The following is a 55,319-nucleotide window of genomic DNA, read 5'->3' on the forward strand; positions in this document are numbered from 1 at the left end:
ATATTATGTAGCGACAGTAGGCAATATTACAGAAGAAGCTGTAAAAGAATATATACAGCAGCAAAAAGAAGAATCTAAAAGAGAAGATACACGACGGTAAGCCTCTTTCAGAGGCAAGCCGGTATGATTGCTTGAGGCATCCGCCTTTTAGGCGTGCAGGCATAGGACCCTTATAGGGTCAAAAACAAACCACCACTTGAAGTGGTGGTTATGACTTAAAAAGAAAAACGCCTTTGAGCTGACGGATATGGTGCGTATCGGATATGGCGGTGTTATCTGTGTGGAGGCCGGAGGACCAACGCCGGGGCTTGGCTGCGCAGGCAGAGGTATCATTACGGCTCTGGAAAAGCTGAAGGAGAAGGGCGCTTATGAAGTGTACCGGCCGGATGTGGTAATGTATGATGTTCTGGGCGATGTGGTCTGCGGCGGATTTTCCATGCCCATGCGCAAAGGCTATGCGGATCAGGTGTTTATTATTACATCCGGTGAAAATATGGCGATTCATGCGGCAGCCAATATCGCCATGGCCGTGGAGAATTTTAAGAACCGGGGATATGCGGCTCTGGGAGGTCTGATTCTCAACCGGCGGAATGTGAAGCGGGAAGATGAGAAGGTGGAGGAGCTGGCCCGGGATTTTCAAACGGAGATCATTGGCAGTTTGTCCCACAGCGAGCAGGTGACACTGGCGGAGGAAAGGCAGCAGATACTTCTGGAAGCATTTCCGGATAGTGAAATGGCAGAGGAGTACAGAGAACTGGCCCGCCGGATGATGGCGGTATGCCGGGGAGGAGAAAAATGTTAAAACGTGCAGGAGAGAGCATCGATCCGGCGGGAGCTGTGATCGCCATAAAGGATGCAGCGTGGCCGGCGCCTTTTGCGTCGGAGCTGGAATTTAATTCTCCGGCTCACGGCACCTGGAATATTGTTCATACAGGTATGAGGGTACCGGGAGCCAGGCAGATCTATGTCTGTGCCGGCAACTGCATGCGGGGAGTGGTATTGACGGCCGCGGAGATGAATGAAGCCGATCGTTTTTCATTTGTTATTGTGGAAGAAGAGAATCTGCTGAACGGCAACCTGGAGGACGTGACCATTGACGGTGTAACAGATGTGATAGAGAAACTGGATGAGAGACCGAAGGCGGTGCTGCTTTTTACAGTATGTCTGCATCATTTTCTTGGCTGTGACCTGGAAAGAGTGTACGGAGAGCTGGAGTCGAGATTTCCGGATATTTTCTTTGTCCGCTGTTATATGGATCCTATTATGCAGAAAAATGGCCTGACACCGGATCAGAAGCTGCGTAAGGCCATGTATGATCCGCTGCCGCGTCTGACAGAAGAAGAGATTAATAACAGAGCTGTGAGCCTTCTGGGAAGTGATTTTGCGCTGGATGAAACTTCCGATATAGCGAGGATTCTGGAGGCAAACGATTTTGCGCTCCGGGAGCTTCCGAAATGCAGCACATGGGAGGAATACCTGAATCTGGCGGAGAGCGGGATGTTTATCTCCTGTTATCCTTCCGGCAGATATGGTGCGGAGGAACAGGCAGGACGTCTTGGACGGAAACACTTGTATCTTCCGGCATGTTTCAGTTATGAAGAAATCATCAGGCATCTGGAAGAGCTGGCGGCATCCCTGAGGCAGCTGCGGGATAAGGGTGGATCAGAGAATATGAAAGAGATATCTCTGTTGAACTATGATGCGGAAATTGCGTCCTGTGAGGCGGCTTTGGCCGGTGCCTTGTCGGAAATAGGAGATATGCCGGTTGCCATTGACTGTACCTTTCATCCGAGGCCTCTGGGGCTGGCAAGATTGCTGATAGCCCATGGATTCTCTGTGAATACGGTTTATCTGGACGGTATCAGCCCGGAGGAAAAAGATGATTTTGAATGGCTGAGAGTCCATGCACCGGAGCTTGTACTGTCAGCGACGATCCAGGTGAAGATGCGCGTCCTGCCAAGGCATGGTGAACGTGAGGTGCTGGCCATCGGCCAGAAAGCGGCATGGTTTACGGGCAGCAGACATTTTGTGAATGTGGTACAGGGCGGCGGTCTATATGGATTTGACGGCATCCGCCGACTGGCCGGTCTGATGACGGAAGCAATTCATGAGGAAAAAGATACGGAAGACCTGGTTATCCGGAAGGGATGGGGGTGCGAAAGCTGCATATGAGACAAGCCTATCGTATTATACCAATCTATACGGCGGATGTATCCGGTGTATGCTCTGCTTTGTATGAGCTGGGAGGCATGACGGTCATGCATGATCCTTCCGGCTGTAATTCTACTTATAATACTCATGATGAGATTCGGTGGTATGATCAGGACAGTCTGATCTTCATTTCCGGATTGTCGGAAATTGATGCCATCATGGGGAATGATGATAAATTTGTTCATGATACGGCAAAAGCGGCACATGAACTGAAACCGAGATTTATTGCCCTGGCCAGTTCGCCGATACCATTTTTAAATGGAACGGATTTTCCTGCTCTGGCGGAGATCCTGGAGGACGAAACGGGGATACCGGCTTTTGCCGTGCCGACCAATGGTATGCATGATTATGTGTATGGTGCGGGGATGGCCCTGGCGGCCATAGCGGAGCGGTTCACAGACCCGGCGGCCAATTCGGGTGCGGGCGGTTCCGGGGGAACAGAAGGTCCTGACGGGCCAGGCAGTTGTGGAAGCACGGCTGGTTCCTGCGGGAATCCAAGGAGTGTTAATATTCTGGGTGTGACACCTCTGGATTTTGGACCGCTCTCCCATGGGGAGACAATGAAGAAGTCTCTGGAAACTATGGGATGGTATGTAATTTCCACCTGGGCCATGGGAGATGGACTGGAGACGATTTCGAGGGCTGGCGAGGCAGCGGTAAATCTGGTGGTTTCATCCGTGGGCCTTCGTGCTGCAAAGGTACTTCGGGAAAAATTTGGCACACCTTATGTGGTGGGTGCTCCGGTGGGAGAATTCACCGAAAAACTATCGATGACCATGGAACGGGCTGTGGAAAGCCGGGAATGCGAAGTGGCTTATCTGACGGCACACACTTCGGTCAGCGGATCTGGGGGTGAAGGCACAGGTACATGGATATCTGCGAGCAGTTCGATGGAAGAACCTGATGTGGCTGATATAACGCTGATCGGGGAACCGGTGACCATGGGTTCGTTGGCCGCGGCTATTGAAAATCAGTACGGCCGGTCTGTGCGCGTACTCTGTCCCCTGGAAGAGTGGGAAGGATTGCTGTCACCAGAGGATGAGGCGGTCAGCGGAGAAGAGGAGATGGAGGAGAAGCTGAAGAATGCGAAAATAATTGTGGCAGATCCGCTGTATAAGCCAATATGTCCAAAGGATTCCCGCTTTTATGAATTGCCTCACATTGCATTCTCCGGAAGAATTTTCCTGAAAAAAATAAAAAAGATGCCGGGCTTTGCTGAACTTTTATAATAGCATGAAACAAGGAGGAGTAAGATGGGACTGAATGATACACCGTCGGGTGAGCGGGTGCATATCGGTTTTTTTGGTCGGAGAAATGCGGGTAAATCCAGCCTGGTCAATGCTGTGACGGGACAGGAGCTGGCGGTGGTTTCTCAGACGAGGGGAACGACGACGGATCCGGTAAGCAAGGCCATGGAGCTGCTGCCTGTTGGGCCGGTCGTGATTATTGATACGCCCGGTTTTGATGATGAGGGTGCCCTTGGTGAACTGAGAGTAAGGAAGACAAGGCAGGTGCTGAACCGTACGGATGTGGCGGTACTGGTGGCAGACAGTACAGAAGGTCTGAAGGAATGCGACAGGGAATTGATCGCACTGTTTCGGCAAAAGGAGATTCCTTATCTGATTGCATGGAATAAATGCGATCTGCTGACGGAGATTCCGGAGGAATCTGCCAGTGAGATTTATGTCAGTGCCACGGAAAGGATACATATAGAAGAACTGAAGGAAAAGATTGCCCGCCTCGGAAAGACAGAGGAGAACAAGCTGATGCTGGTGGGCGATCTGATCCATCCGGGCGATCTGGTCGTGCTGGTTATTCCGATCGACAAGGCTGCGCCGAAGGGACGTCTGATCCTGCCGCAGCAGCAAGTGATCCGGGATATACTGGAAGCGGAGGCTGCCGCTGTCTGTGTCAAAGAATATGAACTGCGGGAGACACTGGACAAATTCAGGGAACCGCCTGCGCTGGTCATTACGGACAGCCAGGTCTTTGCCAAGGTATCTGCTGATGTGCCGCCGGAAATACCGCTGACTTCCTTCTCCATTTTGATGGCCCGTTACAAGGGGCTTCTGGATATGGCTGTCAGGGGTGTGGCTGCTGTGGAAAAGCTGCAGGATGGGGATACGGTACTTATTGCCGAAGGCTGTACCCATCACAGGCAGTGCGATGATATCGGCAGCGTAAAGATTCCGCGATGGCTGAAAAATTATACGGGAAAGAAACTGAATATCGAACTGTGTTCAGGCAGAGAATTTCCCGATGATCTGTCAAAATATGCGCTGATTATCCATTGCGGCGGCTGCATGCTCAATGAGCGGGAAGTAAGATACAGAATGAAATGCGCGGCAGATCAGCAGGTGCCGATTACCAATTATGGCATTGCCATTGCCTATATGCAGGGAATTCTGAAGCGGAGTATTGGCATATTCCCGCATCTTCTGCTGGAATTTGAAGAGTAGCAGAAAGAGGTGTTGTTATGAGACTGGAAAAGGATATGCTGGGAGAAAAGGCGCTGCCGGAGGAAGCTCTTTACGGTATTAATACTGCCCGGGCTATGGAGAATTTTAATCTGGGACAGAAGTCGGTGAACCGGGGACTGATCAGAGCCATGGTTCTGGTGAAAAAGGCAGCGGCAGTAACCTATCTGAATCTGGGAATGGGCAAGCCGGAAGTGGAAAGTGCCATCATTGCTGCCTGTGATGAAGTATTGAACAGTGAAGATAAATATGAATCGTATTTTCCGGTACAGGCACTGCAGGGCGATGCGGGAACGTCTACCAATATGAATGTCAATGAGGTTCTGGCCAATCTGGCACTGAAGTCGCTGGGACAGAATCCCGGAGATTATGAGGTGATACATCCGCTGGATGATGTAAACCGGGGGCAGTCCACCAATGATGTCTATCCAACGGCTCTTCGTATAGCCGCCATCCGGCAGCTGCGCCTTCTGTCTGACGAATGTGCAAAACTGCAGACTGCTTTACAGGAGAAGGAAAGTCAGTGGCAGGATGTGGATAAGCTGGGGCGGACAGAACTGATGGATGCGGTTCCCATCACAGCCGGTGAGGAGTTTGGGGCCTATGCCCAGGCCATTGCCAGAGACCGGTGGCGGCTTTACAAGGTGGAGGAACGGCTGCGGCAGGTCAATATTGGCGGCACGGCGGTGGGATTGTCTAATAATGCTGATAGAAAATATCGATTCGGTGTGATAGAGGAGCTGCGTCGTCTGACCGGATATGGTCTGGCTGCGGCGGAGTATCCAATGGACATAACTCAGAATAATGATGTGTTTGTGGAGGTCTCCGGTCTGATCAAAGCGCTGGCGGTTAATCTTATGAAGATTGCCAATGATTTGCGCCTGATGAATTCGGGCCCTCATGGCGGTCTGGGTGAAATGGTGCTGCCCGAGGTTCAGCAGGGGAGTACAATTATGCCGGGAAAGGTGAATCCGGTTATGGCGGAAATGGTCATGCAGTGTGCCATGAGGGTGGCGGCCAATGATACGGCCATTACCATGGCAGCCGCCCACGGGGAATTTGAACTGAATGCCTTTTTGCCGCTCATTGCCGACAGTCTGCTGGAAAGTCTGGCGCTTATGACAGAGGCGGTCCGTCTGTTCAGAGAGAAATGTATTGTGCCATTGCGCATCAATGAAGAAGCATGCCGGAAACATCTGAATGCTTCCAGTGCATTTGCCGCATCCTATGCGCCGGTGCTGGGCTATGATAAAGTAAGCCGTATCATTCGTGATTATACGCCGGAAGAAGCTGTGAAGCTGCTGAAAAAATGTGTGGAGGAAAGATAATGTCGCTTCCGATGCGACCATAAAAAATGAAATATCCTGTAAAATGTGGTTGTAAATGAAAATATAGCCACATTTTTTTGAGGAGGTTTGAGATATGAAGAACGATTTAACTGAGCTTGTATTTATTCTTGACAGAAGCGGTTCCATGAGGGGGCTGGAGGGGGATACCATCGGCGGATTTAATGCCATGATTGACAGACAGAAGCAGCAGGAAGGGGAAGCTTATGTTTCCACCATTTTATTTGATAATTTCAGTGAGGTGCTCCATGACAGAGTGAAGCTGTCAGAGATTGGGGTCATGACAGAAAAGGATTATACAGTCAGGGGCTGTACGGCATTGATGGATGCCATCGGCGGTGTCATTCACCATATAGGGAATATCCATAAATACGCCCGTCCGGAGGATGTGCCGGCACATACAATCTTTGTTATTACGACAGATGGCATGGAGAATGCCAGCCGTCGTTACAGCAGTGAGATGGTGAAGAGAATGATTGAACGGGAGAAGCAGAAGTACGGCTGGGAGTTTATTTTCATGGCAGCCAATATTGATGCTGCAGAGACTGCAGCATGCTTTGGCATCGATGAGCAGCATGCAGTGAATTATCATGCGGACAGTATAGGAACGAAGAATGTTTATGAAGCTGTTTCCGAGGCAGTCAGTCAGGTAAGGAACGCCAGACCGCTGAGTGGGTCCTGGCGTGCAAAAGCGGATCAGGATTATAATGAGAGAAAGCATGTGGGATAATATAGCGTGGACAAATCTATGATCCCGATGTACACTATCTGTAAGAGGCAGATAGGAAGGGTGATAGGATGCCATTACAGATAATCAGGAATGATATTACGAAGGTGACATGTGATGCGATCGTCAATGCGGCGAATTCGTCTTTGCTTGGCGGCGGTGGTGTGGATGGTGCCATCCACCGGGCGGCAGGGCCGGAGCTTCTGGATGAATGCAGGGGGCTTGGCGGCTGTCGGACAGGCCAGGCGAAGATTACGGGCGCTTACCGACTGCCGTGCCGTTATGTTATTCATACGGTGGGTCCAATCTGGAGAGGCGGACGTCATGGAGAGAGGGAACTGCTCACATCCTGTTACCGGGAATCGCTGAAGCTGGCAGAGCAGTATGAATGTGAATCAGTGGCCTTCCCGTTGATTTCTTCGGGCATATATGGATATCCGAAGGAGGAGGCACTGCAGGTGGCTGTGGAAGTGATCAGTGACTTTATTTTGTATCATGATATGAATGTATTCATCGTGGTCTTTGACAGAGCCGGTTTCCAGATCAGTAAAAAGCTGATGAAGGATATCGAAGAATATATTGATGAATATTATGTGGAGACGCACAGTGACGATATTGGCAGGCGAATACAGAGGGCCATGATCCGGGAAGAGGCGGCAGAATATCAGGCACAGTCCTTTGCAGTAGAAAGAAGTGTGCAGAAGACGCCAAGGAAGCTTGATACTGCGAAGCCTGTCAGGAGCAGGGATCTGGATGATATCATCCGGCAGTTGGATGAAAGCTTTTCACAGATGCTGCTGAGAAAAATCGAAGAGAAGGGCATGACAGATGCCCAGTGCTATAAAAAGGCCAATATAGATAGGAAACTATTTTCCAAAATTCGAGGCGATATTCATTATAAGCCGAAGAAGACCACGGTGCTGGCCTTTGCCATTGCACTGGAACTGGATCTGGAAGAAACGAAGGATATGCTGATGAAAGCGGGGTTTGCTCTTTCACACAGCAGCAAATTCGATGTTATCATCGAATACTTTATTAGAAAAGGCAATTATAATATTTATGAGATCAACGAAGCACTGTTTGCATTTGATCAGAGTTTACTGGGTATGTAGAAAAGTCAAAATGGAATCTTAGTATGTAGGGAGACCTGCCATTGGCAGGTCCCTCTGCATTTTAAAGAAAAATTCAAAAAGGGACTCGACTATATAGTTAGTATATGGTTTAAGATGGGGGATGCAGTGTGGAAAAAAGATTTTAATTCGTAATGCGAAAGCGATAGTAACATGTGATTCCGAAGATCGTGAAGATCGGACAGAATCTGACAGATACATATGATGAAGTCATCGATGCGACGGATAAATTTGTGTATCCTGGACTTATCAATACGCATCATCACTTTTTTCAAACATTTGTAAGAAATCTGAGAACTATTGATTATCCGAATATGACTGTACCGGAATGGCTGGATAAGGCCTATCGTGTATTCCAGAAGGTGGACGGAGATGTCAGCCAGAACTATATAACACAAATACAAATGCAGATTCTGTCATAGAGCAAGTTGCGATGAGCATGTTTCCGGAGTTTTTTATGTTAGTCTGCAAACAGGAAAAAACTGTGCATAAAGAGTTCTGTATTTAGTGAAATAGACGGAAAGAACATCCGTAGAACGATTTGCGATGAGCATGTTCTACGGATGTTCTATTCTGTCTATGAACTATCAGTAACAGGAAATGCACAGTTTTTTCCGTCAATATTATGCATTGAGGATTTCCATGAATTCTTCTCCTGTGATTGTTTCTTTTTCATAAAGGAACTGTGCCAGCTCGTCCAGTTTGGATCTGTTTTCCAGAAGAATCCGGATGGCTTTTTCGTGCTGTTTTTTGACCAGTGCCACTACCTGGCGGTCAATCTCTGTCTGGGTCTCTGAGGAGCAGGCCAGAGAAGCGTCACCGCCCAGATACTGATTGGTGACTGTTTCCAGCGCCACCATATCAAAGCCCTCACTCATACCGTAGCGGGTAATCATGGCACGGGCCAGACGGGTAGCCTGCTCGATGTCGTTGGAGGCGCCGGTGGTGACGGAACCGAAGATGACTTCCTCAGCAGCACGACCGCCGGTGAAGGTGGCAATTTTATTTTCAATTTCTTCTTTGGTCATGAGGTAATGGTTGCCTTCGTCCACCTGCATGGTATAACCCAGAGCACCGGAGGTTCGCGGAATAATGGTAATCTTCTGAACCGGTGCGGAGTTGCTCTGTTTAGCAGCTACAAGGGCGTGACCGATTTCATGGTAAGAAACGATAAGTTTTTCTTTGCTGGTCAAAATGGCATTCTTCTTCTGGTATCCGGCGATAACAACTTCAATACTTTCTTCCAGGTCGGACTGGGTGGCGAATTTACGTCCGTCACGGACGGCACGAAGAGCCGCTTCGTTGACGATATTGGCCAGTTCAGCGCCGGAAGCACCGGAAGCCATGCGGGCAATTTTGTTGAAGTCCACATTGTCTCCGATACGGATCTTTTTGGCGTGAACTTTAAGGATTTCTTCGCGACCTTTCAGATCCGGCAGCTCAACAGGAACTCGTCTGTCAAATCGTCCCGGGCGGGTCAGAGCAGGGTCCAGAGATTCCGGACGGTTAGTGGCAGCCAGAATGATGACGCCTGTGTTGCCTTCAAAACCATCCATTTCTGTCAGCAGCTGATTCAATGTCTGCTCCCGTTCGTCGTTGCCGCCGATCTGACCATCACGCTTTTTGCCGATGGCATCAATTTCGTCGATGAAGACGATACAAGGAGCTTTCTCTTTAGCCTGTTTAAACAGGTCACGGACCTTGGATGCACCCATGCCGACGAACATTTCCACGAATTCAGAACCGGACATGGAGAAGAATGGAACATTGGCTTCCCCAGCGACGGCCTTGGCCAGCATGGTTTTACCGGTTCCGGGAGGTCCTACGAGCAGAATGCCCTTTGGCATGGAGGCACCGATGTCTTTATATTTGCCCGGATTGTGGAGATAATCCACGATTTCTGTCAGATTTTCCTTGGCTTCATCTTCTCCGGCCACATCAGAGAACTTGATGCCTTCGGAAGATTTTACATAGACTTTGGCATTGCTCTTGCCCATGCCGAACATCATGGAATCCTTGCCGCCGCTCATTTTGGAAAGCATTTTTTTAGATATATATTGTCCAATAACAATGAATATCAGCAGCGGGAGTACCCATGAAAGGAATATGCTCAGCAAAGGAGACATTTCTTCGATGATCTCGCTGGAGAATTCTGCACCGGAGGCATAGAGCCGCTCTGTACGTGCAGGGTCATCCATGATGCCGGTTTTGTAAATCTGTGAGTTATCTTTGTTTGTAAAGAGAATCTGATTGTCCTGGATCTGTACCTGACCGATTTCTTTATTGTTGGTCATTGTGATAAATGTACCGTAATCAACCTCCTGGACGCTCCGGCGATTCAGCAGGGGCATGGCCAGAACATTGAAGAGAAAGATGACCAGCAGAACAATTGTGTAATAATAAAGCCAGTTTTTCTTTGGAGTTTTGACTTCATTCATGTGTATTTCCTCCTATTAGATAATATTGTTTGATGGGTCATAGCTGTTTTGAAGATCGATGGCTTTCAGGGAAACCATCAGCGCATGGCGGATTGCCTGGGACGCAAAATCGATGGCATATTCGGCATAGAGGGAGACGGCCTCTGCCAGATCCTGCTCTCTGTTGCCGCTGTCCATACATTCAGGCAATTTGTCTTTCAGAATATCTCTCATATGCCTGTAGTAGGTCAGCTGTGCTTCCGACAGAGCAACGATGGCAGGAGAACGGCCTTCACGTATACTGTTTTCCAGAAAATCTGTATTCTGCTGATACTCATCGTTCAGATGCCGGAGATATTGGTCGATGGAATCCGTGTCTGCTGATTGGAAACGATCCAGACAGCCCATGAATTCATCCTGCTGCTTTTTCAGTTCGCCAAGCTTGGCTGCAAAAATTTCCTGTTCCATTGGATGCTCCTTCCTGTTGATTTTGAAAAGTGTTTCGCTCTATGATTTATTTATACCAGTTTCAGGAAGCAAAAACCATTCTCATTATTTGGAAAATGTATTGACAAATATCTGAAAATGTCAAAAGGGGTATTACACATCGTGTAACACCCCTGGTTCAAAGGCCTTATTATGAAATTTTTTCTTCCATGTGTTCATGAGACTATCGGGAAGACAACATCTGGCCGGACAGGATCAGATAAATCTGGCGGGAGAGCAGGTCGACGTTTGTCCTTACGTCCAGGCAGGCCATTTTGATCATACCGATCATACCGAAGGTACAGAAGTCCAGGAGGGCTTCCAGATCAGAGTAGGACAGGTCTATATCGGGCCGTGCATGGCGGGCAAATGCCATCATATACTGGCGCATAACAGGAAAAAGTACTTTTTCTATTTCTTCACGCTTCTGTGAACGCATGAGTTTCCTGATCAGAGAGTCATCTTTGATGGTGGATTCTACAATGATCCTGCAGGCGTTCTGCGGGCTGTCGGCTTCATAGATATTTGTGAGAAGCTGTGCGGCTGAAGCTCTGATACACCATTCAATAACATCAACAATATCTTTGAAATGATAGTAGAAGGTCTGTCGGGAGATGTGGCAGGTTTCTACCAGTACCTTTACCGTAATTTTATCGACATCTTTATACTGAAGCAGTGAGAGGAAGGCTTCTGCAATCGTAGCTTTCATATCAGCTGGCATGGGTCTGTTCATCCTTTCTGTGGGGTGTCCGGGTCAGTAGTATGATCATGGCGATCAGGGCTACAAGACCTTCTGATGCCGGACAGGACAGCCATACACCGGTCATTCCAAAGAGGGAGGACAGCAGAATCGTCATTGGAATAATAATGATCAGTCCCCTCAAAAGTGAGATGATCTGTGCGGGAACGGGTCTTTCCGTAGAGGCCAGGAAAACTGCCATAATAATATTATAATCCATAAACGGGGTAGAGACAAAATATAATTTCAGGCCGATAGTGGCAATTTGCTGAAGCTGGCGGCTGTGTTCGCTGTTAAATGCTGCTGTAATCGGATCTGCAAATATGAAAACAAACAGATAGACAATGGCAGACAGAAGAAGCATGAGCGTGAGAGCATAATGCCGTACTTTTTGTACAACGGTATAATCGCCGCTTCCATGGGTACGGCTGGTCAGAGGCTGCATACCCTGGGCTATACCTGTGAAAATGGAACTGACCACCAGAGACAGATTGGCGATGACGCCATAGGCTGCGACGCCTGTGTTGCCCTGCAGATTCAGGATAACGAAATTAAATACAATAATAACAATACCGGAGGATAGCTCTGTAATCAGAGATGGAAATCCAAGCATAGATGTTGAAGCTGTCAGTTTCAGATCCGGTTTTAAAGATATCAGATGAAATTGATTTTTTCCCTTTCTGAAATGAGCGGACAGGATGGCCATATTGATGACAGGGGCGAAGCCCGTTGCCAGAACTGCTCCAAGAATACCCATTTGCAGGGGAAATATAAAAATAAAGTCGAAAAATACATTGGACAGACAGCCGGTGGTGGTTGCCAGCATGGCCAGCTTCGGGTCTCCGTCATTACGCACAAAGGCATTCAGAATATTGCTCAGAATAAATGCCGGTGAAAACAGCAGAATCACTCTCAGATAAGTGCGTGTCATGGCCCAGGTTGCTTCATCTGCGCCAAGAAGGCGGGCAATGGCACCGGGAAGGAATATCCCGCACAGAACAAAGATCAGAACGGGGATAATGGCCATATAGATCGAATTGGTGAAGACGGCATTCTGCCGGAATGTATCATTTCTGCTTTTATAAATAGCATATTTAATGGCACCGCCCATTCCAAGCATCAGACCGCAGCCATTGATCAGACTGTAGACGGGGATGGCCAGATTCAGGGCCGTCAGCCCGTTAATACCAATGCCCCGGGCAATAAAAAATGTATCTGCCAGTATATAGAAGGACAATGCCAGCATACCAAGTATATTCAGAAAGGTATATCGGATAAATTCTTTAAAATAGTTTGAATGTGTCAATCGTGTTCTCCTGATGTATATTGTAAATATGAAGAGATTATAGTATAACCAGAACAGTTTTGTCAACGAGAAGAACCGTCCCCTGTCCCTTGAAGAAGAGCATTGTGGATTGAAACCGGTTATGATAAACTATATATAAAACACTGCCAATTACTGCCAGCAAATATAGTATAAGAGGGATAGAAATGGAAAAAAAAACAGATTCAGCTATTTACTTGAACGGCTGATGCTTGCAGCTGATCTTAAAAATTATACACTTGCAATGGAGCTTCAGTATGATGTGTCTTATATCAGCAAATGGGTTAGTGGGAAGGTACTTCCGGCAGAGAAAAGTTCGGAGAAAGTTCTTCGCGGGATCAGCCGATGTATTGTTGATGCATTATCGGATACTGCCAGAGAAAAATTGTGTCAGGATTATCAGGTTTTTGACATGGAGGATCTGGAACGGGCAATCTATGACCATCTGGAAGCGGAATATAATTATGTAAAAGGATTGACCAAATCTATCGGCACCGATATCGCACCAAAAACCCTGCACTTTGCATCTCTTACTCTCCCACAATTCGCAGCCAAAATGCATCATCCTGCACTGAGGAATATCAATTCTCTGAATGTTGTGGCTGCGATGGATATTCTGTCTATGGAACGGGAATACCGGTTCCTTGTGACACAGATGAGCAATCAGCATATGCCGCTGAATCGTGAATTGTCAGAAGTTCATTATTCTCTGATGCTGAATCTGGAGATTGGCAGGAGAGATTATATTTATGATTCCATTTTTCTGATCAATATGCTTTCAGATAATACGAATATAGATTTCAACATTTATGAATGTCCACAGGCATATGGAAAGCTGATTTTTGCGGTAAAGGATTCCTACTGTATTTCAGGAATGCTCATAGGTTCCAACCGTTGCTTATCTGTGACGATCAGTGAGGAAGAAGAATTCAGGGAGATCATGTATGAGAGAACCAGTGCGCTTTGCCACAGGGAAATGCTTCTGTTCAGAAAAACGACAATGGATGAGATGCTGCTGAAATATGATTATATTCAGTCTATGCTTTCGCCGGATCTGAGATGGCTCATAGGACGCATGACGGAACATTTCCTTTCGGATGATCTGTTTGAGGAAGTGCTGGAACAGGTCTGTCTGTCCGGTAAATGGGCAGTTGATAAGGAGTCGCTTCGACGGGTACATAGTTTGACCAAAACAGTTCTGGAAGAGTCGGGAATAAAGATCATGATTTATGAATCGGCCTTCACAGCATTTTCTGTATCCGGGGAAATGGATTTTTATGGTCATACAGTAACGCTTACAACAGATCAGCGTTTGAGATATATTCAATATATGTCATCGTTGCTGGATACAAAAAATAATCTGGCTGTAAAAATGGTGCATGGAAGATTTGTTACAGATTTCCAGTACAGTGCCAAGCCATGCCTGTTCCTGTCGGACAGTATCAGCTATATGCGTCTTGATTCAGAAAACCCTCAGAACAATAATCTTATTCTCAATGCGCCTACCATTAAGGAAATGTTTCAAAAATTTTACAGCGAAATCTGGAATCATCAGCATGCTGTGGTGATTGAAGACAGAGCGACCATCCAGGATACGATGGATTATGCTTTGCAAGCGGTCCGGCTTCTGTCAAAGTCGGATTCTGGAAATTTGTGATTCATTTTTGTCACTTTTTATCCTTTTATCTCTCGTGCCATATGCTTTCAGTCGTGATAGACTGCAAGTTGTCCGAATAACACAGAATAAAAAGGAGAAAAAGTATGAGTACAAACGCTGTTTTAACTGGCAGACCAAGTATTGACCGGCCATGGATGAAGTTTTACCCGGAAGCTGTACAGCAGCTTCGTATCCCTGAATGTACAATACAGGACTATTTAAAGATGAATTGCCCGGGAATGGAGACAGTTGCGATACATTATTACGGAACGGCTATTACCTGGAAAGCTGTTTTTGAGCAGGTGAATCTGACGGCAAAAGCATTGACCGCGATCGGGTTCCGGTGTGGAGATCAGATACCGGTATTTTTAAGATCGGTTCCGGAGTTTGTTTTTCTGCTTCTGGCAGCCGAAGCGATTGGTGCTTCTTTATTATGTCGTGATAATACCCTGGCTGAAAATGTGGAGGCTGTACGAAAATCAGGTGCAAGGGTGATCATTGCCCATGATTTTCTGACGAAAGTGGAAGAGGATGCCTATATAAATGCGGGGGTGGAGCGTATTGTCCTTTTGTCTCCGTATCGGCTGGCAGACCGGACCCAGATGCCGGAGCATATAATAAGTTATATCAGCAGTCAGTATCATGAGGATTCTGCTGAAGGTACAGAGTGTCTTTTATGGGATGATTTTATTGCTGCGGGAGAAGCGTGTGCTGAAGAAATGGTGGTTCCGACGGATGTTGATCGTCCGCTGTTCCGTGCCTATACCAGCGGTTCGACCGGTCCTTCCAAGCAGGTCATTCACTCTGCACATTCCATGATCGGAATTGTTCATCAGATGTCTTTTTATGGTTCGTCCGGTGATTTCCGCCCTTCCTGGCTTTTGACAAGCCTGCCGCCATGTCTGGTGGCCGTTGTTGTTTCTATGATTTTGTCGCCGCTGTCATCAAATAAAAAGCTGATTCTGGATCCTTTCTGTGATGTTTTTGATCTCGATCTGGAAATGATGCGTTATCGGCCGAATTGCTGGCCGCTGATCCCTATGTTTATAGAGATCCTCATGCACAGCAGCCGTATTCCTGAAGATTATGACATGTCTCATTTGCTGGTGGCAGGTGCCGGATGCGAAGCCTTCAATAACGGACAGATCCGCCGTGCGCAGAAGTTCTTGAAAGCGCATAATTGTAAAGCTATCTTCTCTTCAGGCTATGGACAGAGCGAAGCCGGATCCAACTGCACACTGCCGTGTTTTGAGTATCCGATGGGCAATGGTAATATCGGTATTCCGATGCCAATGACGACATTAAGTGTGTTTAAACCGGGAACCCAGGAAGAACTCTCCTATAACCAGCTGGGTGAGATATGTAAGACGGGACCGGGAAATATGCTGAGTTATGATAATGAAGAAGCAACTTCCAAAACGCTGCAGATGCATGGGGATGGTCAGTTATGGCTGCATACCGGAGATATCGGGTATATAAATGAAGATGGTGTTGTGTTTGTCCTGACCCGTGGCAATTCCTGCCGTTTTGGCGGTGGCCGGCTTATCGACTTGGTTATGGAGAATAAGGTAATAGATGCCGGTATCAAAGGTATTGAGGATGAATTTTTCGTGGTGGCACCGGATGAAGCGCATGAAGGATATTTTCTCCCTTATCTCTATGTGGTTCTTAAAACCGGTTATGAGATTGAAGATATCAGGCAGGCTGTTCTGGCGGTGCTGGAGCCCCATGAATATCCGGTTGACATCATCCGGCTTGAGAAGCGTCCGTTCTTCCATTTTAAGACAAACCGTATTGAACTGAAACGGCAGCTGAAGGGATAAGGGGACAAGGCGGGACAGAGAACCGTCCCCTGTCCCGCTTCCCCGTCAAAGTCTCCCGACAACCGACTTTGATACCCCGGTCAGCCTGCTGATTTGACGAACAGACAATCCCGCTCCTTTTAATTTCTGTATACACAGATTTCTGTGATTGCGTTCCAATTTCTGAAACTCTGCCACATTTGTACATCCGGTAAGTTTCCACATCACCTCTTTACCCTTCTCATCGGAAATAAATGTACATTTAACCGACGAAATATCCATACATTTTTCATTGGCATCGCTGTTCATAAAGAATTCAAATTCATTTATCCCGGCAAAACATCTCAGTACTTTTTTAGTATCTGTAAAATCCTTTACTCCTAAATATGCCTGATAATTACACCACCTATACTGATTCACTTTAGATACGATCCCTGCCTTTACAGGATTCTGAAATATATATCGAATCACAATAAGAAAATATCTCTCCGTTTCCACCGGCTCACTCCGAAACCGATCCTGAAACAGATGTCCCATACGTTCATACTTATGATTGTACCAATATACATATCTGTCACAAATTCTTTTAAAAACTATCGATAACGGCTCTGTCCCTTCTTCCATCAAAAGATGAATATGATTGTTCATCAAACAATACGCAAAAATTGTGTATCCACAAATATCCCTGCACATTGATAATATACTTATAAAGTATCGAAAGTCTTCTTCATCTTCAAAAATAATCTGCTGGTTGACACCTCGCAGCATCACGTGATATATGTTTGTTTTACTGACAACTCTGGCTTTTCTCGGCACGGTTACCTCCTCTTAACAGACAATTCTGTGCTCCATACTCAATTATAAAGTGTTATACATACTGTTTAGTTAAAGATTGGGATAAATTTTAAGATCGGCTGACTGAAACAATCGGATAGATTTCTGTTGGGTTTACAAATACCCCTGAATTGCTATTTACAGAAATGGATTTTATAATAGCATATCACAGGGATTAACGCAATAGTGGGACAGAGAACCGTCCCTCTGTCCCGATTAGCTATTGACGGAAGTGTGAAAACATAGGATACTAGTATAATCGACATTGACATAAAATGGGGGCTTTTTATGAAACTGATATTACGTTATTTAAAGAGGTACAAGCTGCTTGTTCTGCTGAATTTTATTTCCGTGTTTGGTTTTGCGCTGACGGAACTGGGGATTCCGACGGTGATTTCCATGATGGTGGATGATGGTGTGATGCAGCAGGACAAGGTATATCTGCTGCGGATGGGCGGACTGATCGCGGTGATGTCTGTGGTTGGTGTGCTGGGAACAATTTTGCTGGGGTACTGCTGTGCCAGGATATCTACGGCTGTGACCTGTGATATCCGGAATGATCTGTTTGAGAAGGTGCAGACCCTTTCCCATCAGGAGATGAATCAGATGGGTGTGTCTTCGCTGATTACGAGAACGAGTAATGATGCGCTGCAGATCATGAATTTCCTGAATGTGATTTTGCGGACGGCCATGCTGACGCCGGTTATGATCGTTGTCAGTTTTGCGCTGGTGATTATGTCATCGGTGAAGCTTTCATTGATTATAGCGGCGACAGTGCCGTTTATCATTCTTGGTGTGGTCGTGGTGGCAAAGGTATCGGGACCGGTAAGTGAGAAACAGCAGACGGCGCTGGATGGACTGAACAGGATTTTCAAGGAGAATCTGACAGGCCTCCGGGTCATCCGTGCGTTTAATAATCATCGGAGGGAGACGGAGCGTTTTGGTCAGCAGAATCGGCAGTTTGCGGCCCAGTCCCGGAAGCTTTTTACACTGATGACTTCGATGGAGCCGTTATTCTTTTTGCTGATGAATATTGCGGCGCTGGCCATTTATTTTACGGCCAGTTTTATGATCGATCAGCGGCTGCTGCAGGTGGGCAAGCTGATCGCCTTTATGGAGTATCTGTTCCATGCCATGTTTTCCATGATGCTGTTCTGTACGGTATTCATGATGTATCCGAGAGCGAATATTTCCGCAAAGCGTATTGAAGCGGTGATGAACATGGAGCCGGGAATCAAAAATGCGGACGCGGCACAGACAGAGACTTCGGATAAGATAGAGAAGATTACCTTTGACCATGTGGCTTTCTGTTATCCGGATGGGGAGGAAGCTGTGTTAAAAGATATTTCTTTTACGGCCCGTGCGGGGGAGACGGTGGCCATTATCGGAAGTACCGGTTCCGGGAAAAGTACGCTGATCCAGCTGATTCCGAGATTTTACGATGTCACGGAAGGCAGGGTACTGATCAATGATACGGATGTCCGGCAGATGGATGTTCGGAGACTGCGGGAAAAGATCGGCTTTGTCTCACAGAAGGCCAATTTGTTCAGCGGAACGATTGAAGAAAATATCCGTTTCGGCAGGGAGGATGCTTCGGAGGAGGAGATGATCCGGGCTGCGAAGATCGCGCAGGCTTACGATTTTATCATGGAGAAGCCGGGGCAATTTCAGGAGCGGATCGTGGAGGGCGCAGGCAATCTGTCCGGCGGTCAGAAACAGAGACTGTCCATCGCCAGAGCTCTGATCAGACAGCCGCAGATCTATATCTATGATGATTCCTTTTCGGCACTGGATCTGAAAACGGATGCCAGACTGCGGAAGGCACTGAAACAGGAGATTACAGATGCCATTGTGATCATTGTGGCCCAGAGGGTGTCGACGATCCTGGATGCGGATCGGATCATAGTTCTTGACGAAGGGCGGGTGGCCGGCATGGGACGCCATGAAGAGCTGCTCCGGGAATGTCCTCTCTATTATGAAATTGCAGCTTCCCAGCTGAGTGAGGAGGAACTGCAGCATGTCCGTTAAGAAGAATGAGAAGAAAATACAGAAAAATAACAAACGTATCGGATATTGCCTCAGATGCCTGGCAGGATTTTTGAAGCCTTATAAGGCAGGATTGATACTGGGGATTCTTATGATCGTGGTGGCCAATGCGACATTTGCCCTGAATCCTATTGTGGAAGGTCAGATGACGACCCAGCTTTACAAGGATGGGGAGGCAATTCTCTCCGGTGAGCCGGGAGCCCATGTCCATTTTGATGTGATCCTGGGAGTCATGGGGACACTGGTCATCATTTATATCATCAAGACAGTATCCCAGCTGATCACGGCTGTTTTCCTGACAAAAGTACTGCAGCAGACCATGTATGATATCAGAAATGCGCTTCAGCAGAAGATTCATAGACTGCCGGTCCGCTATTTTGATGATCACGCCTTCGGTGATGTGCTGAGTGTTGTGACCAATGACGTGGACACGCTGGGCAATGCCCTTCAGCAGACGATGCAGCGTGTCATCGGGGCAGTGCTGACATTTATATTTGTTATTTCCATGATGTTTTATATCAACGGGGTTCTGGCCTGCATGGCGCTGGTGATCATACCACTGACAGTGATCGTGACGAAATTTTTCGTGACCCGTACCCAGAAGCTGTTTGATACCCAGCAGAACACGCTGGGCGAGCTCAACGGAACCATCACGGAGATGTACAGCGGTTTCAATGAAATCATTTTGTACAATAAGCAGGAGATAGCGGTGGATAAATTCCATGATGTGAACGGCAGAATGCGGAAAACCTCTTTTCGGGCGCAGTTTGCCTCTTCTCTGATATCACCATGCATATCGCTGATTACTTATCTGGCCATCGGCTGTGTGGCAGTAACGGGCTGTATTTTTGTGATCGACGGCGTGATGCCGTTGGGAAATCTGCAGGCATTTATCCGCTATATCTGGCAGATCAATGATCCGCTGTCCCAGATCTCCCAGCTGTCCGCCCAGGTGCAGTCGGCCTTTGCCGCCATGGGCAGGATATTTACTCTGCTGGATGAGGAAGAAGAGGAACAGGTGGGCCGCGTGGCCGTCCGTCCGGAAGACATCAGGGGAAGGGTAACTTTCGAGCATGTATCCTTTGGTTATGATGACCATTTGCTGATGAAGGATGTCAGTTTTGAGGCAAAGCCGGGACAGACTGTAGCGCTGGTGGGTGCCACAGGCGCCGGCAAGACGACGCTGATGAATCTTTTGCTTCGATTTTATGATGTGAAGGGCGGCGCCATTAAAATAGACGGCATAGATATAAGGGATATGAACCGTGAGGAGCTGCGCCAGCTGTTTTCCCTTGTACTGCAGGATACGTGGCTGTTCAAGGGCAGTATTTATGACAATATCCATTATGGCAAGCTGAATGCCAGGAAGGACGAGGTTATTCATGCGTCAAAAATGGCCAATGTTCATCATTTTATTAAGACACTGACAGGCAGTTATGATTTTGAGATCAACGAGGAAAGCAGCAATATTTCCCAGGGAGAAAAACAGCTGCTGACCATTGCCAGAGCCATACTAAAGGATCCGCGCATCATTATTCTGGATGAGGCCACATCTTCTGTGGATACCCGTATTGAGAAAATGCTGCAGGAGGCCATGAACACGATCATGTCCAACAGAACATCCTTTGTTATTGCCCACCGGTTGTCGACGGTAAGGAATGCAGATATGATCCTGGTTATTGATGACGGAGACATTGTGGAGCAGGGGACCCATGAAGAACTGCTGGCGAAAAAGGGTGTGTATGAGAAGCTGTACCACAGCGGCATGGAGACAGAGAATGGGACAGAGAACCGTCCTTTATCCCTTGAAAAAGATGAACAAATCACGTATACTTGTGTATAAGAGAAGATGAGTTTTGATGGAAGAGGGTTTGTTTGGGATTGAAGATTGCAATGATCGGACAGAAGGATATTCCGTCCAGAGAAGGCGGCGTTGAAGTCGCGGTGGAAGCGCTGGCTGTAAGAATGGCAGCGGAAGGCCATGATGTGACATTGTATACCTGTCACAGAGGCCTTATTGACAAGGCGGCAGTGAAGAAAATGCGGCGCTGCAGGACTTATCGGGGGGTTCATATTCGTGAGGTGCCCGTGATCAATGTGATGGGCATTTCGGCCATGATGTGTTCCCTGCTGGCCACGATTTGTGCATTATTTGGAAAATATGACTGTATACATTATCACGCTGAAGGACCGGCAGCCATGTCGTTTCTGCCGCATTTTTTTGGTATCAGAACCGTTGTGACCATACATGGTCTGGACTGGCAGCGCAGCAAATGGGGGAAGTTCGCATCCTGGTATCTGAAGCAGGGGGAAAAGATCGCTGTTGCCTGTGCAGATGAGATTATTGTACTTAGTGAGACTGCCCGGAGATATTTCCTGGAAACTTATCACAGAGAGACAGTGGTGATCCCCAACGGTATTGAGAGTCCGGTGAAACGGGAGGCCAGGATGATTACCCGGAAATGGGGACTTGAAAAAGACAATTACATCCTTTATCTGGGACGGGTCGTACCGGAAAAAGGGCTGGAGATACTGGTCAGGGCATTCCAGCGGGTGAGGACTGAGAAGAAGCTGGTGATTGCCGGCGCACCATCCGATACGGAGGTGTTCTACAAAAAACTGCAGGAAATAGCGGCAGCAGATAAACGGATCGTTTTCACCGGATTTGTCCGGGGCGAGGTGCTGGACGAACTGTACAGCAACAGTTATTTGTACTGTCTTCCTTCCGAATTGGAGGGGATGCCCATCAGTCTGCTGGAAGCCATGAGTTACGGCAATTGCTGTCTGTGTTCTGATATAGAGGAATGTGCGTCTGTGCTGGACCGGTTTGGATACTTGTTCAAAAAGAGAGATGCAGAAGATCTGCGTCAATCTCTTCAGAAGCTCTGTGACAATCCGCAGCTGATAGAATGCGGCAGAGATCAGGTAAGTGATTTTGTATGCGATCAATACAGCTGGGATGACAGCACTGAAAAAACGTTAAATCTGTATAAGAAACGGTAACAGTTCATTTGAATGGGAATTGATAATGAGAATTCTAATGGTCAATAAGTTTCTGTATCCCGCAGGAGGTGCAGAAACTTATGTATTTCAGCTGGGTGCGTACTGGGAGGCTAAGGGCCATAAAGTTGAATATTTTGGGATGGATCATCCTGAGAATGCGGTGAGAAACCGATGGGGTCTGTATACGGCTGCTGTGGATTTTCATAAAAGCGGTATACGGTCCAATATGGTGAATCCATTGAAGCTCGTTTATTCCATAGAAGCAAAAAGGAAGATGGGGGAGCTCCTCAAGGAATTTCAACCGGATGTGGTGCATATCAACAATTTTAATTATCAGCTGACACCATCGATATTGCTGGCGATGGAGCAGTACCGGAAAAGGTATGGTCGAAAAATGCGCATTGTCTATACAGCCCATGATCCCCAGCTTGTATGTCCAAGCCATTATATGTATCGGCCGGGATCGCATCAGGCATGTGACCAATGCCTGACCGGGGGATTCGTCCGCTGCATTGCCGGCCGGTGTATTCATGGTTCGCTCATCAGGAGCTGTCTGGGAACAGCAGAGGCGCTCTATTGGAATTGGCGGAAGGTTTATGGCAGTATAGATACTATTGTGTGCCCGTCTTCTTTTATGAAGGAAAAACTGGATACGAATCCGCTGCTTGCCGGGAAGACGGTTATGCTCCGCAATTTTGTCGGGAATATTGAACGAAGAGAAGCACAAAAAGGGAAATATGTGCTGTACTTCGGACGGTATTCGGAAGAGAAGGGAATACGTACACTTCTGGAGGTCTGTCGGGAGCTGCCGCATATTCCTTTTGTTTTTGCGGGGAGCGGTCCGCTGAACGATCTGATTTCAGGAATCGCCAATGTCCGGAATGTCGGTTTTTTAAGCGGAGAAGCTCTGGACAAGGTGATCCGGGAAGCCAGATTTTCAATATGTCCGTCAGAGTGCAATGAAAATTGTCCGTTTTCGGTCATAGAGAGTATGATGCACGGCACACCGGTGCTGGGGTCTGACCGGGGCGGAATCCCCGAGCTCATAGAGGACGGCTGTACAGGATGGATATTTAAGGCAGGGGATAAAGACGCACTGAAAGAAAAGATTCAGCTTATCTGGGAGAGTGAAGAACCGGAATTATTTGTACAGGCCTGCCGGGAAAAACAATTTGATTCCCCGGAGGAATATGGGAATAAAATGCTCAGAATTTACCGCGGAGAATGAGAGGAGGTGCAGATTCAGATGGCGGAAAAGATCGATTTTATTGTTTTGTGGGTTGACGGAGCGGATCCGGAATGGCAGAAAGAACGGGCAGCATTTTGCCCGGATGCGGTGAACAATGGTTCAGATGTCAATCGGTTCAGGGACTGGGATCTGATGCGTTACTGGTTCAGAGGGGTTGAGCATTTCGCACCGTGGGTCAACCGGGTCTTTTTTGTGACCAGCGGACAGGTTCCGCAATGGCTGAATACGGCACATCCGAAGTTAAGACTGGTAAAGCATGAGGATTATATTCCGTCACAGTATCTTCCGACGTTCAATTCTAATGTCATTGAATTGTGGCTGAATCGCATTCCGGAATTGAGTGAACATTTTGTATTGTTCAATGATGATATGTTTCTGACAGCCCCGGTCGGACCGGAGGATTTTTTTAAAAATGGTCTTCCGATGGAAATGGCTTTGATGGATATGGCAACAGCCCCGGATCCGGGAGATTGTCTGCCTCATATGCAGATCAATAATTTTGCTGTGATCAACCGGCATTTCAATAAAAAGGAAGTGCTGAAGCGGAATGCCGGAAAATTTTTTACTTATAAATATGGCAGGGAACTGCTGAGAAATATACTTCTGTTTCCATTTCAGTATTTTTCATGTTTTCGGGACTCTCATCTGCCATCTTCCTATCTGAAGCGGACATTCGATTGTGTATGGAAGGAAGAAGGTGAATTGCTGGCGCAATGCAGCCATAACCGTTTCCGTTCCAAGTCGGATCTGACCCACTGGCTGATGAAATGCTGGCAGATCTGTGAGGGCAATTTTGAAGCACGGAGCAGCAGATGGGGCCGGCATTTTGAATTGTGGGAGGATGAAATAGAGGATATCTGCAGCAGTCTGGAGCAGCAGCGTTATCGGGCTGTATGTCTGAATGACAGTAAGACAGATGTTGATTTTGACCATATCAAACAGCGGCTGACGGAGAGCTTCGAAAAGATTCTGCCGGAAAGGTCAGCATTTGAACTGGAAGAAATGTATATAGAGAGGAAGTCGGTCATATGAATGCTGTAACGAATAGAAAAGCAGGCCTGTGTTTATTCTGGATCATACTTTTCCTCATGCAGAACCGTTTGCAGCAATGGTATCAGCCATTCCAGTATATTGATGAACTGTTTGCGGCACTGTTTATCCCGCTGTTTGTTATTCGGGTCTTACAGAAGAAGAGAAGCTTTGAACGGAGCAGAGAGAACGGATGCTTCCTGATTTTTCTGCTTATTTTCTGGGTATTCGGATGGGTCGGACATTTCTGGTATCAGTATCAGCCATTGAGCAATGCGCTGAAGGATTCCTTTGTAAATTTAAAATTTTTCATGGCGGCAGGGACTGCCTTTTTGATGTTCTGCGATGAGGCACTGGATTTTGATCGGTTTCAGGACAGGCTATGGCCGGTGTTGAACGGAATAACTGTTCTGTTATTTATACTGTGTCTGGCCGATCTTGGATTTGGCATATTTTCCACGGAGACCCGGGGCGGCATGCGGGCTGTGAAGCTGTTTTATTCCGCCTATACATTTCTGGTGGGCCAGTGTGTCGGTTTAAGTGCCATTTATCTGTGGTTTTATGAGAAGAAACAGAAGAAGATCCTGCCATTCCTGTGTATGCTGGCTTTTATTATGCTGAGTACGCGCAGAGCAAAAGCGATGGGGGCAGTGGCCTGTATTCTGCTGGTGTACCTGCTTGTTTTCCATAAGCGGCAGAAGCTTAGTAAAAAGGTAAAAATACTGACGGCAGGGGTGCTGGGGCTGGCGGTGGCCGGCGGCCTGTATCAGCTGGTCAGTTATTATTATACAATGGGTGTGGAATCAGCCCGGGCTGTACTGACCATTGGCGCGCCGTTTATTGCCGCTGATCATTTTCCTTTCGGCAGCGGCTGGGGGACCTATGGGTCGGCTTTTTCTGCGGACCCCTATTCTCCGGTCTACGGTATGTACCGTATGGCGGGGGTCTGGGGAATGTCCCCGGACTATCATGAGTTCCTGTCAGATACTTTCTGGCCGATGATTCTTGGTCAGTGCGGATATTTCGGCTTTGCCGCCTTTATCGTTGTGCTGGTACTGCTGGTCAGGAAAATTTTTCGGCTGAAACCGGATAAAGCAGCTTTTGCGTCCGCTTTGATTCCGCTGCTGTATCTCATGATATCCAGTACCAGTGAATCAGCCTTTGCCAGCCCGGCGGCGGTCCCGCTGGCCTTCTGGCTCGGTCTGCTGTTTGCGGAATGGAAGGTAAGAGGCAGTAAGAGACAGGAGATTGTGCCGTGAAGCTGAATATTCGAAAAAGGTATCAGGAAATGCCGCCGGCAGTCCGTACGTCCATCTGGTTTACCCTGTGCAATTTCCTTCAGCGGGGCACGGCATTAATAACCGTTCCCATTTTTACCAGGCTGCTGACAACGGATGAATATGGCATTTGTAATATTTATTTTGCGTGGTTTGATATATTCCTGATGTTTACATCACTGAAGATACCCTATGAGGGCCTGAATAATGGGCTGATCCGTTATGAAAAGGATAAAGACGGATACACATCATCGGTCATGGGGCTGATCATGGTCATGACAGTGGCGGCGGCGGCTGTATATGTTTTGTTTCATCACTGGATCGACAAGGTGACTGGTCTGAGCAGTTTTATTATGCTGCTGATGTTTGTCCAGCTGTTTTTCAATCCGCCGCTGATGCTGTGGACCAACAGGGAACGGTTTGATTTTCGTTATCGGTGGCCGGCAGCGGTGACGCTGGTCAGCACGATTCTGAATCCGGTGATCGCCATAGCCGCTGTATTAAATACGGATTACAGAGCGGAGGCGCGGATTATCTCCTCTGCTGCGATCCAGACATTTTTTGGACTGATTCTTGTTTTTGTACTGTTTTACAGGGGAAAAACATTTTTTAAAAAGAAGTACTGGCTCTTTGCGCTGCAATTTAATCTGCCACTGATTTTTTATTATATATCCCAGTCCATTTTGAATCAATCGGACCGCATTATGATCAATTACTTCGAGGGAAGCGGTAAGGCGGGGATTTACAGCGTAGCTTATTCTGCGGCGACGATCATGCTGCTGCTTGTGTCAGCCGTCAACGGGTCCTTTAATCCATGGATGTACAAAAAACTGAAGGCAGGACGTTATGAGGAAATCCGGCGTACAACGGCGATTCTGTGTCTGGTGGTTGCGGCAGCAACGCTGGGAATGAGTGCTTTTGCGCCGGATCTGGTGAAGATTATGGCAACGGAGGCATACAGTCAGGCCATCTGGATCATTCCGCCGGTATCGGCCAGTGTATTTTTTGTTTTTATGTATATGGTCTTTGCCAATGTGGAAATGTATTATGACGGCAACAGAGGTATTCTGGTTATTTCCATCATCTGCTCTGTTGCCAATCTGCTCCTGAACGCCATCTGCATCCCGGTGTGGGGATATATGGCGGCCGGGTGGACAACTTTGTTCTGCTATATACTGCTGACGGTTCTGCATTTTATATTGATGAAACGGGTCTGCCGCCGGAATCAGGTACAGGAAAATATTTTCCCGGAATATCTGCTCCTGGCTATTGCCCTGTGTGTGCTGGTATTGTCACTGGCGGTGCTGGGACTGTATAAGCTGAGTTACTTCCGGTATGTTATTCTGTTGCTGGAGATTCTGATTGTATTTGGTTTCCGCAGGAAACTGATCCGCGTATGGAATCAGCTGCGAAAAGGAGAAGAAAAGAATGGGGAATAATCAGGTGAGAGAGGAAAGCCTGGGGTATTTTAATCTGGCCCGGGGACTGGGAATGGTGCTGATTCTGGCGGGACATTCACTGAATCCCCTGCGCTCTGTTCCTGAAACGGCCGGTTTTTTCACCGGAGCAGGCAGTATACTGGGCGGCGGTATTATTGCGGCCTTCTTTATGATCAGCGGTTTTGGATTCTATCGGAGGAGTCCCCGCAAATGTCTGGCCATACAGAAAAAGCTTCTGCTTCGCCCGTATTATCTGACGGCAGCAGCTGTACTGGTTACAAAGCTTCTTCTGGCACTGCTGAAAAGAAGATCATTTTGGCGGCATGGCGGGGAACTGGTATTGACCTATCTGCTGGGCCTGAATGGAGAAGGAGGCGGACAGCTCTGTGGTATTCCCATAGAGTCGGTCAGTATCCTGTGGTTTCTTCTGGCGCTGTTTATCGGCTGGATGATTTATAACGGATGCCTGCAGCTGCAGTCAAAATGGCTGAGACGGGGAGTGATTGCAGGGTGCGTCATTGGAAGCTATGGGCTGACGCTGATTGCGAAGGTCTGGCCCTTCTGCCTGCCCATGGGACTGCTGGCGGCAGGTTATCTTGCCGCCGGAGATTATATAAGAAGAAACAGGCTGCTGGAGAAAAAAATGCCGGGCTGGCTGTGGGGATCCCTGTTTCTGGTGGTTCTGATATGCGCGGCCTTTGGAGATGTGAATATTGTAGCAGGCGTCTGGGGGCTGGGGCTTCTGGATGTGGCAGGATCTTTCTGTACAGGTTTTCTGCTTCTGCGGCTGTATGCCCGATGGATGGCGAGAGACCGGGAGGGCAGGATCACAGGGCTCTTGGAAGAAATCGGACTCCATTCTATCTGGATCGTATGCTTGCATGCCTATGAGAAGATCATCTTTCCATGGTATCGTGTTTATGAAATATTTTCCGGACAGCCCTGGCTGGCGGTGATGCTGTGTTTCGCCGGCCGCTGCGCGGTCATGTATCTGTTTTACAGAATCATTGTCCAGCTGGAATGTTATTGGAAGAGAAAAAAACGTAAAAAGAAGATAACGATTGAATTGTAAAATTTTAAGGAGGAAAAGCATTGGCTGAGAAAAATAATCCGGATACAATGGGCCGGGTCCTGGAGCTGCTGGAGCAGCGTCTGGCGGGACGGCGGGTGATCCGGTATATGGCGGGGACGGAGGTGATGGAAGTCTCTGCGGAAGAATTCTTTGACCGGATCCGGAAGCGGGCCTGTGTACTTACAGCCCGTGGACTTGGCGGCAAGCATATCGGTATCATGGGAAGGAACAGCTGCGAGTGGCTGGTGAATTTCTGTGCCATATTCCGGGCGGGAGCAGTGGGGGTGCTTCTTGACAGAGAACTGGATCCGGAGGTCATCGCTGAACTGGCCGTGAGAGTGAATCTGGCAGCGATCCTGTATGATCATTCAACGGAGGAACGGGTACTGCAGGCAGATGTCCCCCGGATGCTGCAGAAGATCGCCATGGATGGATCCGGTGACGGGGAATATTTGCGCAGGGATCTGCCCGCGGCCCTGGAGTGTGAACCTGGACCGGAGGAGATGGCCTGTATCTTTTTTACTTCAGGGACGACAGTGAAAAGTAAAGCGGTCATGATGTCCGCTCGGGCCATGGCCGCCAGCGTCTGTACCAATGTCAATAGCAGGCATTTCGAGGCATTGCTGGCCGTGATGCCTTTTCACCATCTGGCGGGATTCGTTACGGTGATGAATGCATTGTATCTGGGAGCCGAGGTCTGTATAGCGGAGGATCTGAAGTATTTTTACCGGTATCTGACATACATGAAACCGGATTATGCGTTTCTGGTGCCGTCTATGCTTCAGATGCTGGCGCGCAAATTGAAAAACGGCGGCCTGTACGGCAGCCGGCTGGGGTGGAATCTGAAACTCATCGACTGCGGAGGGGCGGTTTTTTGTGCGGAGTTTCTGCAGATGCTTCTGGATCACGGAATTACTATTATGCAAGGCTACGGTGCTTCAGAGGCCGGCGGTATCGGCTTTTTCTGGGAGATGACGCCGGACCGTCCGGATACCATCGGAAAACCGCCTGCCGGGCTGGAAGTAAAGATCATAGATGGCGAAATGTTCCTGCGCAGTGAGTCGGTGATGATGGGGTACTATGATGACCCTGAGGAGACAGCGAAGGTGCTCCATGATGGATGGTATGCCACAGGGGATCTGTGCCGGGAGGATGAAGAGGGCTATCTGTATCTGACGGGACGCAGGAAGAACCTTATCATTCTGTCCAATGGAGAGAATGTCAGTCCGGAGGAAATCGAGACAAAACTGAAGCTGTGCTGTGAAGACATTGAAGAAATCATGGTGGGTGTTGAAGGCAGTCTGATCACTGCCCATGTGTTCCCTCATGTTCCGCCGGGCAGCAGTGAGTCCGGGATGGAGCGAATCAGGAATGAGGTCCGAAGGGCTGTTGAGCAGTATAATGATCAATCGCCGGTCTATAAGCAGGTCCGGAAGCTGTATTTTCTCGATAAACCTTTTACAAAGAATACGGCGGGAAAAATAATCCGAAAAAGTTATGACAGGGGGAATATCGATGACCGTTCAGGAAGCTAAAAAAGAGATTATGCATGTCATCAAAGATTCGACAGAAACCGAGCTGGAGATTACGGAAGAGACGAATATGTTCAGTGATATGGGACTGTCTTCGGTGGAGGTCATGGTGATGCTGGGAGAACTGGAGGATGCCTTTGGTATTGATATTCCGGCGGCCCGGCTGCGCAGAGTGAGAACTGTCGGAGATATGTGTGAACTTGTCATCCAGATTTTAACAGAATAGAAACAAGTTGGAAACATGTACTTAAAAAATACCAATATTAGTCAATTATGGCTTGATATATCAGGCGGTTCGTGGTATCCTTGCATTAGTATGATTTGCTTGTTCTGGGGGGTCGAAAACAGTCATTTTCTTCAATAAATGACATGTGACGGCACAGCGAAGAGCAACCTACTTGTTTTCATGTCAGGAGGGAGGACTTCAGAGACAGAAACTAATTGTAATTCAGGTTATAAGTATTCCTGTATTACCGTAACTATTAACTAATTATGAAAAGAGGAAGGAAAGCAATGAAAAGAAAAATGATGAAATTCCTTAGCCTTTTTCTTTCAGTTTCTATGGCGATTAATATGTTTACCGTGCCTGTTTTTGCAGCTCCGGAGGATGAAAGCACGGCAACAGAACAGTCTGCAGTTGTAGAAGACGATGCTGTGGAAAATGTAGAAAATGGCACAGAGCAAGAAGATGTTTCAAACGGAACAGAATCAGATGCTGATGCAGCACCGGCGGAAGAAACACCGGCAGACGAGACACCAGCGGCAGAGACTCCGGAAGCGGATGAGCCGGAAGAAGCTCCGAAACGGGAGACTATTTCTGTAGAGGAAAGCTATAAGGCATTTACAGTGAATGTGAATGATATAGAAATCTCTGTTGACGGAGAAAGCGTTATCGTTCTCGGAGCAGGGGAAGAGCCTGCAGAGGTTGATACAAGCAGCCCAACCATCAGTGTTGTTGAAGAAGAGCTGAATAATATCAGGGTTCTCAACGATGAGGGTGAAAGTGTTGCCCTGACTCCAGAACAGATTCAGACTGTACTGTATCTGTATCAGCAGTATCTGGATCAGTGGAAGGATAATGCCAATTTACTGGGTGTTCAGACACCGTTCTTCCTTCAGTACAATGATAAAGAGAAAGATGGCCTCGGCGTACTGGGAGAGATGCTGGTTCTGGCCGGATATACAGTAGATGATGTCAGAAATGGCAAGTATAAGTATGACGATCTGGTTGGTATGATCCAGAACTTCTACTATGCGGATCAGTTTGGTCTGAAGTTCTATACAGATGCCATTAATAGTGCCCGTGCAGCGGTTGAAGAGGCAGTTGAAAAATCCGGCGCTGAGACTGATGTACAGAAGATGCTGGTCATCAATGACTGGCTGGCACATCATGCTACATTCGATATGTCCTATATCATGAATATGGGCGAAGAAGAGCCTGTTATGTCAGCACCTGATCCTCAGAAGCATGAGCATTATGATGAGATTTATAAAGAAATGTATGCTTTGTATGAGAATCAGATTACACAGCAGTTCCATGATCAGATCTATGATAATATAGTTGCTCAGTTCCGTCAGCAGTATTATGAAGGCGCAATCAAGAATATTGTGATGGAAGGTTATAAGTCCCAGGTTCGCCAGAGTGTAATTGATCAGGCTGTAGAAAGCGGACGTACCGAAGAAGAGGCTGAAACAGCAGCAGATGAGTACATGGAGGAGAATGCTGATCAGATTGAGGCTGATGCTTCTGATTATGCTACTCAGTATATGGAAGACAATGCCGATGCCATCTCAGAAGATGCAGCTGGTTTTGTGGAAAAAAACTTTGGTTCGGATGTTGCCGCAAAGGTGAGTGCCGGTGCTGATGAGTTTATTGCAGATGCCGAAGAAAACGGTGTTGAAGTAGATCCTGAAAATGCTCCGGGTTATAAGATGACCATCGAGGAAATCACTCAGAATACAATGAAGAATGAGCCTATTCTGGATTTGAATGAAGATGGTGAGAACGAAACCACTGCAAATCAGGCTATTCCGATCTTTGCTGAACAGGCTGCACAGGGTCTGACGAATGGTATCCTGGGTGCATGGGAAGGTAATCATATCGGTATTCTTGCTGAGGGTACAGGTGTATGCTGTGGTTATGCCAAGGCTTTTGCCTATTTGTTACAGTATATGAATCCTAAAGTATACGGTGTTAATGGTGACGGTACCGATATGAGCGTTGCTGAGAATTGGAAAACGGCCGAAGACCTGTACTATACGGATGGTAGTCTGGATATTGACAAGGATTATGTGGTTGACTTGGTGCGTATCACATTCCAGACAGATGTAACCATGTATGGTAAGGTCAATGAAGGATTCAACTCCGACCATTTCTGGAATGCCGTAAAGGTGGATGGCCAGTGGTATTATATCGATCCTTGCTATATTGACGTCTATACAGAGGTTATGTCCCGTGACCGTGTAGAAATGGATGGTAATCTGAATCATATGTATTTTATGTTCAGCCATAGTACTGCAAGAGAAATGTATGATGGTTACATGGGCGGAGAAGGCATCAAGACTTTATATGCAGATGCAGCAACGGATACGAGTTATGAAGATTCCTGGTATGCACGTATATCCAGCAATACATATTCCGATGGCAATTATTTCTATTACCTGTATGATTCATCCGATATGTTTGGACTGATGAGGGAAATGAATCCGGATAGCAGCAGTGGTACAGATTATGAGAAATTCATGGAGATGACCAATGCGGAATATAAACTTGTACGCCATGCTATCAGCAGTAATGATGTTGCAGAAGGCGGTGCTGACAGCGACTATGAAGCATTGATTGAATTTAACCATAAAGTCAGTGAAGACGATGATGATGACACGACTGTCGCAAGAGTCAATGTGAATGGCAAAATGGTGGAGAATGAACTTTTAACAGAGTTGTTTGCACAGTTTAAGGCAGAATCTGAAATTTATCCTTCCATCGCTATTTCAACAGCTTTATATGGCGGTAAACTGTACTTCAATCTGAGCAACTGCATCCTGAGCTATGATTTATCAAGCGGTGCTGTTGAGAAAGTTAAAGAATACAATACGGTACATGCTGAACGTGATACTACAAAAGCGTTCGGCGGAATGGCGTTCAGTGTTGTTGCCAGTGGCGGAACACATACTGTAGAAAATCATCCGATTGCCTCTATGACGATCAAGGATGATGGCAAGATGTATGTATCTATCGCGACAAACTTTGCATATATCTCCGGTAAAGATCCTCACGATTGTACAGATAGTAAATCGAATGGTTACGGTTATAAATTTGAAGAGAGCAATTACAATTCGAACTACAGTACATATTTTGATATGGATGAGATCAGTGCAGAGTATGGCGAGATTGATTCCGACAGTCAGGATAATGATAACGATGAATTCATGTGGTCTGCAGTTTTTGTTGACACACTGAGCATGGATCATCTTGCAGGCGGCAGCCACAGCTATAGTCAGGTGACAGTTGATCCGTTCTGTGGACGCGATGGCTTTACAGAGAATCGTTGTTCTACTTGTGGTGCAATTGAAGCTGGTACTCGTGTGGAAGAAGAAGGTACAGCCTGCGATCATCATTACATCCACTTTGATGAGACATATTATACAAAAGATGATAATGACAACTGGAATACAGGCAAGTGTTATGTCTGCACGATTTGCGGTTCTGCAGTAAGCGAACCTGTTGAGCCGGAAAAGAATGCACAGGAATCCGATGAGGAATTTGCTGAGAGACAGGAACAGTACGAAAAAGATAAAGAAGAGTATGAGGCAATAAAGGCCAATGCCGGACATGTCTATACATCTTCAAGTGCTGACAGCGTGACATGGAATACAGATGAAAGCGGCAGCATCGTTTCTGCTACAGTAGCAGTCAATACCCATATGGTATGTGATCCTTGTGAAGGCAAAGAGTTGGATGTACTGCAGGAAGAAGCAACCAGTGTCGATCTTAGTGAAGATGTTACACTTAACGATATTGATAAAAAGGCAACTGGTACATGTGAAGAAGGTCTGACAGTTACCTATACTGCAACAGGTACTACAATAGCTGGCGACAAACTTAGTGCAAGCAAGACAGAAAAAACAGAAGCTGGTGGCCATGATCTGAAGGGTAAGTTTAACTGGGAGAAAAACCAGACTACTCATGAAGCAACGGCAACAAGTGTACAGGTCACATGTACGCGTGATTGCGGTACTGAATTTGTAGTAGATGAACCAACAACAGTAAAGGATGAGGCGCAGAGTAAAGCAGCCACCCGTAAAGAAGAGGGTGTGAATGTATTTACAGCAACAGCTGTTGTAAAGGATCAGGATGGCAACGAAGTTGGAAAAGTGACAGATACAGTCAATATGCCGATTCCTGCTCTGGGCAATCCGTTCGAAGATGTTGCTGAAGATGCTTACTACTATGATGCTGTTCTTTGGGCTTATGATAATGGTATTACTCAAGGCAAAGACGATACCCGTTTTTTACCAAATAACATCTGTAACCGTGCGCAGGTAGTCACCTTCTTCTGGAGAGCCATGGGAGAACCTGAACCGGAGAGCACAGTGAACCCGTTTGTAGATGTTGCCGAAGATGCTTACTACTATAAAGCTGTTCTTTGGGCTTATTATAAGGGTGTAACAACTGGAAAGGATGAGACTCATTTCCAGCCGAATGCTACTGTTACGAGAAGTCAGGTTGTAACATTTATGTATCGTAATGAAGGAGAACCTGCGGTAAAGACGACAGAAAATCCATTTGTCGACGTTACAGAAGATAAGTATTATTATAATGCCGTTCTCTGGGCTTATGAAAATGATATAACAACAGGTAAGGATGACACGCATTTCCTTCCTGGAGATGAATGTAAGCGTTGTCAGGTTGTGACATTCCTTTATCGTGCATATGGCGATGAAAAATAAATGAATAAAAACAGCTTATTGTAATTAAGCATTGAAGGGGTTGTTGCATTTGAATGATTGGTGCAGCAACCCTTTTATTAAATTGATGATGAAAACAAGTATGCTCTTTGTATCGTATGATGAGAGGGCTGTCTGGACATAGAGAATTTACATTTTACAAAAAACATTGAATATGATAGAATACGAGACAGTATAAGTGGTTTGACAAGATGTAATAGAATACTATGAATGATTGAAGAGGATAAGAGTGATGAATGAAGAGGGAAAGAACGGATACTTTAGTACGGACAGTCTGATATTGGATGTGTTCGATTTGCTTAGAGCTCTGAGAAAAGGAATCTGGCTGATTTTACTGGCGGGGATAATAGGCGGTCTTCTGGCCAATCTTGGAACCAGATTATTTATTTCACCGACTTATCGGACGAGTTTTACGGCGTATGTTAATAACAGAACCAATCTTGAAGGAACCACATCTGTAACGAGTTCGGATTTGAGTGCGGCAAAGTCTCTGGCGAATACATATGCCAGGATACTTACCAGCCGGTCTATGATCAATCTTGCGGCTGAGAAGGCAGGCATGCAGGATATGGAGAATATGTTAGGCAATGCAGTTGCTGTAAGTGTGTCTCCGGATACAGAGATTCTGACGGTCAGTGTTACGATGACAGACCCTGATCTGGCAACGCAGTTTGCTCAGTTGCTCACTGAGGTTGCACCGGAATATATATCGAAAATTGTAGAAGGAAGTTCCATGCAGATTATTGATGAGCCTGTGCGTCCAACTGGAAAGTATGCACCGAATTATCGAAGGAATACGGGGATAGGGGTTATTGCAGGAATGGCACTGATCTGTATGATTATTTTTGTGCTGGAAGTTATGGATGACCGGGTGAAAGATGAAGATGATCTTCGACGCCGCTATGGTCTTGTGGTAATTGGAACGATACCGAACCTTTTGACAGCGGATAAGCATGGTTCAGGATATGGATATGGTTATGGCACCAGAAAGGATAAATAGAGCGATGAAACTGTTACGGAAGAAGAAACGGAATACAAAAACAAGGAATATCAATTCAAAACGTCTTATTTTGAGCAGTGAGTCTCCATTTCTGGTTCAGGAGGCGTATAAAGCACTCAGAACTAATGTCGTATTTTCGCTGCCGGGAAGTGATACCAAGGTGGTTGGTCTGACGAGCAGTGAGCCGGGTTCAGGTAAAAGTATCAATGCAGTTAATCTGGCCATATCATTTGGACAGATCGGGAAAAAAGTGCTTCTGATTGAATGTGACCTGCGTTTGCCGACAGTGGCTGTCAAACTGGGTATTAAAGGCCAGCCTGGGCTTACAGATCTTCTGACAGGGGAGACAACCCTGGGGGCGGCCATCAGGAAGCTCAGTAAATATGGTATTCATGTGCTTCCGGCAGGCAGTATTCCGCCGGAACCAACGGTTCTGTTGGAATCACAGCAGATGCAGACATTGATTAACGGATTGAAAAAGTATTATCAATATATTATTATTGACCTTCCGCCGGTTACGACCGTTACGGATGCTGCTATTATGTCACGCCATATTGATGGATTTTTGCTGGTGGCAAGGAATGGTACATCTGAACATCGTGCAATCAATGAGATGATGAGCACATTACATCTGGCAGGTGCAAACATTATTGGTTTTGTATACAATGATGTTTCTACTCAGGACAATCATTATTATGGAAAGTATTATAAGAGCTATGCAAAGAAATAAACTGGGAATCTGTGATCTTCATTGTCATGTCCTTCCTGGGATGGATGATGGATGCCGCTCTGTTGAAGAATCCATCCGGGTCATGGAAGAAAGTGCAAGACAGGGAGTGGGTGCTATGATGGCAACACCTCATTACTATCCACGCGAGACGGTGGAAAGCTTTCTTTCAAGAAGACATGCGGCATACAGTCAGCTGAATGAAATAATAAAGGGAAAAAAGAAAAATCTGCCTGTGCTGAATCTGGGGGCAGAGGTGGCCTGGCATAATGGTCTTATCTATGAGGAGAGACTGGAGGAACTGTGCTTTGGAAAGTCCAACTATATGCTGTTGGAGATGCCATTTGCAAAATGGTCATCGAGTGTGCTGGCTGATGTCAGAAAGCTGGGCAGTATGCGCAATATCAGGGTGATTATAGCGCATCTTGAACGATATCTGAAGATACAGGACAAGAAGATGATTGAAGCACTTTTAGATATGGATGTAATGATCCAGATGAACGGGGAATATATTCTTGGATTCTGGACACAGCGTAAAGCGGCACAGATGTTGAAGAATGGTTTTGTGCATGTGCTGGGGTCTGATTCGCATAATATGGATCGGCGTGCTCCAAATCTTGGAGAAACCTGCAGGAAGCTGTCACAGATGGGGGTTGAAGATGTTTTACTTGATATTCAGGAAACATCTTCGGAAATCTTTATGGAGAGTGTCTGGGGGGAGCAGGGATTAATTCCACGGAAGCAAAGGGAAAGGCATATAGAAAATGAATGCTTTAATTGAAAAAAGATATCCGATATTAAATACCTACGTGAATGCCCTGTCAATGGAAGAAACAGTACAGGTCGTTGAGCAGATGATCGAGAACAGAGTGCCGGTACAGCATGTTGTCATCAATGCGTTGAAAGTGAACCTGATGCGTAAGGATGAGGAGCTTCGGAAGATTGTCAATGAATGTCCGCTTATCAACGCGGATGGAGCATCTATTCTTCTGGCTGCCCGATTATTGAAGGTGCCGGTAAAAGAGCGTGTTACGGGATTTGACCTGTTTGTCCGTCTGGTTGAAGAGGCTGCGGATAAGCATTACAAAATCTATCTGTTCGGAGCCAGAGAGGAAGTTGTTAAGAAGGTTAAATCGAATCTGGAAGAAAAATATCCATCTCTTCAGATTGCAGGATACCGAAATGGATATTTTACAGAAGCGGATGAACCGGAGATAGTCAGAGATATGGCGGAATCAGGTGCGGATATGATGTTCGTAGCATTTTCATCACCTAAAAAAGAATACTGGATCAGAAAATATCTGAAACAACTGAATATTCCCTTTGTGATGGGTGTGGGCGGCAGTTTTGATGTTATTGCCGGAACTACAAAAAGAGCACCAATATGGATGCAGAAATGCTGTATGGAGTGGTTTTATCGCTTTATTCAGGAACCTGGAAGACTCTGGAAACGATATCTGATAGGAAATATCAGTTTTATAATGTATGTTTTGGGATTTAAGCTAAAATCACTATTTCATAATAACAGATAAGGAACAGAGGAAAAATGATGGTAAATGTAGTAGGACTTGGATATATTGGACTTCCGACAATACTGATGCTGGGAGCTCACGGTGTGGAGGTTACAGGGACTGATTATAATAGTGAGCTGGTGGATACGCTGAATCATGGCAGACTTTCCTTTAAGGAAGAGGGCCTGGAAGCACTTTACCAGGAAGCCAGGGAACATGGGGTATCCTTCACAACGGAATATGTGGAGGCTGATGTATATATTATTTCAGTACCGACACCTTACGAAGAAATCACGAAAAAGGTAGATGCTTCTTATGTGGTCAGCGCAGTCAGATCGGTACTGCCTGTTTGTGCCAAAGGAGCGGTTATTGTTATTGAATCAACCATTTCTCCGGGAACCATAGATACATATATACGGCCAGTGATCAGAGAATATGGGCTTGTGATCGGAGAAGATGTTCACCTTGCTCATGCTCCGGAGAGAATTATTCCTGGCAATATGATTCATGAATTACTGAATAATGATCGTACGATAGGGGCGGATGATCTGATTATCGGTGAAAAGATAAAAAATATTTACAGTTCCTTCTGTCAGGGAACGATAACTGTTACGAGTATCAGGGCTGCCGAAATGACCAAGGTTGTCGAGAATACTTTTCGCGATATCAATATTGCATATGCCAATGAGCTGGCCAGGATATGCCATGAGCAAAATCTGGATGTGTACGAGATTATCCGGATTGCGAATCAGCACCCGAGGGTAAATATTTTGTCTCCGGGTCCCGGTGTCGGGGGGCATTGTATTCCTATAGATCCATGGTTTTTAGTTGGTGATTTTCCAAGTCTGACGCATGTGATCAAGGCGGCGCGTGAAGTGAATGATTCCATGCCGGAGTATGTTCTTAGTCGTGTATCGGAAGTCATGAATGAATGCGGTATCGAAGATATCAGCCGGGTAGGATTCTATGGATTGACATATAAGGCTGATGTGGATGATGTCAGGGATTCACCGACTCTTCAGATGCTTTCTTCTCTGAAGCGGCATTTGTGCGGCAACAGAGTCAAGGTGTATGATCCGATGGTAGAGAAGGACATTGTACCGAATCAGTACCATGATCTGGATATATTTCTGAACGCAGTCGATCTGGTTGTGATTCTGGTAGATCATCGGGAAATAAAAGAGAATATGAATAAGCTGGAAGGAAAAATCATATTTGATACCAGACATATATGCAGTATGGAAGGTGTTTATCATCTGTAATGGCAGTATTTTCTGCTAAAGGATTGGAAGAAACAGTTATGAAGAAAAAAGTTATGTTGGTATTTGGTACACGGCCGGAAGCAATCAAAATGTGCCCATTGGTGAATGAGCTGAAAAGCAGAAGTTCTGTATTTGATACACGTGTCTGTGTGACGGGACAGCACAGGCAGATGCTGGATCAGGTACTTGAAACATTCGGTGTGGATCCGGATTATGATCTGTCCATTATGAAAGATAAACAGAGTCTCTTCAGTATTACAGTGAATATTCTTGAAAAAATCAAAGAGGTTCTGGAATTGGAAGTACCGGATGTTGTATTGGTTCACGGTGATACCAGTACAACTTTTGCCACATCGCTGGCATGTTTTTATCTGAATATCCCAGTTGGGCATGTTGAGGCCGGACTGCGGACTTACGATCTGGCAAGCCCCTATCCGGAGGAGTTCAACAGACAGGCAGTCAGTATTATCAGCCGATTTAATTTTGCGCCGACTGAGATGGCCAGAAACAATCTGCTTTCGGAGGGAAAAAGACCTGACAAAATATATGTAACAGGAAATACAGTGATTGATGCTTTGAAGACGACAATAAGGGAGGATTACAGCCATCCTGAACTGGAATGGGCCGCCGGCAGCCGGTTGGTGCTGATCACGGCGCATCGCAGGGAAAATCTCGGCAGACCGATGCAGCATATGTTTTCTGCTATCCGACGTGTGCTGGATGAGCATCCGGATGTGAAGGCAATCTATCCAATCCATATGAATCCTCTCGTCAGAGAGACAGCAGCGGTAGTGTTTGAAGGGGAGAACCGTCTGCATATCATCGAGCCGCTGGATGTTCTGGATTTTCATAATTTTATGGCCAGGAGCCATATTATTCTGACGGATTCAGGAGGTATTCAGGAGGAGGCACCATCTCTCGGAAAGCCGGTCCTGGTTATGAGGGACACGACGGAACGTCCGGAAGGAGTCGAGGCAGGAACGCTCAGGCTGACAGGCACTGATGAAGAAACCATATACAGTCATTTTACCAGATTATTAGATGACCCTGAAGAATATGAGAAAATGAGCAGAGCCAGCAATCCATATGGAGATGGTATGGCCTGTATCAGAATTGCAGATATTTTGGAACAGGAGTTTTAACTATGGCTGACAGACAGAAGATTCGTGTATGTATGATGGGATCCCGTCCCTCTGTAAAAGGAGGAATGAGCAGTGTTGTCAGGCAGCAGCTTCAGCATAACTGGGGAACGGGCATAGAGATACGGTATATGGCAACACATATGTCCGGATCGGCTGTAAAACGATGTCTGCTTTTTGCAAAAAGCTATCTGCAGCTGTTGCTTTCTCTGATTTTTCAAAATGGAAAAACAGATATTTTATATCTGCATATGTCCTATAAAGGAAGCTTTTCCAGAAAATATCTGATTTACAAACTGGCGTATTTTTTCGGGAAGAAAGTTATTCTGCATATGCACGGTTCAGAGTTCCGGCAGTACTATGACAATGCGGATGTCAAACGGAAGAGAAGAATCTGTGAACTGCTGGAGGGAAGCAGCCGTGTCATTGTTTTGGGAGAATACTGGCATCAATTTATCAGGAAAATAGCACCGGAAGCATCCATTGAAGTGATTCAGAATGCGGTTGCTATACCGGATGAAATGGCATCATGGAATGATCGGTCGATTCAGCTTCTTTATTTGGGAGTATTGATTCCAAGGAAGGGTGTTCAGGATCTGCTGGATGCGATGGAGATTCTGAATAACAGAGGGACGCTGCGTCTCAGGAATATCCGACTTATAGTAGGCGGGACAGGAGATGAGATGGCGGCACTGCAGGCACAGTGCAGAAGACTTCATTTAGAGGAATATGTAGAATTTGCCGGCTGGGTCGATGGTCAATCTAAAAAGGAACTGCTGCGGAACAGTCAATGTCTGATATTGCCGTCCTATAATGAAGGATTGCCGGTTGCTATTCTGGAGGCATTGAGCTATGGGGTGCCGGTTGTCAGTACAGATGTGGGAAGTATTCGGGATGCAGTCAGAGAAGGTGTCAGCGGGCATCTAGTGTCGCCGCATGCACCGGCAGAGATTGCGTCGGCCATAGAGGATATTACGGAGCAGAAGGAAAAATGGCTGAGGTATAGCGGACAGGCAAGAAGTCTGGCGGTACAGAACTTTAATGAAACACTGTTTTTTGGTAGAATTGAGACAATTATTCGTTCGGTCGCTGATGGGGGAAGAGAAAATGACGGAGCCACGAATTAGTGTGATAATTCCTGTGTATAATGTGGAGGCTTATCTGAGACGCTGTGTGGACAGTGTGATTGGTCAGGATTATAGGGAGCTTGAAATTATTCTTGTGGATGATGGCTCGTCAGACAGCAGTGGGGTTATATGTGATGAATATGCGCGCAAGGACGGGAGAGTCCGGGTCATTCATCAGGAAAATATGGGACCACATGATGCCAGGAATACAGGAATGGCAGCCGCGGTAGGAGAGTATATCAGTTTTGTTGACAGCGATGACTGGATTGAAGCGGGTATATACACATATATGATATCAATTGTAGATGCCTGTCATCCGGATATGATCCGTTTTGGTTTTAAAAAAGTTTTGAATGGAAGAATTGTTGCTGAAAAGAAAATGCCCTATGAGACAGGATTGTATGAAGGCGTTTCTATTCGGGAAATTCAAATGGACATAATTAGTAATGAAGGAATTCTTGATTATAAGAAAACAAGGAGCCTATCGCCCTGGTCCAGTCTATACAGGCGGGAATTGATTATGAAGCAGGGAATACGCTTTATTTCTGTACGTGAGATTTTAAATGAAGATTATCTTTTTGTACTGCAGGCATCGCAGGCAGCGTCATCCATTTATGTGAGTGATAAAAGTTTTTATTGTTATGATACGCGGGAGGGCTCTATCACCATGTCTTATCGGCAGAATATGGTTTCCCGGAAGAAAAAACTGTTTCATACGTACTGCTGTAGTCTGGACATGAATGATAAAGACGTGAGAATAAGACTGAAGAATTTCTATATTGATTGCATATATGCATGTATAGTCAATGAGTGCGGAGATTATCACAGCAGAACGGAATCAGTTGCAGCAATCAGAGAACTGTTACAGGATGAGAAGCTTCAGAGATATCTGAGAGATAACCACAGGTTGATTCATTCTGTAAGAACGGGATGTATCTGTTTTCTGATGCGGCATAAGCTGGCGGCAGTTATGTATGACAGCTACAGGCTGATGAAATCATTGAAAAACAGGAGAAAAGCATAAATGGAGAAACATAATAAAGCACTGATCTTTATCTTCATGATATTGGTTTTATTTGATAATTTGCTGGTAGATTTTCTGGGAGTGCCATCGGCTGTACGATATATCAATGACATTATCCTTCTTCTGATTCTGTTCAGCTGTATGAAGGCAATCAGGCCGACATTGCAGCGAACAGGGACGATGAGTATTGTCATTGCCATGTTTTTTTACAGTTTGATGCTGATTCCGGGACTGGTAATCAATGGAGGTTCGTTGCTGCTGATTCTGTGGGCAGTTCGAAATACCTATCGCTTTTTTGCGTTTTATATTGTATGTATCTGTATTTTGGATCGGGAAGATATTATACGTATTCTTGAAATGTTCTGTTGGTTCCAGCATCTAAATCTGGCCTTATGCCTGTTCGAATATTTTATCCTTGGCAAAACAAGAGATTATCTGGGAGGTATGTTTGGAATCTCAAAAGGATGTAATGCATATCTTAATGTCTATCTCTGTATTATTCTGAGTTACGTCATTTATAAATATCTGAAGGAAAAGGCATCTACGGGATACATGCTGTATATACTGCTGAGTACGATGCTGATTGCAGGACTTGCAGAATTGAAGATTCTTTTTATAGAAATTGTCGTTATTATGGCAATTGCCATGTTGATGAACAGAAAAGAAAAACGGATAAGGACGTTGCTGATTTTTGGGATTGCGTCAATTGTCGTGGGATTGATAGCATTATTGGTGGTTGCTCCGGAGCACTTTAAAGTGCTGATGGATCCGAAAAAATTAGTTGCTTATGCTTCCAGTGAAGATGGGGGATATTATTTGAGTCGTTTTCATGCCTTTTCCAATATTAATCAACTGTTCTTTCGTGGAGATTGGCTACTTAACCTGTTCGGAATGGGATTTGGCAACTGCGAGTATTCATCCTTTTCATTTTTACAGAGTTCATTTTATAAAGAATATGGTCAGTATAATTATAGATGGTTTATGCATCAGGTGCTTTTTCTGGAATCGGGTTATGCGGGGCTGTTATCCTATATAGGTATTCTTGCAGCTGTCCTTTTTAACGCGGGGAAAAGACGTAGGGAAGATCAGGAAGGGGCCATTATTCATGGAATAGTTATTGTAATGTGTGTCATTGCAGTTATCAGTATATGGTATAATTCTTCAATGAGGATGGAATGTGCCTATATGATATGGCCAGTTCTGGCAGGATCAGCGGTAGCGAATAAAAATGTAAAGCGCATGGGACTAAAGGGAGCAGATAGGTATCGAAGAGAGTGAGTGAATGATGCGTGGAGAATCAGAAAAAATAGATTTTGTCATTATATGGGTGGATGGTAATGATCCGGCGTGGCAAAAAGAAAAAAAGCATTACCTGGGTATGCTGAATGAAGAGACGAGTAGAGATATTGATGCAGGAAATGTAAGATACAGGGATTGGGATAATCTGAAATACTGGTTTCGGGCGGTAGAGAAATATGCCCCATGGGTGAATAAGGTTCATTTTGTAACCTGTGGGCAAAAACCGGATTGGCTGAATGTGGAAGCGCCTAAATTACATTTGGTGCATCATAAGGATTATATTCCGGCAGAATATCTTCCAACTTTTAGCTCACATCCAATTGAGTTAAATTTGCATAGAATAGAAGATTTAAGTGAACATTTCGTCTATTTTAATGATGATTTCTTTTTGACGGCTCCTGTAGAGAAAAAAGATTTTTTTGTTGGAGGATTGCCGTGTGACTGTATTGAAGAGGAACCGGTTGAGTTTCCAAGGTGTGAACTGTATAATAGTATCCGTATCAATGATATTGTTTTTATGAACAGGCATTTTGACAGGCATCGCTGCCGACATGAGAACAAAGAAAAATGGTATTCGCTGAAAACTCCTCATTCAACGGCAAAAAATATTCTGACTGGATGCCTGAAAAATAAATATTTCTTTGGTATGGCTATTCACCATCTGCCTCAGGCATACTGTAAAGAGACATTAAAAGCAGTTTGGGAAAATGAGCCTGAATGGATGCATGAAACATGCAGTCACCGTTTTCGGGATAGTCGTGATATCAGTCAGCATGTATTTAAATTCTGGCAGTTGATGACGGGGCAGTTCTATCCGTACGATAAGCGGAAGTTCGGGAAAGCGCTTCCAGTGGACACAAAATTGGATGAGATATGTGAGGCAATTCAAAAGCAGAAATATAAGGCAATTTGTATAAATGATGCAGATGCTGCGGATTTTGAACAGGCCAAAAAGAGAGTCATCGAAGCCTTTGAAAAGGTATTGCCGGAGAAATCGTCTTATGAGTTATAGATTTTGAATAAATGAAAAGAGGCTGTAATGATCAGAGAACAAAAAATAGATTTTGTCATTGCCTGGGTAGACGGCAGTGATTTGGAGTGGCAGAAGGAAAAAAATAAATATGCGAACCCGGGGGATACTACACTTCAGGTGGATGCAAGTATGGTACGTTACAGGGAATGGGATACATTGAGATACTGGTTCAGAGCAGTTGAAAAATATGCACCATGGGTCAATCAGGTATATTTTGTGACCTGTGGTCATGTCCCGAAATGGTTGAATATGGATGCGCCGAAGCTGCATTTTGTTCGTCATCAGGATTATATACCTGAACAATATCTGCCGACCTTTAGTTCTCATCCTATTGAACTGAATCTTCACAGGATTGAAGGTCTGAGTGAGCATTTTGTATACTTTAATGATGATTTTTATTTGACTGCACCTGTACAGGAGACAGATTTTTTTGTGAATGGCCTTCCATGTGACAGTTTGGAGGAGACACCATTGACTTATTCATGGAGAACACCGATGAATGGTGTACGGGCAAACGATATTTTGTTTGTCAATGAACATTTTGACAGGAAACAGTGCAGGAGAATGCATAAAGATAAGTGGTTTAATTTGAGAGATCCGCATGCGTTAATAAAAAATCTGATATTGGGAAGTCTGAATGACAATAAAATGTTTGGGTTGAATACGCATCATTTGCCGCAGGCATACCTGAAAAAGACGCTGGAAAAAGTGTGGGAGACGGATCCTGACTGGCTATCGGAGACTTGTTCTCATAAATTCCGTGACAGTCAGGATGTAAGTCAGTGTGTGTTTAAGTTCTGGCAGTTGATGACAGGCGAATTTTATCCGTATAACAAGCGAAAATTTGGAAGGTTATTTCAGAATGGAGCGTGTTTGGATGAATTATGTGATGCAATACGTCATCAGAAATATAAGGCAATCTGCTTTAATGATGCGGAGAAAATAGATTTTGAGATGGCCAGGAAAGCACTGAATGATGCGTTTGATGCTGTATTACCGGAAAAATCTTCTTTTGAGAAATAATAGACAATAGACGAGGTAACGGTGGATGAAAATACTGGTGTTGGGAGTATATTATTCGGCCAATTTGGGGGACGGAGTTCTGTGTGAATGTACAGCAGCAAGATTAAAAGAACATTTTCCTGATGCAGAGATTGTTATAAAGGATATCCTGGACAGGAGTGAATTTAGAGTACTTGAGGTATCTGTCTATCCGGAATTGCGGCGGAGAACACAGAAGGAGAAGCTGAGGAGAATGGCAGCGCGGATTGGCTGGGATAAGGTTTTGGTTCATGAGGAATACCGGCTGAAGCAGTGTCTGACGCATATTGAAGATGTCTGTAAAGAGGAATATGATATTGCTATAGTTGCCGGAGGGCAGCTTTTTATGGATCGTTATTTTCTTTTCCTGGATGCTTACATCTGCAGGCTTTCAAAAAAGGGAATCCCTGTTTACCTGAATGCCTGCGGAACAGGACCGGCATACAGTAAAATCATCAGGCGGCGTTTTTCAGATACTTTGGCAAATCCGTATGTCAGGCTGATATCCTGCAGAGATGATGCGAATCTTGTTCAGAGGTTTTATGCCAATGATGGGAAAAAGGTGGAAGAAACCTTTGATTTTGCCCTTTGGTGTGCAGATATCTATGGTATCGAAAAAGATAAAAACGCAGATGTGACGGGACTTGGTATGATGTATACCAACAGTATTGATTCCAATCAGGCGGCCGGTTTCTGGGTGCGGCTGATCCGTCAGTTTGAAAAGGAAGGAAAGGCATGGAAGATATTTGTCAATGGTTCTCAGGATGATATGATTTTTGTCAGGTATGTACTTTCGAAGCTGCCTGAACTTGACGGACCATGGGAGCAATATTGTATGCCTGCTCCGGAACGTCCGCAGGAACTGGTGAAACTGATCGGACAATTCAAAAGCATTGTCTCCTTTCGCCTGCATAGTCATATTATTGCTGCTGCTTTGGATGTTCCGTCTATTGCACTGGTGTGGGACCTAAAACTCAGATTTTATTTTGAGAAGATCGGTCATTGCGAACGGTGTATGACTATTAAACAGGATCCGAAGGAGGTCATTCTTCGGCTGGACAGGGCTGAGAAGGAAGGATATGATCGATCTTTGATTGAGAAACAGAAGAGATATGCAGATAATCTGCTGTATCAGGCAATTTGTAAAGATATCAAGTGAGAGCTGGCAATATGAGCAGGACTAAAAATTCTCTTTTAAATATAACGGCATCTATCGGCGGGCAGCTGCTGACAAATGTATTGCGATGGATATGCAGAATGGTCTTCATCTACACTTTAGGGAAGGAATATCTGGGCATATCCAGCTTGTATGCCAACATACTGACAATTTTGAGCCTATCGGAGCTTGGACTCGGGTCAGCCATTACTTATAGCCTGTATAAGCCGCTGGCTGAAAATGATACGGAGGCTGTCAAGTCACTGATGGCTTTTTTTAAGAAAGCTTATCGTTGGATTGGAATTGCGGTACTTGGTCTGGGGTTATGCCTGATGCCTTTTTTGCCGCATCTGATGACCGGATCAACAGAAGTTATCAATATTTATCTGTATTATTTTCTGTATTTGGCACAGACCGTGGTTTCCTATCTGTTTTTTGCCTATAAGGCAATATTGCTGACGGCCGATCAGAAGAAATATATCGTAGATGTAGTGATGTATATTCTCCAGATTGTCATGAATGCGGTGCAGATCGTTATTTTATTTGTATGGCATTCCTTTTTTGCCTATACAGCGGCGGTCATTGTCTATAATATTATGCAGAATATGGTAGTGGCCTTCATTGTGGATCGGAAATATCCGTATCTGAAGGGGCCGTCCGAGAAGCTTTCCAGGCAGCGGCGTCGGGATGTTTTTGCACGGGTCTATGCCATGTCTCTGTACCGTATCAGCAGTGTTATTGGAACAGCGACGGACAACCTAATCATCTCTGCAAATATCAGTGTGATCGCGGTAGGGCTTTATGATAATTATTATATGATTATTCAGGTCGTTCAGAAGTTGCTGAAGGGGATATTTCAGGCCTTTACTTCAAGCCTTGGCAATTTTTATGTGCTGGAGAGCAGGGAACGCAATGAGTTCATGTTTCGCTCTCTGAATCTGGCTAATAGTTGGCTGGTGGCTTTTTGCTCCGTGTGTTTTGCTGTACTGCTGCAGCCTTTTATCCAGCTGTGCTTCGGTGGAGAATACCTTCTGGATTATCCGGTGGTGATCATTATTGTTGCTAATTTTGCTACCAATTATGTACAGAATGTGGTGCAGATCTATAAAGATGCCAGTGGGTTATTCGTTAAAGGCAAATACCGGGCGGTGATGACTGCTGTACTCAATTTGGGAATTTCTATTATTCTGGTGAAAAATATTGGCCTGGCGGGCGTATTTCTCGGTTCTATCATTAGCCGTATGGTGACAACCTGGTGGTATGATGCGTGGCTTTTATATCGGCATGGTTTTCATAAATCGCCATTGCCTTATTTCAGGAATTGTCTGTCGACAATGATACTGATCATAGTGAGTACAGCAATAGTTCAGCGGTTCACCCTGATGTGGCAGGGAGCAACCTGGCCAGATATTGTTATTAAAGGTATCCTGTGTGTCATTGTGGTTAATGGTATTTATTTACTGATCTATGGACGGAGTAAAGAATTCAGATATTTATTGAGTAAAGTAGAGCTAATATTAAAGAAAAAGTCATCTGTATGAAATGAAACAGGAGGCGTTTAATATCCGCCTCCCGTTTTGTTTTTTTCTAATAGGACTTAATTAAAAAATCTGTAAAGGAAAGATACGACCTGTGCACGTATACATTGATTATTCGGTTGGAAATGGGTTTCATCTTTCCCTTTTGTTATTTCATTTTCATAGGCCCAGAGGACGGCTTTAGTATAGTATTGGCCGTCAGGTACATCTACAAACGGATTTTCTGTCATCTCCGGTTCCGGTTCGCCGGCTGATCGCCAGAGGAAGGTCACGAATTCTTTTCTTGTGACTGTATTACCTGGCTGGAAATGGATTTCATCTTTTCCGGTTGTTATACCGTTTTTATAGGCCCATAAAACAGCTTTATAATAGTAATCGGAAGGATCGACATCCTCAAACGGATTTTCTGTGGTTACCGGCTCAGGTTCGTTATTGGCCCTCCAGAGAAAAGCAGTTGATTGTGCACGGGTGCATGGCCTGGAAGGACCAAAATGAGCTTCGTCTATACCATTGACAATTCCGTTTTGGTATGCCCAGAGGACAGCATCATAATAGTAATCATTTTCATTGACATCTGTAAATGGATTTTCTGTTGGAGGATTGTCCTTGGATGGCTGATAGTCTTCTGTTCCCATTGGGTAGCTGTTGTAAAATTCTTCTGTAGCATAGTCGTCATATCGGACATGTCCGGTGAAATTGTCTTCACATCGGAGGAAGTAGTCGTAGGTGGTTTCACCGGCATCCCATGTGGCATCGAGGTTATAATAATAGTCATCCATCCTGGCGATATTCCATCCGTGAGCACCTCCGTTGCCCTCACCGGCAATAACCCTTGCGTCTATGCCTGTTTCAAGAGCCATGCGGTAAAGAAGGACGGCATAGCCCTGGCAGACGGCCGTTTTATTGATCAGGGCAGCATAGGCTGTATATTTTAATGTATAATCATCATCATTAAGATTGTCATAATCATAGGTGACATTATCACAGATATATGTATAGATACTCTTCATTTTTTCATAATCTGTTTTATTGTCAAGAGACAGTCCGTTCATCACATCTGCAAGAACGACATTCAACTCATCTTCCTGTTCAGCTGTTGTATAGTAAGTCATGGTGTAGGTAAAGGTTATATAGTAGAGGTCATTTTCTGAATAACCGGTCATATTGCAATGCCATCCGCCATACTGCCAGAACAGATAATCTCCCTCGGTCGGATCACCGGTATGGATCAGGGCCTCGCTGGCAATGCTTTTGCACAGGCTTTTCAATGTATCAGTTTCAGCGTCATCTGTCAGGAGACCCACTTCAATAGTTTCCAGACGCTGTTTCATCTGCAGCCGGAAGTCGGCGCCTGCTTCACTGACGGAGTCGTAGTATTCGGTGGCTTCATAGGCCGAGATACTGTTTTCAGAAGGAATGTTCAGATCAGAGACATCTATAACTTCCTCATACAGTGGGTTTATATAATGTTCTGTCAGGTTGATGGTTTCAGATGCTGCTGGGGCTGTTTCCGTTTCATTGGCCATAGCAGGGCAAGTCCATGCCGATAATAGGAAAACGGATGTCATTAATACTGCAAAAAAATTTTTGAGTGTTTTCATAATTTGTACTTCCTTGATAAATGAATAGTAATATAGTTTAAAATCGGATGAACCAGGTCATCCTTCTTTGATTATTATAGCACTAAGACGATACAGAGGAAAGTTAAAATATCAAACGAATTTTCTTATATGCAACTGTCAAGTGTTAAAGGTTGACATGTTGACAAAATTATGCTAAAATTGAATCATTGTGAATCTTCTTAATTTGGGGATGAGGACATTGACAGTAAATTTTGGTAGAAGTATAATGATGCTGTTTTCTGTTTATGTTATGTTTAAAATATACGAAAGAGTAGGTAATAATCATGAATTCAAGTACTGCAGAACTTACAGGAAAAGCGAGTGTTGATAAACCGTGGCTTAAGTTTTATCCGGAGGCATTTCAAAATCTGAAAGTTCCTAAAATGACATTGGAAGCTTTTCTGAAGATGAAAAATCCGGATGAAAGTAAAGATGCATTCGAGTATTATGGAAATAGCTTTACATGGAAAGAATTCTGGCAGGAAGTAGAAATTGCCGCAAAAGCCCTGAAAGTTATCGGTTTTAAAGAAGGAGACAGAATTCCTGTGTTTTTACAGGGGGTTCCGTCACATTACATTCTGCTTTTAGCAGCTGAGAGGATTGGCGCTGCGTTGATCTGCCGTGATGATATACCGGAAGAGCTTTGTTTTGCCATTCGTAAATCAAAGGCATCAACAGCTTTTGTACATGATTATCTTTCAAAAGAGGATGAAAAATTATTCCGAACGACGACGCCGATGACCCGTATGATTAAGGTTTCTCCTTATGATTATGCAGATAAGAGCAGTATTCCGGATTATATTATTAAGGAGATTGAGTCTCGCTATCCGGCTGAGACAGGGATGACAGAGGGCGATCTTACGTGGGATGAATTTATGGATCTGGGAAGAAATTTTGTTGGTGATTATGCTGTAGCAGCTGATTTTTCCAGACCATTATTTGGCGCCTATACCAGTGGCTCAACAGGTATTTCAAAATTGGTCATTCATTCAGGTGCCAGTATGTCAGCAGTTGCCTATCAGATGTCTATTTTTGTACAGCCATCTGATACACAGGAAACCTGGTGGATTTCGGGATTAACGCCGGCACTTGTGGCAGTAACAGTTGCAATGACCATCTTTCCATGGTCAGCTGGCCTGAGAGTCATTTTTGATCCATTCTGTCCGATCGATGATATTGATATTAGATTTATGGAGCTGAAGCCGAATTACTGGGCCATGATTCCGATGATGTGCGATATCATGATGAAGAGCAGCAGGATTCCGGAAGACTATGATATGTCGCATCTGAGAAGCATCGGACCGGGTGCAGAGCAGATGAGTGAAAGAAAATATCGTGAAGCGGAAGAATTCTTCCACAGACATAACTGTATGCAGACCATAAGTGCCGGATATGGTCAGAGTGAAGGCGGGTCATGCTTTACACTGCCAAATCCACTGTTTCCGCTGAAGGATGGCTGTGTAGGTATGCCATTGCCGGCGACTGTTCTTGCTGCGTTTGACTCCGAGACGCTGAAAGAAAAAGATTACGGAGAAATAGGCGAAATCTGTATGAAGGGCCCGGGAATGATGCTTGGTTACAGCGGATACATGGGCGAAGAGAAAACGGAGCAGACGCTGATTGTGCATCCGGATGGCGAGAAATGGCTGCATACAGGTGATATTGGGTATATTACTGAACAAGGTATTGTTCATGTCCTCGGACGTGGATTTACAGAACGTTTTGGTGGCGGTTATCTGTTTATAATGAGAATGGAGAGTCGGGTAGTGGAAGCGGACGGGGTAAAGGACGGTTTCTTCTGCAACGTACCGGATCCGGATCATGAGGGCTATTTTGTACCGTATTTGTTTGTGATTCTGGATGAGGGCAGGACGCTGGATGAAGTAAGACCGAATATTCTCGCAGCTCTGGAGAAACATGAATATCCGGCTGAAATTACTGTTATTAAGGAAAGACCATATTTCCATTTCAAGACTAACAGAAAAGAGCTGACGGCAGCCATCGTGAAAGACTGGCTGAAAAAGGAAACGGAAGGCTGACAGTAGCATGGACACAGAATGACAGGGCATCTGGATATCAGATTTGTTACAGTACAAACAGTGAGTTCCAGGGCGGCAGATCTATTGATATTCCGTCAACTCAGAATCCACAGAAAGTAATAGGCGGACTTAAAGAAGGAGAACGCTATTATATTAAAGTGCGTGCCTTCAATTCATTCGGGTCCAGGACTTATTATTCAGCATGGTCAGAGATCCAGTCAGTGATACACACAACAATTGGGCTTGATAATGTGACTGATGGTATTGAAGTTACATGGACTGACGTAAAAGAGGCCAGGGAGTACAGAATTTACCGCAAGGCATTCGGAGAAAGCAATTTTGTCTGCATCGCAGTTGTTAAAGACAAGACAATTTATGTGGATGCAGCAGTGGAAAACGGTGCAAGCTATTGTTACTATGTTGCACCGCAGGTTGCAGATGTAAAAGCTATGACGAATGTTGAGGCCCAGATGTATCTTGTTGCTCCGAAGATTGAAAAGCTGTGGAATAATTAGAAAAGTGTAGAAGGATCGAGCGTTAATGTTGCTATATCATTAACTTTAACGCCCGGTCTTTTTTAATTAGTTACATGCACGCAGCGCAGGATTTTCTTTTTCATTTACTGTATATTTTTATGTGAAAATGTGCTAATATTTAGACAGAAATATCGGATAATTTTACAGGCGGGGATAGATATGTATCGTAAACAGCAGAAAAGTATTATCAAGCATATGGATTTTCTTATATTGGATATTCTCATGCTGATCATTTCATATATAGCGGCTACCATCATTCGGGATGGCTGGCATTCCCTGAGGGCGAATGCAGCTTTTCTGACTATGCTTGGCGTACTCATCCTTTTACAGGTCATGGTAGCACTGCAGGGGAATAATTATAATGACATTCTCAGGAGAGGCTATCTGGTGGAGCTGAAGTGTGTTCTGATACAGAATGCCATTGTGCTGGCGGCCGCTTTTACTTTTATGTTTATTACAAAATCCCAGCCCAAATATTCCAGACTGGTATTTGGATATCTCCTGATAATCAATACGCTCCTGACTTATGGTGCGCATTTGATCTGGAAACGGGTGGTCCGCGGCAGAATGGTCAATAGTAAGGAGAGGACGCATCTTCTGGTGATCAGCGAATATGCCGGATTGGAGGCATGTATCAGGAGACTGCAGTCAGAGTGGTATAAAGAATATAAAATAACAGGTGTGGTTGTTTATGACCGCCAGATGAAGGGGGATGTCATTAACAATATTTCTGTTGTGGCTGATATGGATGAGCTTTTTCAGTATCTGAAAAAAGAGGTTGTTGATGAGGTTTTTCTCAATATTGACGGTAATAATCAGGAACGTCTGACCATTACAGAAGATTTGCTGGAGATGGGTATTACGGTTCATATCAATATTAATATGGATCTGGGGCAGGGACAGCTTCCGAATCCCATTGTACATAATATGAGCGGATGTGCAGTGCTGACGACCAGTATCAAGACGGCCACATTTTACCAGATGGTGGCGAAGCGGATGATGGATATTGCGGGGGTGGTGGTAGTATATAAATAGTACAAAGTAAAGATGACTTCTTCCAATAGATGATATAAAATTAATATATGGAGGAAGAACATTATGGCAAAAGGTACACAATATTCAAAACAATTCAAAGAGGATGCTGTCCGTTACAGAAAAGATCATCCTGAACTGACCGTTCAAAAAGCTGCTGAGAACCTTGGGATCAGCGAGTCTGCATTAAAAAACTGGATGAAGGCAGCCAGAGAAAATGAAGGTTCTGTCCCCACACGCGGAACAGGTAATTATTCCAGTGATGAAGCCAAAGAAATTGCCCGTCTTAAAAGAGAACTGCGAGATACTAAGGATGCCCTTGAAATATTAAAAAAAGCAATCGGTATCCTGGGAAAATAACAGAAGCTATTTATACTGCCACTTCAGAATACACCACAGAGGTGGCAGAACTGCCACAGAAACACCGGGTTTCTGTTAGCGGGGTACTGAAAATATTAGGTGTTTCACGCTCTGGATACCGTGCATGGAAGCAACGTGTCCCATCGGTTTCTGAAAAGCATCGTGATCATATCAAGGATGCTATCAAACAGATCTATGATGGATCGCATCAGAACTATGGTGCACCCAAGATCACAGAAATGCTGCACAGGCAGGGGGAATCTATTGCTGAAAAAACGGTAGGTAATTATATGCGCCAAATGGGGATCAAAGCGCAATGGGTAAAACCATATACAGTAACAACAATCGATTCTGATTTCAGCAGTGAACTGCAAAATATCCTTGATGAGCAGTTTAATCCTTCAAGGCCGGACGCTGTATGGGTATCTGATATCACGTATATATGGACATACAATGGATTTGTGTATCTGACAAGCATAATGGATCTTTACTCAAGGAAAATCATAGCATGGGTACTCAGTCAGAGTCTTGAAGCAATCCATGTAGTAGAATGTGTAAACAAAGCGAAGCAGATGCGAAATGTCACCTCGCCGCTTGTGTTTCATAGTGACAGAGGTATACAATTCGTATCCCAGGCATTCCAGAAAGTAACAGAAGGAATGATAAACAGTTACTCAAAGAAAGCATACCCATGGGATAATGCATGCATAGAATCCTTTCATTCACTATTAAAACGAGAATGGCTGAACCGCTTTAAAATATTTGATTATAAACATGCATACCGCCTTGTTTTTGAGTACATAGAGACATTTTATAATACAGTAAGGATTCATAGTCATTGTGGATATCTTTCGCCTGATGAGTATGAAAAACAATACAGGAATAAACTATTAGAACTGGAGCAAAAACTTGCCGGCTAAGTATGCTGGCAAGATGGAAAAAAGTCATTCTTAATTTGTACTTTTTCTTGACATAGGATCAGCCAAGGAAGACCCGTCGGTATGTCGGCAAAACAATGGCTTGAGGAGAATGGCATCAAAGAAAAAGCTTATTATTATTGGCTCCGAAAATTTCGCAGAGAAGCCTATAACCAAACGCAGTTGCCGAC

General features: G+C 45.2%; 43 protein-coding genes and 3 pseudogenes. 40 read left to right on the plus strand and 6 right to left on the minus strand.

The window, feature by feature from the left end:
- Window positions 1-238 precede the first annotated feature (238 nt).
- The 8 genes and pseudogenes from FYJ57_RS10575 to FYJ57_RS10610 form a co-directional block, all read left to right on the plus strand.
- Window positions 239-802: pseudogene (locus FYJ57_RS10575) on the plus strand (nitrogenase iron protein); the annotation flags it as partial.
- The gene (locus tag FYJ57_RS10580) at window positions 796-2,172 is read left to right on the plus strand and encodes a nitrogenase component 1 (protein WP_154432605.1); all 1,377 of its coding nucleotides are present in this window, start codon (window positions 796-798) and stop codon (window positions 2,170-2,172) included. The pseudogene FYJ57_RS10575 and the gene FYJ57_RS10580, both read left to right, overlap by 7 nt.
- Complete coding sequence (locus FYJ57_RS10585; RefSeq protein WP_154432606.1) at window positions 2,169-3,440, plus strand: nitrogenase component 1; 1,272 nt, start codon at window positions 2,169-2,171, stop codon at window positions 3,438-3,440. The genes FYJ57_RS10580 and FYJ57_RS10585 overlap by 4 nt, the downstream gene beginning before the upstream one ends.
- Window positions 3,441-3,464: 24 nt before the next feature.
- The gene (gene hydF / locus FYJ57_RS10590; protein ID WP_154432607.1) at window positions 3,465-4,670 is read left to right on the plus strand and encodes a [FeFe] hydrogenase H-cluster maturation GTPase HydF; all 1,206 of its coding nucleotides are present in this window, start codon (window positions 3,465-3,467) and stop codon (window positions 4,668-4,670) included.
- Between the two features lie 17 nt (window positions 4,671-4,687).
- Complete coding sequence (locus FYJ57_RS10595) at window positions 4,688-6,016, plus strand: aspartate ammonia-lyase (protein ID WP_154432608.1); 1,329 nt, start codon at window positions 4,688-4,690, stop codon at window positions 6,014-6,016.
- Window positions 6,017-6,110: 94 nt separating this feature from the next.
- Entirely contained in the window at window positions 6,111-6,764 is a 654-nt protein-coding gene (locus tag FYJ57_RS10600; RefSeq protein ID WP_154432609.1) for a vWA domain-containing protein, read from the plus strand.
- A 68-nt stretch (window positions 6,765-6,832) separates the two neighbouring features.
- Window positions 6,833-7,873, plus strand: a complete 1,041-nt coding sequence (locus FYJ57_RS10605; RefSeq protein ID WP_154432610.1) for an O-acetyl-ADP-ribose deacetylase — start codon at window positions 6,833-6,835, stop codon at window positions 7,871-7,873.
- A gap of 121 nt (window positions 7,874-7,994) precedes the next feature.
- A pseudogene (locus tag FYJ57_RS10610) lies at window positions 7,995-8,268 on the plus strand (amidohydrolase); the annotation flags it as partial.
- 246 nt (window positions 8,269-8,514) lie between these two features.
- Here FYJ57_RS10610 and ftsH read toward each other — a convergent pair.
- The 4 genes from ftsH to FYJ57_RS10630 all read right to left on the minus strand — a co-directional run bounded on the left by ftsH (window position 8,515) and on the right by FYJ57_RS10630 (window position 12,839).
- Window positions 8,515-10,329 (minus strand): ATP-dependent zinc metalloprotease FtsH, encoded by a 1,815-nt coding sequence (gene ftsH, locus FYJ57_RS10615; RefSeq protein WP_154432611.1) that lies wholly within the window; start codon window positions 10,327-10,329, stop codon window positions 8,515-8,517.
- A 15-nt stretch (window positions 10,330-10,344) separates the two neighbouring features.
- Window positions 10,345-10,776, minus strand: a complete 432-nt coding sequence (locus FYJ57_RS10620; protein WP_154432612.1) for a hypothetical protein — start codon at window positions 10,774-10,776, stop codon at window positions 10,345-10,347.
- 202 nt (window positions 10,777-10,978) lie between these two features.
- Window positions 10,979-11,515: a TetR/AcrR family transcriptional regulator C-terminal domain-containing protein gene (locus tag FYJ57_RS10625; RefSeq protein ID WP_154432613.1), complete on the minus strand. Its 537-nt coding sequence runs from the start codon at window positions 11,513-11,515 to the stop codon at window positions 10,979-10,981.
- Complete coding sequence (locus FYJ57_RS10630; protein WP_235904551.1) at window positions 11,505-12,839, minus strand: MATE family efflux transporter; 1,335 nt, start codon at window positions 12,837-12,839, stop codon at window positions 11,505-11,507. Before FYJ57_RS10630 ends, FYJ57_RS10625 begins: the two co-directional genes overlap by 11 nt.
- Before the next feature lie 226 nt (window positions 12,840-13,065).
- Between FYJ57_RS10630 and FYJ57_RS10635 the strand changes: the two genes are divergently transcribed.
- Both FYJ57_RS10635 and FYJ57_RS10640 read left to right on the plus strand, forming a co-directional pair.
- Entirely contained in the window at window positions 13,066-14,514 is a 1,449-nt protein-coding gene (locus tag FYJ57_RS10635; protein ID WP_154432614.1) for a hypothetical protein, read from the plus strand.
- A 104-nt stretch (window positions 14,515-14,618) separates the two neighbouring features.
- On the plus strand, window positions 14,619-16,337 hold the full coding sequence (locus FYJ57_RS10640) for a class I adenylate-forming enzyme family protein (RefSeq protein WP_154432615.1): 1,719 nt from the start codon (window positions 14,619-14,621) through the stop codon (window positions 16,335-16,337).
- Window positions 16,338-16,382: 45 nt separating this feature from the next.
- Here FYJ57_RS10640 and FYJ57_RS10645 read toward each other — a convergent pair whose 3' ends face one another.
- Window positions 16,383-17,084, minus strand: coding sequence for a transposase (locus FYJ57_RS10645; protein ID WP_235904556.1), 702 nt, complete (start codon window positions 17,082-17,084; stop codon window positions 16,383-16,385).
- A gap of 354 nt (window positions 17,085-17,438) precedes the next feature.
- On the opposite strand from FYJ57_RS10645, the gene FYJ57_RS10650 reads away from it, so the two are divergent.
- From FYJ57_RS10650 to FYJ57_RS10765, 24 genes are all read left to right on the plus strand, one after another.
- The gene (locus FYJ57_RS10650; protein WP_154432617.1) at window positions 17,439-19,178 is read left to right on the plus strand and encodes an ABC transporter ATP-binding protein; all 1,740 of its coding nucleotides are present in this window, start codon (window positions 17,439-17,441) and stop codon (window positions 19,176-19,178) included.
- Window positions 19,168-21,039: an ABC transporter ATP-binding protein gene (locus FYJ57_RS10655; RefSeq protein WP_154432618.1), complete on the plus strand. Its 1,872-nt coding sequence runs from the start codon at window positions 19,168-19,170 to the stop codon at window positions 21,037-21,039. The genes FYJ57_RS10650 and FYJ57_RS10655 overlap by 11 nt, the downstream gene beginning before the upstream one ends.
- Before the next feature lie 32 nt (window positions 21,040-21,071).
- Entirely contained in the window at window positions 21,072-22,199 is a 1,128-nt protein-coding gene (locus FYJ57_RS10660) for a glycosyltransferase family 4 protein (RefSeq protein ID WP_328597470.1), read from the plus strand.
- Between the two features lie 25 nt (window positions 22,200-22,224).
- A complete protein-coding gene (locus FYJ57_RS10665; RefSeq protein WP_154432619.1) occupies window positions 22,225-23,427 on the plus strand; it encodes a glycosyltransferase in 1,203 nt (400 codons plus the stop codon).
- A gap of 18 nt (window positions 23,428-23,445) precedes the next feature.
- Window positions 23,446-24,480 (plus strand): stealth family protein, encoded by a 1,035-nt coding sequence (locus FYJ57_RS10670; RefSeq protein ID WP_154432620.1) that lies wholly within the window; start codon window positions 23,446-23,448, stop codon window positions 24,478-24,480.
- Window positions 24,477-25,736 carry an O-antigen ligase family protein gene (locus FYJ57_RS10675; RefSeq protein ID WP_154432621.1) on the plus strand — a complete coding sequence of 420 codons (1,260 nt, stop codon included), beginning with the start codon at window positions 24,477-24,479 and terminating at the stop codon, window positions 25,734-25,736. Before FYJ57_RS10670 ends, FYJ57_RS10675 begins: the two co-directional genes overlap by 4 nt.
- On the plus strand, window positions 25,733-27,193 hold the full coding sequence (locus FYJ57_RS10680) for a lipopolysaccharide biosynthesis protein (protein ID WP_154432622.1): 1,461 nt from the start codon (window positions 25,733-25,735) through the stop codon (window positions 27,191-27,193). The genes FYJ57_RS10675 and FYJ57_RS10680 overlap by 4 nt, the downstream gene beginning before the upstream one ends.
- Window positions 27,183-28,265: an acyltransferase family protein gene (locus tag FYJ57_RS10685; protein WP_154432623.1), complete on the plus strand. Its 1,083-nt coding sequence runs from the start codon at window positions 27,183-27,185 to the stop codon at window positions 28,263-28,265. Before FYJ57_RS10680 ends, FYJ57_RS10685 begins: the two co-directional genes overlap by 11 nt.
- 20 nt (window positions 28,266-28,285) lie before the next feature.
- Window positions 28,286-29,800 carry an AMP-binding protein gene (locus FYJ57_RS10690; protein WP_154432624.1) on the plus strand — a complete coding sequence of 505 codons (1,515 nt, stop codon included), beginning with the start codon at window positions 28,286-28,288 and terminating at the stop codon, window positions 29,798-29,800.
- Entirely contained in the window at window positions 29,781-30,023 is a 243-nt protein-coding gene (locus FYJ57_RS10695) for an acyl carrier protein (protein WP_205839954.1), read from the plus strand. Before FYJ57_RS10690 ends, FYJ57_RS10695 begins: the two co-directional genes overlap by 20 nt.
- Before the next feature lie 287 nt (window positions 30,024-30,310).
- Window positions 30,311-34,747 carry an S-layer homology domain-containing protein gene (locus FYJ57_RS10700; protein WP_205839955.1) on the plus strand — a complete coding sequence of 1,479 codons (4,437 nt, stop codon included), beginning with the start codon at window positions 30,311-30,313 and terminating at the stop codon, window positions 34,745-34,747.
- Window positions 34,748-34,997: 250 nt separating this feature from the next.
- On the plus strand, window positions 34,998-35,765 hold the full coding sequence (locus FYJ57_RS10705) for a YveK family protein (protein ID WP_154432627.1): 768 nt from the start codon (window positions 34,998-35,000) through the stop codon (window positions 35,763-35,765).
- 4 nt (window positions 35,766-35,769) lie between these two features.
- A complete protein-coding gene (locus tag FYJ57_RS10710; RefSeq protein WP_205839956.1) occupies window positions 35,770-36,495 on the plus strand; it encodes a CpsD/CapB family tyrosine-protein kinase in 726 nt (241 codons plus the stop codon).
- A complete protein-coding gene (locus tag FYJ57_RS10715) occupies window positions 36,461-37,273 on the plus strand; it encodes a CpsB/CapC family capsule biosynthesis tyrosine phosphatase (RefSeq protein ID WP_154432629.1) in 813 nt (270 codons plus the stop codon). The genes FYJ57_RS10710 and FYJ57_RS10715 overlap by 35 nt, the downstream gene beginning before the upstream one ends.
- Complete coding sequence (locus FYJ57_RS10720) at window positions 37,257-38,024, plus strand: WecB/TagA/CpsF family glycosyltransferase (RefSeq protein ID WP_205839957.1); 768 nt, start codon at window positions 37,257-37,259, stop codon at window positions 38,022-38,024. Before FYJ57_RS10715 ends, FYJ57_RS10720 begins: the two co-directional genes overlap by 17 nt.
- A 14-nt stretch (window positions 38,025-38,038) precedes the next feature.
- Entirely contained in the window at window positions 38,039-39,265 is a 1,227-nt protein-coding gene (locus tag FYJ57_RS10725; protein WP_331466654.1) for a nucleotide sugar dehydrogenase, read from the plus strand.
- Between the two features lie 38 nt (window positions 39,266-39,303).
- On the plus strand, window positions 39,304-40,407 hold the full coding sequence (wecB, locus tag FYJ57_RS10730) for a non-hydrolyzing UDP-N-acetylglucosamine 2-epimerase (protein WP_205839958.1): 1,104 nt from the start codon (window positions 39,304-39,306) through the stop codon (window positions 40,405-40,407).
- Window positions 40,408-40,409: 2 nt separating this feature from the next.
- A complete protein-coding gene (locus tag FYJ57_RS10735; RefSeq protein ID WP_154432630.1) occupies window positions 40,410-41,531 on the plus strand; it encodes a glycosyltransferase family 4 protein in 1,122 nt (373 codons plus the stop codon).
- The gene (locus FYJ57_RS10740; RefSeq protein ID WP_205839959.1) at window positions 41,512-42,555 is read left to right on the plus strand and encodes a glycosyltransferase family 2 protein; all 1,044 of its coding nucleotides are present in this window, start codon (window positions 41,512-41,514) and stop codon (window positions 42,553-42,555) included. Before FYJ57_RS10735 ends, FYJ57_RS10740 begins: the two co-directional genes overlap by 20 nt.
- Entirely contained in the window at window positions 42,556-43,833 is a 1,278-nt protein-coding gene (locus FYJ57_RS10745; RefSeq protein ID WP_154432632.1) for a hypothetical protein, read from the plus strand.
- 4 nt (window positions 43,834-43,837) lie between these two features.
- Window positions 43,838-44,866: a stealth family protein gene (locus FYJ57_RS10750; protein ID WP_154432633.1), complete on the plus strand. Its 1,029-nt coding sequence runs from the start codon at window positions 43,838-43,840 to the stop codon at window positions 44,864-44,866.
- Window positions 44,867-44,893: 27 nt separating this feature from the next.
- On the plus strand, window positions 44,894-45,910 hold the full coding sequence (locus FYJ57_RS10755; protein ID WP_154432634.1) for a stealth family protein: 1,017 nt from the start codon (window positions 44,894-44,896) through the stop codon (window positions 45,908-45,910).
- A gap of 25 nt (window positions 45,911-45,935) precedes the next feature.
- Window positions 45,936-47,087, plus strand: coding sequence for a polysaccharide pyruvyl transferase family protein (locus tag FYJ57_RS10760; protein WP_154432635.1), 1,152 nt, complete (start codon window positions 45,936-45,938; stop codon window positions 47,085-47,087).
- Between the two features lie 263 nt (window positions 47,088-47,350).
- Complete coding sequence (locus FYJ57_RS10765) at window positions 47,351-48,625, plus strand: lipopolysaccharide biosynthesis protein (RefSeq protein WP_328597471.1); 1,275 nt, start codon at window positions 47,351-47,353, stop codon at window positions 48,623-48,625.
- Between the two features lie 56 nt (window positions 48,626-48,681).
- Here FYJ57_RS10765 and FYJ57_RS10770 read toward each other — a convergent pair whose 3' ends face one another.
- Window positions 48,682-50,223, minus strand: coding sequence for an S-layer homology domain-containing protein (locus FYJ57_RS10770; protein ID WP_154432637.1), 1,542 nt, complete (start codon window positions 50,221-50,223; stop codon window positions 48,682-48,684).
- Window positions 50,224-50,528: 305 nt separating this feature from the next.
- Here FYJ57_RS10770 and FYJ57_RS10775 point away from each other — a divergent pair, with 305 nt between their 5' ends.
- The 6 genes and pseudogenes from FYJ57_RS10775 (at window position 50,529) to FYJ57_RS10795 (ending at window position 55,131) form a co-directional block, all read left to right on the plus strand.
- Complete coding sequence (locus tag FYJ57_RS10775; RefSeq protein ID WP_154432638.1) at window positions 50,529-52,283, plus strand: AMP-binding protein; 1,755 nt, start codon at window positions 50,529-50,531, stop codon at window positions 52,281-52,283.
- Window positions 52,284-52,324: 41 nt separating this feature from the next.
- Window positions 52,325-52,435 (plus strand): annotated as a pseudogene (locus tag FYJ57_RS16560) (hypothetical protein); the annotation flags it as partial.
- Window positions 52,436-52,504: 69 nt separating this feature from the next.
- Window positions 52,505-52,798 carry a hypothetical protein gene (locus tag FYJ57_RS15505; RefSeq protein ID WP_235904553.1) on the plus strand — a complete coding sequence of 98 codons (294 nt, stop codon included), beginning with the start codon at window positions 52,505-52,507 and terminating at the stop codon, window positions 52,796-52,798.
- A 180-nt stretch (window positions 52,799-52,978) separates the two neighbouring features.
- Window positions 52,979-53,854 (plus strand): nucleoside-diphosphate sugar epimerase/dehydratase, encoded by an 876-nt coding sequence (locus tag FYJ57_RS10785; protein ID WP_154432639.1) that lies wholly within the window; start codon window positions 52,979-52,981, stop codon window positions 53,852-53,854.
- Between the two features lie 63 nt (window positions 53,855-53,917).
- The gene (locus tag FYJ57_RS10790; protein ID WP_055218533.1) at window positions 53,918-54,211 is read left to right on the plus strand and encodes a transposase; all 294 of its coding nucleotides are present in this window, start codon (window positions 53,918-53,920) and stop codon (window positions 54,209-54,211) included.
- Between the two features lie 41 nt (window positions 54,212-54,252).
- Window positions 54,253-55,131, plus strand: coding sequence for an IS3 family transposase (locus tag FYJ57_RS10795; protein WP_328597472.1), 879 nt, complete (start codon window positions 54,253-54,255; stop codon window positions 55,129-55,131).
- Window positions 55,132-55,319: the final 188 nt, after the last annotated feature.

The sequence above is a fragment of the Oliverpabstia intestinalis genome (assembly GCF_009696065.1).
GTDB classification, from domain to species: Bacteria; Bacillota; Clostridia; order Lachnospirales; family Lachnospiraceae; genus Oliverpabstia; species Oliverpabstia intestinalis.

Bases quoted from the DNA above. Each gene is read 5' to 3' on its own strand.
- FYJ57_RS10750 (WP_154432633.1), top strand. From the start codon at position 43,838: ATGATGCGTGGAGAATCAGAAAAAATAGATTTTGTCATTATATGGGTG.
- FYJ57_RS10640 (WP_154432615.1), top strand. From the start codon at position 14,619: ATGAGTACAAACGCTGTTTTAACTGGCAGACCAAGTATTGACCGGCCA.
- FYJ57_RS10715 (WP_154432629.1), top strand. From the start codon at position 36,461: ATGGAAAGTATTATAAGAGCTATGCAAAGAAATAAACTGGGAATCTGT.
- FYJ57_RS10755 (WP_154432634.1), top strand. From the start codon at position 44,894: ATGATCAGAGAACAAAAAATAGATTTTGTCATTGCCTGGGTAGACGGC.
- FYJ57_RS10745 (WP_154432632.1), top strand. From the start codon at position 42,556: ATGGAGAAACATAATAAAGCACTGATCTTTATCTTCATGATATTGGTT.
- FYJ57_RS10580 (WP_154432605.1), top strand. From the start codon at position 796: ATGTTAAAACGTGCAGGAGAGAGCATCGATCCGGCGGGAGCTGTGATC.
- FYJ57_RS10700 (WP_205839955.1), top strand. From the start codon at position 30,311: ATGAAAAGAAAAATGATGAAATTCCTTAGCCTTTTTCTTTCAGTTTCT.
- FYJ57_RS10735 (WP_154432630.1), top strand. From the start codon at position 40,410: ATGGCTGACAGACAGAAGATTCGTGTATGTATGATGGGATCCCGTCCC.
- FYJ57_RS10585 (WP_154432606.1), top strand. From the start codon at position 2,169: ATGAGACAAGCCTATCGTATTATACCAATCTATACGGCGGATGTATCC.
- FYJ57_RS10665 (WP_154432619.1), top strand. From the start codon at position 22,225: ATGAGAATTCTAATGGTCAATAAGTTTCTGTATCCCGCAGGAGGTGCA.
- FYJ57_RS10675 (WP_154432621.1), top strand. From the start codon at position 24,477: ATGAATGCTGTAACGAATAGAAAAGCAGGCCTGTGTTTATTCTGGATC.
- FYJ57_RS10620 (WP_154432612.1), bottom strand. From the start codon at position 10,776: ATGGAACAGGAAATTTTTGCAGCCAAGCTTGGCGAACTGAAAAAGCAG.
- ftsH (WP_154432611.1), bottom strand. From the start codon at position 10,329: ATGAATGAAGTCAAAACTCCAAAGAAAAACTGGCTTTATTATTACACA.
- FYJ57_RS10790 (WP_055218533.1), top strand. From the start codon at position 53,918: ATGGCAAAAGGTACACAATATTCAAAACAATTCAAAGAGGATGCTGTC.
- FYJ57_RS10625 (WP_154432613.1), bottom strand. From the start codon at position 11,515: ATGCCAGCTGATATGAAAGCTACGATTGCAGAAGCCTTCCTCTCACTG.
- FYJ57_RS10705 (WP_154432627.1), top strand. From the start codon at position 34,998: ATGAATGAAGAGGGAAAGAACGGATACTTTAGTACGGACAGTCTGATA.
- FYJ57_RS10760 (WP_154432635.1), top strand. From the start codon at position 45,936: ATGAAAATACTGGTGTTGGGAGTATATTATTCGGCCAATTTGGGGGAC.
- FYJ57_RS10635 (WP_154432614.1), top strand. From the start codon at position 13,066: ATGCTTGCAGCTGATCTTAAAAATTATACACTTGCAATGGAGCTTCAG.
- FYJ57_RS10725 (WP_331466654.1), top strand. From the start codon at position 38,039: ATGATGGTAAATGTAGTAGGACTTGGATATATTGGACTTCCGACAATA.
- FYJ57_RS10645 (WP_235904556.1), bottom strand. From the start codon at position 17,084: ATGCTGCGAGGTGTCAACCAGCAGATTATTTTTGAAGATGAAGAAGAC.
- FYJ57_RS10695 (WP_205839954.1), top strand. From the start codon at position 29,781: ATGACCGTTCAGGAAGCTAAAAAAGAGATTATGCATGTCATCAAAGAT.
- FYJ57_RS10595 (WP_154432608.1), top strand. From the start codon at position 4,688: ATGAGACTGGAAAAGGATATGCTGGGAGAAAAGGCGCTGCCGGAGGAA.
- FYJ57_RS10785 (WP_154432639.1), top strand. From the start codon at position 52,979: ATGTATCGTAAACAGCAGAAAAGTATTATCAAGCATATGGATTTTCTT.
- FYJ57_RS10765 (WP_328597471.1), top strand. From the start codon at position 47,351: ATGGCTTTTTTTAAGAAAGCTTATCGTTGGATTGGAATTGCGGTACTT.
- FYJ57_RS10605 (WP_154432610.1), top strand. From the start codon at position 6,833: ATGCCATTACAGATAATCAGGAATGATATTACGAAGGTGACATGTGAT.
- FYJ57_RS10775 (WP_154432638.1), top strand. From the start codon at position 50,529: ATGAATTCAAGTACTGCAGAACTTACAGGAAAAGCGAGTGTTGATAAA.
- FYJ57_RS10685 (WP_154432623.1), top strand. From the start codon at position 27,183: ATGGGGAATAATCAGGTGAGAGAGGAAAGCCTGGGGTATTTTAATCTG.
- FYJ57_RS10655 (WP_154432618.1), top strand. From the start codon at position 19,168: ATGTCCGTTAAGAAGAATGAGAAGAAAATACAGAAAAATAACAAACGT.
- FYJ57_RS10670 (WP_154432620.1), top strand. From the start codon at position 23,446: ATGGCGGAAAAGATCGATTTTATTGTTTTGTGGGTTGACGGAGCGGAT.
- FYJ57_RS10600 (WP_154432609.1), top strand. From the start codon at position 6,111: ATGAAGAACGATTTAACTGAGCTTGTATTTATTCTTGACAGAAGCGGT.
- wecB (WP_205839958.1), top strand. From the start codon at position 39,304: ATGAAGAAAAAAGTTATGTTGGTATTTGGTACACGGCCGGAAGCAATC.
- FYJ57_RS10770 (WP_154432637.1), bottom strand. From the start codon at position 50,223: ATGAAAACACTCAAAAATTTTTTTGCAGTATTAATGACATCCGTTTTC.
- hydF (WP_154432607.1), top strand. From the start codon at position 3,465: ATGGGACTGAATGATACACCGTCGGGTGAGCGGGTGCATATCGGTTTT.
- FYJ57_RS10650 (WP_154432617.1), top strand. From the start codon at position 17,439: ATGAAACTGATATTACGTTATTTAAAGAGGTACAAGCTGCTTGTTCTG.
- FYJ57_RS10720 (WP_205839957.1), top strand. From the start codon at position 37,257: ATGAATGCTTTAATTGAAAAAAGATATCCGATATTAAATACCTACGTG.
- FYJ57_RS10710 (WP_205839956.1), top strand. From the start codon at position 35,770: ATGAAACTGTTACGGAAGAAGAAACGGAATACAAAAACAAGGAATATC.
- FYJ57_RS10740 (WP_205839959.1), top strand. From the start codon at position 41,512: ATGACGGAGCCACGAATTAGTGTGATAATTCCTGTGTATAATGTGGAG.